The following is a 50,121-nucleotide window of genomic DNA, read 5'->3' on the forward strand; positions in this document are numbered from 1 at the left end:
CGGCATGAAGGATTCCAAGGTGATCGTCGCGATCAACAAGGATGAAGAAGCGCCGATCTTCCAGGTGGCCGATTACGGCCTGGTCGCCGACCTGTTCGAGGCCGTTCCAGAGCTGGAAAAGCTGGTCTGATCCGCCAGCTTCACTTATAAAGAAGCCCGGCCCTCGCATCGAGGGCCGGGCTTTTTTGTTGTCGGGCAAGGAGTGAGGGATGGTGTTGCGCGAAGCGGGCAGGGTGCTGGCATGCATGGTGGCGCTGTTGTCGCCGGTGGTGATGGCGGCAGGCAAGTGCGAGCGACTGGTGGCCACGGGCAGCCCGGACGCACCGCCCTACGCCTGGCAGGACCCGAGCGATCCGAAACACCTGATCGGTGCCAATGTCGACCTGCTGCGCCAGGTGCTTGGCGAGCTGGGGGTGAACGTCGAGGTGCTCAGTGCCGGCCGGCGCGATCAGGCGCTGGAAGAGGTGCGCAGCGGGCGCATGGACCTGCTGATCGATACCCCCCTGCAAGTGGAGCAATTGACTGCGCTGGACTACATCCATCCGCCCTTGCAGCTCAATGAATACCTGGTCTGGACGCGCCATGACGCGACCCTGGAGGTCGACGGCCCGGCTGACCTGGCCAAGTATCAGGGCAGCCTGTCCGAGCGTGCGCGCCTGACCCCGGCATTCACCGCCTTTGCCAAGGCGCAGCTCAAGCTGGTGCCGGCGCAGAACCTCACCCAGGCCTTCCAGAAGCTGGTGCTGGGCCAGGTCGATTATGTGTTGGCCGGGCGCTACTCGGGCATGGCCATGGCCCAGAGCCTGGGCATGAGCAACAACCTCATCGCTCGCGGCTTGCCGGTGGACCGCCCCGGTCTGTATCTGGCCGTGTCGCACAATTCGGCCTGCAATGACGCGTGGTTGCGTGGGCAATTGGCGAAAAAGCTGACAGAATTGCCGATCTCCGGTGCGTCCGAAGCCGTGCTGCAGCGTAATGTCGAGCGTTGGAAAGCGCAGATGCAAGTGCAGGCGGACGCCCCAAAACATTAGGAAGAATGCGTGAGAACCCAATCCCTTATCCTGGCCGTGGCCATGCTCGGCCTGGCTGGCTGCGCCAACGACCCGGCGCCCAATGAGCAGATGCGAATTTCCGAGCAGGCGCTGGAGCAGGCCAAGGCAGTCGGTGCAACCGACCAGGTCGAGGCCCTGAAGCTGGCCGAAGACAAGTTCGCCCGGGCCAAGACCAACATGCTGACCGAGGACTACCGTGACGCGCGCATGCGCGCCGAGCAGGCCGAGCTGGACGCGCGCCTGGCCGAGGCCCAGGTGCTGAACCAGAAGAGCGAAGAGCAGCTTCAGCTGCTGCAGACGCGGGTCAAGCGCCTGCGCAAGCAACTGGAGGTGCAGCCATGATGCGCTTCAACGCCAAGGCTGTGGCACTGCTGGTGTTGCTGGCCGGTTTGCAGGGGTGTGCCAGCCAGCGCAGTTCGGCGGCGCTGGACGACGCCACTGCGGCCTTCCAGAAGGTCAAGGACGATGCCGATGTGCTGCGCAGCGCCCCGCGTGATGTGATCCGCGCCGGTGAGTCGCTGTCCCGCGCCGAGCGCCTGTCCAGCTACATCGGTACGGGCAGTGACGTGCGCCATTATGCCTACCTGAGCCAGCGCTACAGCGAGATTGCCAGCGAGCATGCCAAGCTGGCGCTGAACGAGGAGCGCCGGGCCAAGCTCGACCTCGAACGTCAGCGTCTGCAGTTGGCCCTGCGCGAGGCCAAGTTGGCCAGTGTGCAGCAGCAGGGTAAATGGGTGGAAAACCAGATTGCCGCGTTGGCTTCGGAGCAGGCTGACCGGGGCCTGGTGATGACCCTGAGTGACGTGCTGTTCGACACCGGCAGTGCCGACCTGAAGAATTCCGCCAGCCGCACCGTGCTCAAGCTGGTGCAGTTCCTTCAGCTCAACCCGCGTCGCGTGGTGCGGATCGAAGGCTATACCGACAGCACCGGCACGCCTGAGGACAACCTCAAGCTGTCGCGCGATCGTGCCCAGTCGGTGGCCGACATGCTGGTCGACCTGGGGATCAATGAAAAACGCCTGCAGGTCGAAGGCTATGGCGACCAGTATCCGATCGAGGCCAATGCCTCGGAGCGGGGCAGGGCGCAGAACCGCCGGGTCGAGATCGTCTTCTCGGACGACAAGGGCAAGCTCGCACCGGCCCGCTAAGGATCGGAAAACGGGGCCGCTTTGCGGCTCCGGGTTAATTGTTTAGACAGATGTCACACAACTCTGCTGTTGACTACCTTGCCATCTGTCCCAGTACACTTTGCAACTGTTACGGTATGCTCTACCGTCAGTGAGTCGTACAAGAACAACGAGCCCGCCCGCGTGCCGAGACTGCCCCATGACCAACCTGCTGTTGTACCAGCGTATCGCCCAGCAACTGGCCGATGACATCCGTCGCGGTGTCTACCAGCCAGGCGAACGCGTACCGTCTGTGCGCAAGATGAGCGCCCAGCTCAACGTCAGCCATGCCACGGTGTTGCAGGCCTACGCCAATCTCGAGGACCAGGGCCTGATCCGTGCCCGGCCGCAGTCGGGCTACTACGTGCACCAGACGCCCGCCCTGACCGCGCAGACGCCGGATATCGCCCGGGTCGAGCGCCCCGGCCTGGTCACCCGTGCCAGCATCATCCAGCAGGTATTGACCGAGGCGCGGCGCGATGGCGTGTTCCCGTTCGGCGCTGCCGTGCCGCACGTCGATTACCTGCCTGTGCGCGCGCTGCACCAGCAGATCGCCAAGGTCACCCGCTTTCACAGCCCGCGTGCCTTCAGCTACATGTTCAGCCCGGGTTTCGAGCCGCTGCGCCGGCAGATCGCCATCCGCATGCGCGATGCCGGCGTGCTGGTCGACCCGCGTGAGGTGATCGTCACCCATGGCTGTGTCGATGCCTTGCAAATGTCGCTGCGCGTGCTGACGCGCCCGGGTGACCTGATAGCGGCCGAGTCGCCGACCTATTACGGGCTCCTGCAGCTGGCTGACCTGCTGGGGCTGAAGGTGATCGAGATCCCCAGTGACCCGTCCACCGGCATCAGCCTCGAAGCCCTGCAGCTGGCCGCCAACCAGTGGTCGATCAAGGCGTTGGTGTTGACCACGCGCCTGAGCAACCCACTGGGCGGCACGGTGCCGGAAGAGCGGCAAAAGCAGTTGCTGCGCCTGGCGTCGGACTTCGATATCCAGATCATCGAAGACGACATCTATGGCGAGTTGATGTTCGAGCAGGGCAAGACCAAGGCGCTCAAGGCCTTCGACCGGCTGGACCGGGTCATCTATTGTTCGAGCTTTTCCAAGACGCTGTCGCCCGGGGTGCGGGTTGGCTGGATGGTAGCGGGGCGTTACCAGGATGAAATCCAGCGCCTGCAGACCTTCACCACCCACTCGGCGTGCAGCGTGACGCAGATGGGCGTGGCGGCGTACCTGGAAAACGGCGGCTACGACCGGCACCTGCGCTATATCCGCCAGGAGTATCGCAAGAACCTCAGTGCCTACCAGCTGGCGGTGCAGCAGCACTTCCCGGAGGGTACCCAGATGACCCGGCCAACCGGTGGCTTCATTCTCTGGGTCAGCCTGCCAGGGCGGGTCAATACCCAGGAGCTGCATGTGCGCGCGCTGGAGCAGGGTATCAGTATCGCGCCCGGGCTGATCTTCAGTAACACCGAGCAGTTCAACCACTGCATCCGGCTCAACTGCGGCATTCCCTGGAACAAGGAGGCCGAGCGGGCGGTCATCACGCTCGGGTTGCTGGCCCAGCAATTGTGCCGGGAATCGCAGCCCTCACTTTTGTAGGCTTGCCAGCGGCGGGCGGAACAGGGAGCATACGCACTTTTCCAGTCCCGCCTGTCTGTCGATGTCCATGAATCTGTTGCGATGTGCCGCCTTGATGATCTGTTTGGCCCCGTTCTGCCTGCCGTGTGGTGGGGCTCAGGCTGCGCAGCCTGCTGCCCATGTGCAGGCGGGGCATGACAAGGCCGCAGGCAAGGCGTCAGCAACACCGGCAGCCAAGGCCAAGGTGGCCAGTAAGGCCAAAGCCAAACCCAGGCCCAAGCCGGTCAGCAAGGCGATCACGCAACCGTTGCCCAAGGCCAGGCTCGACCTGAGCTTGCCGACCGACATGGTCAAGAACCTCGAGCCTGAAGTGGGCGATGCTTCGACACGCCGCAAACCTTTGCTGCCTGCCATGTTCACGGAAAAGCCGGAAACCAGCGACAGCCCCTTCCAGCTCAACGGTCGCTTGATCAGCAACGAGATGCAGCTGCAGCTGCGCAACGACAGCCGCCGCGATGTGGAAGGCGCAGCAATCGAATTCGAGTTCCGCAACTGAGCAGGGTCAACTGACTGCCGGGTCACGGCAGATTTCATCGGGCCAGCAATTTCAAACGCATGTTTGAGCGGTTACTATCCAGGGACGTTCGTCCCGTTTTGCTTCAGGGAGTCCTGATTTAGCCATGAATTGTCGTGAGGGCTGTGGTGCCTGCTGCATCGCCCCGTCCATCAGCTCGGCGATGCCGCGCATGCCTCAGGGCAAGCCGGCAGGCGAGCGCTGCCTGCACCTGACTGCGGAAAACCTCTGCGACCTGTTCGGCAAGCCCGAGCGGCCGGCGGTGTGTGGCGGTTTCAAGGCGGATGTCGAGGTGTGTGGCAATGACCGCGACGAGGCGATCAGGATTCTTGGCTGGTGGGAGCAGATAACGGCGGCGTGAAAGGCTGGATCTTCGACAACAAGGATAAACATGATGAGATCGTTCAAGCGTATTGCACTGCTGTGTGGCATGGGTGTCCTGCTGGCGCCGGCTGCCTGGGCTGAGAACTGGCAAGTGGCCAAGGACGAGGAGGGGATCAAGGTTTCGCTCAGTGAGGTGGCGGGCTCCAAGTACAAGGCCTACCAGGGCGTGACCCTGATCAAGGCGCCGCTGGCCAAGGTCCAGGCGCTGCAGGAAGACGTGGCAGGGGCGTGTGCCTGGATTCACGAGTGCAAATCGCAGAAGCTGCTCAAGCATGAAGGCGATCAGAGCTGGACCTACACCCAGTTCAATACGCCATGGCCGGTGACGCCGCGTGATTCGGTGTTGCACGTGACCACGGTCAAGGGCGCGGATGGCAGCTTGACGCGAAACCTCAAAGAAGAGCCGACGTACATTCCGGAAGAGAAGGGCTTTGTACGGGTGGCGAAGGTGGAAGGTTTCTGGAAGCTGGTGCCCAAGGGTGACAGTACCGAGGTGACTTACCAGGTGCACACCGAGCCTGGCGGCAGCGTGCCCTCGATGATCGCCAACAAGTTTGTGGTCGATTCGCCGTTCAATACCCTCAAGGCGCTGCGCGAGCGGGCCGAGAAGAACTGAGTTCGGCTCACCGGCAATAAAAAAAGGCTGCCCGAGGGCAGCCTTTTTGCGTTCGGCGCGCAGCGCTTACTTGCGGTCCTTCAGCTCGACGATGTCGCGCTGCAGCTCGCCGGTGTACAGCTGGCGAGGGCGGCCGATCTTGTACGGGCTGGAGAGCATTTCTTTCCAGTGCGAGATCCAGCCGACAGTACGTGCCAGGGCGAATATCACGGTGAACATGCTGGTCGGAATGCCGATCGCCTTGAGGATGATGCCCGAGTAGAAGTCGACGTTCGGGTACAGCGAGCGCTCGATGAAGTACGGATCGGTCAGGGCGATCTCTTCCAGGCGCATGGCCAGTTCCAGCTGTGGATCGTTCTTGATGCCCAGCTCGCCCAGGACTTCGTCGCAGGTCTTCTTCATCACGGTGGCGCGCGGGTCGCGGTTCTTGTAGACGCGGTGACCGAAGCCCATGAGCTTGAACGGGTCGTTCTTGTCCTTGGCCTTGGCGATGTACTTGTCGATGTTCGAGACATCGCCAATTTCATCGAGCATGGTCAGGACCGCTTCGTTCGCACCGCCGTGGGCCGGGCCCCACAGTGCGGCGATACCGGCAGCGATACAGGCGAACGGGTTGGCACCCGAGGAGCCTGCCAGGCGCACGGTGGAGGTGGAGGCGTTCTGCTCGTGGTCGGCGTGGAGGATGAAGATCCGGTCCATCGCCTTGGCCAGCACCGGGCTGATCGGTTTGATCTCGCACGGGGTGTTGAACATCATGTGCAGGAAGTTTTCCGCGTACGACAGGTCGTTGCGCGGATACATCATCGGCTGGCCCATGGAGTACTTGTAAACCATCGCGGCCAGGGTCGGCATCTTGGCGACCAGGCGCACCGCGGAGATTTCGCGGTGTTGCGGGTTATTGATGTCCAGGGAGTCGTGGTAGAACGCCGACAGGGCGCCGACCACACCGCACATCACCGCCATCGGGTGAGCGTCACGGCGGAAACCGTTGAAGAACGACTTCAGCTGCTCGTGAACCATGGTGTGGTTCTTCACGGTGCTGACGAACTGTGCCTTCTGCTCGGCATTCGGCAGTTCGCCGTTGAGCAGCAGGTAGCAGGTTTCCAGGTAGTCCGATTTCTCGGCGAGCTGTTCGATCGGGTAGCCGCGGTGCAGCAGCACGCCCTTGTCGCCGTCGATGTAGGTGATCTTCGACTCGCACGAGGCGGTTGCCATGAAACCAGGGTCGAAGGTGAAGTGACCAGTGGCCCCCAACCCGCGGACGTCGATTACATCAGGACCAACGGTGCCGGTTAAAATGGGCAGCTCGACGGGGGCAGCGCCCTCGATGACCAACTGCGCTTTTTTGTCAGCCATGTGGCCTCCTATTAATGCTTGAAATCATCAGACAGCCCCCCACGCAGGGCCCGCACCACTATAGAGAAGTAAATTCGAATGTCAATTTGCCTAAAGGCTGGTTGAAAGGCCCTCTGAAGCCTGATTTTTCTAGAATTTCTCGCCCATTTACGCCTTTTGCCCGCTAAAGGCAATCCGCTATTTGGGCTACCCCGTCACGTTGTCATAAGCAGCCTAACTGTCTATACTCGGCACCCGACTCCCAGGGGCTTGCAAGCCCGAACTGCTGGGGGTCGCCGTTCCCTGGGTGGTGGGTACCTGACCAGTACACTTACCAACAACTTTGCCCTGATTCGCTAGGGGCTCTTCAGTGTGAAAAAAGCCGTGAAAAGCCAACGACCTGTAAACCTAGACCTAAGGACCATCAAGCTTCCTGTCACTGCGTACACGTCCATTCTGCACCGTATCTCCGGCGTCATCCTGTTCCTCGGCCTTGCCATCATGCTTTATGCACTGGGCAAGTCGCTGGGTTCCGAGGAAGGCTTCGGTGAGGTGAAGGCGTGTCTGACCAGCCCGCTGGCCAAGTTCGTGACCTGGGGCCTGCTGTCCGCCCTGCTTTATCACCTCGTGGCAGGTGTACGCCACCTGATCATGGACATGGGTATCGGTGAGACGCTGGAAGGCGGCAAGCTGGGCTCGAAAATCGTGATCGTCATCTCCGTGGTGCTGATCGTTCTGGTGGGAGTTTGGGTATGGTAACCAATGTCACGAACCTGTCGCGTTCGGGCCTCTATGACTGGATGGCGCAGCGCGTATCGGCGGTCGTTCTCGCGGCTTACTTCATTTTCCTGATCGGCTACGTGGTCTGCCACCCAGGCATCGACTACACCCAGTGGCATGGTCTGTTCTCCAACAACGCGATGCGGATCTTCAGTCTGCTGGCCCTCGTTGCCCTGGGCGCTCACGCCTGGGTCGGCATGTGGACCATCGCCACCGACTACCTGACGCCGATGTCGTTCGGCAAGTCGGCGACTGCGATTCGTTTCCTGTTCCAGGCGGTATGCGGCGTTGCGATGTTCGCTTACTTCGTCTGGGGTGTGCAGATTCTCTGGGGTATCTGATCCATGGCTAGCATTCCAACCATTTCCTTCGACGCCATCATCATCGGTGGCGGCGGCGCCGGCATGCGCGCAGCGCTGCAGCTGGCCCAGGGCGGTCACAAGACTGCCGTAGTCACCAAGGTCTTCCCGACCCGTTCGCACACCGTATCCGCCCAGGGCGGCATCACCTGCGCCATCGCTTCGGCCGACCCGAACGACGACTGGCGCTGGCACATGTACGATACCGTCAAGGGTTCCGACTACATCGGTGACCAGGACGCTATCGAGTACATGTGTCAGGAAGGCCCGGCTGCGGTCTTCGAACTGGACCACATGGGTCTGCCGTTCTCGCGTACCGAAACCGGCCGTATCTACCAGCGTCCGTTCGGTGGCCAGTCCAAGGACTTCGGTAAAGGTGGCCAGGCTGCCCGTACCTGTGCCGCTTCCGACCGTACCGGTCACGCGCTGCTGCACACCCTGTACCAGGGCAACCTGAAGGCAGGCACCACCTTCCTCAACGAGTACTATGCCGTTGACCTGGTGAAGAACAAGGAAGGCGCTTTCGTCGGCGTGATCGCGATCTGCATCGAAACCGGCGAAACCATGTACATCAAGTCCAAGGCCACCGTTCTGGCCACGGGCGGTGCCGGTCGTATCTACGCCTCCACCACCAACGCCCTGATCAACACCGGTGACGGTATCGGCATGGCCCTGCGTGCTGGCGTGCCGGTGCAGGACATCGAAATGTGGCAGTTCCACCCGACCGGCATCGCCGGCGCCGGTGTACTGGTCACCGAAGGTTGCCGCGGTGAAGGTGGCTACCTGATCAACGCCCACGGCGAGCGCTTCATGGAGCGTTATGCGCCGAACGCTAAGGACCTGGCCGGCCGCGACGTGGTTGCCCGTTCCATGGTCAAGGAAATCATCGCCGGCAACGGCGTGGGCCCGAACAAGGACCACGTACTGCTGAAGCTGGACCACCTGGGCGAGGAAGTGCTGCACAGCCGCCTGCCAGGTATCTGCGAACTGTCCAAGACCTTCGCCCACGTCGACCCGGTCGTTGCGCCGGTTCCGGTCGTTCCAACCTGCCACTACATGATGGGCGGCGTTGCCACCAACATTCATGGCCAGGCCATCACCATGGACGAAGAAGGCAAGGATCACATCATCCCTGGCCTGTTCGCCGTAGGTGAAGTGGCGTGCGTATCGGTTCACGGTGCCAACCGCCTGGGCGGCAACTCGCTGCTCGACCTGGTGGTGTTCGGCCGTGCTGCCGGCCTGCACCTGGAGAAGGCACTGAGCGACGGCATCGAGCACCTCGACGCCAGCGACACCGACATCGACGTTGCCCTGAGCCGCCTGAACAAGCTCAACGAGCGCTCCACTGGCGAAGACGTTGCCAGCCTCAAGCGCGAGCTGCAAAGCTGCATGCAGAACTACTTCGGTGTGTTCCGTACCGGCGAATACATGCTCAAGGGTATCGAGCAGCTGGCCGGCCTGCGTGAGCGCATCGCCAACGTCAAGATCAACGACAAGTCCCAGGCCTTCAACACCGCGCGTATCGAAGCGCTGGAGCTGCAGAACCTGCTGGAAGTCGCCGAAGCTACCGCCATTGCGGCCGAAGCCCGTAAAGAGTCCCGCGGCGCGCACGCCCGTGAAGACTTCGAAGACCGTGACGACGAAAACTGGCTGTGCCACACCCTGTACTACCCGGGTGAGAAGCGCGTCGCCAAGCGTGGCGTCAACTTTGCGCCGAAGACTGTTCCAGCCTTCGAACCAAAAGTCCGGACTTACTAAGGGTGGCTGCTATGTTGAAAGTCGAAGTTTATCGTTACAACCCGGACACCGACTCGGCGCCCAAGATGGAGTCGTTCGACGTCGATACCGGCGGCAAGGACCTGATGGTGCTGGACGTGCTGGCGCTGATCAAGGAGAAGGACGAAGGCTTCTCGTACCGTCGCTCCTGCCGTGAAGGCGTTTGCGGTTCCGATGGCATGAACATGAACGGCAAGAACGGCCTGGCCTGCATCACCCCGCTGTCGGGCGTGGTCAAGGGCAACAAGCTGGTTCTGCGTCCGCTGCCAGGCCTGCCGGTCATTCGTGACCTGGTGGTCGACATGAGCATCTTCTACAAGCAGTACGAGAAGGTGAAGCCATTCCTGCAGAACGACACGCCGGCTCCGGCCATCGAGCGTCTGCAGTCGCCGGAAGACCGCGACAAGCTGGACGGTCTGTACGAGTGCATCCTGTGCGCTTGCTGCTCGACCTCCTGCCCGTCGTTCTGGTGGAACCCAGACAAGTTCCTGGGCCCGGCCGCGCTGCTGCAGGCCTACCGCTTCCTGGCCGACAGCCGTGACACCAAGACCCAGGAGCGCCTGGCGTCCCTGGATGACCCGTTCAGCGTATTCCGCTGCCGCGGGATCATGAACTGCGTCAACGTTTGCCCGAAGGGTCTGAACCCGACCAAGGCGATCGGCCACGTACGTAACATGCTGCTGCAAAGCGGCACCTGATTCAAAACGTTGTAACTGCAGTAAGCCGAGGTGCGGGTGGTGAGCCCGCACTGAGGTAAAACCTGAGCAAGGGCCCACAAAGCCCGCGCTCGATACCTATGAAGATATGAGACCAGCAGGGGCTTTCCGGGCTGGTACCCGGAAAATCAGCAGGATCCAAGTGGCGTGGTTCAGTCGCTTTATTCGGACTTTTCCAGGTTTGCTGTGGCGCTTGCCGATCAGTCCCCTAACCGAGGGTGACCAAGCATGCAAGAAAGCGTGATGCAGCGCATGTGGGATAGCGCCCACCTTTCAGGTGGTAACGCTGCATATGTGGAAGAGCTCTACGAGCTCTACCTGCACGACCCTAACGCTGTGCCAGAAGAGTGGCGCACTTACTTCCAGAAGTTGCCAGCCGACGGCAGCACCGCTACCGATGTATCGCACTCGACGATCCGCGACCATTTCGTACTGCTGGCAAAGAACCAGCGCCGCGCCCAACCGGTTTCCGCCGGGAGCGTGAGCACAGAACACGAGAAGAAGCAGGTTGAAGTTCTGCGACTGATCCAGGCCTATCGTATGCGCGGCCATCAGGCTGCCAAGCTCGACCCGTTGGGGTTGTGGCAGCGACCTGCGCCTGTAGACCTGTCGATCAATCACTACGGCTTGACCAATGCCGATCTTGATACGACCTTCCGTGCCGGCGACCTGTTCATCGGCAAAGAGGAGGCGAGCCTACGCGAGATCTTCGAGGCACTCCAGAAGACATATTGTCGCACCATTGGCGCCGAGTTCACCCACATCGTCGATTCCGAGCAGCGCAGCTGGTTCCAGCAGCGCCTGGAAAGCGTGCGCGGCCGTCCGGAATTCTCGGCTGACGTGCAGACGCACCTGCTCGAGCGCGTGACCGCCGGCGAAGGCCTGGAGAAGTACCTGGGCACCAAGTACCCGGGCACCAAGCGTTTCGGCCTCGAGGGTGGCGAAAGCCTGATCCCGATGCTGGACGAGATGATCCAGCGCTCCGGCTCCTATGGCACCAAGGAAGTCGTGATCGGCATGGCCCACCGCGGCCGTCTGAACGTGCTGGTCAACACCTTCGGCAAGAACCCGCGCGAGCTGTTCGACGAGTTCGAAGGCAAGAAGATGAACGAGCTGGGCTCCGGTGACGTGAAGTATCACCAGGGCTTCTCCTCCAACGTGATGACCCCCGGTGGCGAAGTTCACCTGGCCATGGCGTTCAACCCGTCCCACCTGGAAATCGTCTCGCCAGTGGTGGAAGGTTCGGTGCGCGCCCGTCAGGACCGTCGCAACGACACCGTGGGTGACAAGGTTCTGCCGATCTCGATCCACGGCGACGCTGCATTCGCCGGTCAGGGCGTGGTCATGGAAACCTTCCAGATGTCGCAGACCCGCGGTTTCAAGACCGGCGGCACCGTGCACATCGTGATCAACAACCAGGTCGGTTTCACCATCAGCAACCCGCTGGACGCTCGCTCCACCGAGTACGCCACCGACGTCGCCAAGATGATTCAGGCGCCGATCCTGCACGTCAACGGTGACGATCCGGAAGCCGTGCTGTTCGTGACCCAGCTGGCTGTCGACTACCGCATGCAGTTCAAGCGTGACGTGGTCATCGACCTGGTCTGCTACCGTCGCCGCGGCCACAACGAGGCCGACGAGCCGAACGGCACCCAGCCTTTGATGTACCAGCAGATCACCAAGCAGCGCACGACTCGTGAGTTGTACGCTGAGGCGCTGATCCAGGCCGGTCGCATCGATGCCGAGCGCGCCCAGGCCAAGATCGACGAGTACCGCAACGCCCTGGACAACGGCCTGCACGTGGTGAAGAGCCTGGTCAAGGAGCCGAACCGCGAGCTGTTCGTCGACTGGCGTCCGTACCTGGGCCATGCCTGGACCGCGCGTCACGACACACGTTTCGACCTCAAGACCCTGCAGGACCTGTCGGCCAAGCTGCTGGAACTGCCAGAAGGTTTCGTCGTTCAGCGTCAGGTCGCGAAGATCTACGAAGACCGCCAGAAGATGCAGGCCGGTGGCTTGCCGATCAACTGGGGTTATGCAGAGACCATGGCGTACGCCACCCTGCAGTTCGAAGGTCACCCGATCCGCATGACCGGTCAGGACATCGGCCGTGGCACCTTCTCGCACCGTCACGCGGTGCTGCACAACCAGAAGGACGCCAGCACCTACGTACCGCTGAAGAACCTGTTCCCGGGCCAGCCGCGTTTCGACCTGTACGACTCCTTCCTCTCGGAAGAAGCGGTACTGGCGTTCGAATACGGCTACTCGACCACCACGCCGAACGCGCTGGTGATCTGGGAAGCCCAGTTCGGCGACTTCGCCAACGGTGCCCAGGTGGTGATCGACCAGTTCATCACCAGCGGCGAGCACAAGTGGGGCCGCCTGTGCGGTCTGACCATGCTGCTGCCACACGGTTATGAAGGGCAGGGCCCGGAGCACTCCTCCGCGCGCCTGGAGCGTTACCTGCAACTGTGCGCCGAGCACAACATCCAGGTCTGCGTACCGACCACGCCGGCACAGATCTACCACCTGCTGCGTCGCCAGGTGATTCGCCCGCTGCGCAAGCCGCTGGTGGTCCTGACGCCGAAGTCGCTGCTGCGCCACAAGCTGGCCATCTCGACCCTGGAAGACCTGGCAGAAGGCTCGTTCCAGACCGTGATCCCGGAAATCGACAGCCTCGATCCGGCCAAGGTCGAACGCCTGGTGCTGTGCAGCGGCAAGGTCTACTACGACCTGCTGGAAAAACGCCGTGCCGAAGGCCGCGAAGATATTGCCATCGTGCGTATCGAGCAGCTGTATCCGTTCCCTGAGGACGACCTGGTCGAAATCCTCGCGCCTTACACCAACCTCAAAGCTGCGGTCTGGTGTCAGGAAGAGCCGATGAACCAGGGCGCCTGGTACAGCAGCCAGCACCACATGCGCCGTATCCTGGGCCGCCACAACAAGGCACTGGTCCTGGAATACGCCGGCCGCGACGCTTCCGCCGCGCCAGCCTGTGGTTACGCATCGAAGCACGCCGAGCAGCAGGAAAAACTGCTGCAAGACGCCTTCACTGTTTAATGCCTTCGCGCACCTGAAACCGAATTTAAGGAAACACAGATAATGGCTATCGAGATCAAAGCCCCAACCTTCCCGGAATCGGTTGCCGATGGCACCGTTGCCACCTGGCACAAGCAGCCGGGCGACGCCGTCAAGCGTGACGAGCTGATCGTCGACATCGAGACCGACAAGGTCGTCCTGGAAGTGCTGGCCACCGCCGACGGCGTGCTGGGCGCGATCGTCAAGGGCGAGGGCGACACCGTCCTGTCCGACGAAGTGCTGGGTTCGATCGTTGATGGTGGTGCCGCCGCCGCCGCTCCAGCTGCCGCCCCGGCCGCTGCTGCTCCAGCTGCCGCTGCTGCCGACGCTGGCGAAGACGACCCGATCGCAGCTCCAGCCGCGCGCAAGCTGGCTGAAGAGAGCGGTATCGACCTGGCCACCGTTGCCGGCACCGGCAAGGGTGGTCGCATCACCAAGGAAGACGTCGTCGCCGCCGTCGCCAACAAGAAATCGGCTCCAGCGCCGGCTGCCAAGCCTGCCGCCGCCGCTGCTGCTGCCCCGGTTGTCGTTGCCGCTGGCGACCGCACCGAGAAGCGCGTGCCGATGACCCGCCTGCGTGCCAAGATCGCCGAGCGTCTGGTCGAAGCCCAGTCGAACATGGCGATGCTGACCACCTTCAACGAAGTCGACATGACCGAAGTCATGGCCCTGCGTTCGAAGTACAAGGACCTGTTCGAGAAGACCCACAACGGCGTACGCCTGGGCTTCATGTCGTTCTTCGTCAAGGCCGCCACCGAAGCGCTGAAGCGCTTCCCGGCTGTCAACGCCTCGATCGACGGCAACGACATCGTCTACCACGGCTTCGCCGACGTCGGCGTTGCCGTGTCCAGCGACCGTGGCCTGGTGGTTCCGGTGCTGCGTAACGCCGAGTCGATGAGCCTGGCTGAAATCGAGAACGGCATCGCCACCTTCGGCAAGAAAGCCCGTGACGGCAAGCTGGCCATCGAAGAGATGACCGGTGGCACCTTCACCATCACCAACGGCGGTACCTTCGGCTCGATGATGTCTACGCCGATCGTCAACCCGCCGCAGGCCGCGATTCTCGGCATGCACAACATCATCCAGCGTCCGATGGCCATCAACGGCCAGGTGGTTATCCGCCCGATGATGTACCTGGCACTGTCCTACGATCACCGCCTGATCGATGGCAAGGAAGCGGTAACCTTCCTGGTCACCATCAAGAACCTGCTGGAAGATCCGTCTCGCCTGCTGCTGGACATCTAACCCTCTGGCTGCGTACCGTGCCGGCCCTGGCTTCGCGAGAAGCCATGCCGCGCGGTCCGCGGCCTGTAGCTTGTAGCTGATAAGGAATCTTTTATGACCCAGAAATTCGACGTAGTGGTAATCGGTGCAGGTCCTGGCGGCTATGTTGCTGCCATCAAGGCCGCACAACTTGGTCTGAAGACTGCCTGTATCGAGAAGTACACCGACGCCGAGGGCAAGCTGGCCCTGGGCGGCACCTGCCTGAACGTAGGCTGCATTCCGTCCAAGGCGCTGCTGGACAGCTCCTGGAAGTACAAGGAAGCCAAAGAGAGCTTCAACGTCCACGGTATCTCCACTGGCGAAGTGAAGATGGACGTCGCCGCGATGGTTGGCCGCAAGGCTGGCATCGTCAAGAACCTGACCGGTGGCGTTGCCACCCTGTTCAAGGCCAACGGCGTTACCTCGATCCAGGGCCACGGCAAACTGCTGGCTGGCAAGAAGGTCGAAGTCACCAAGGCTGACGGCACCACCGAAGTCATCGAAGCCGAGAACGTGATCCTCGCTTCCGGCTCGCGCCCGATCGACATTCCGCCAGCTCCGGTCGACCAGAACGTCATCGTCGACTCCACCGGCGCCCTGGAATTCCAGACCGTGCCTAAGCGCCTGGGCGTGATCGGTGCTGGCGTGATCGGCCTGGAGCTGGGCTCGGTATGGGCCCGCCTGGGTGCTGAAGTCACCGTCCTGGAAGCCCTGGACACCTTCCTGATGGCTGCCGACACCGCCGTGTCGAAAGAAGCCCAGAAGACCCTGACCAAGCAAGGCCTGGACATCAAGCTGGGCGCTCGCGTCACCGGCTCGAAAGTCAACGGCAACGAAGTCGAAGTGACCTACACCAACGCCGAAGGCGAGCAGAAGATCACCTTCGACAAGCTGATCGTCGCGGTCGGCCGTCGTCCGGTGACCACTGATCTGCTGGCTGCCGACAGCGGCGTGACCATCGACGAGCGTGGCTACATCTTCGTCGATGACTACTGCGCTACCAGCGTACCGGGCGTCTACGCCATCGGTGACGTGGTGCGTGGCATGATGCTGGCGCACAAGGCCTCGGAAGAGGGCATCATGGTCGTCGAGCGCATCAAGGGCCACAAGGCCCAGATGAACTACGACCTGATCCCGTCGGTTATCTACACCCACCCGGAGATCGCGTGGGTCGGCAAGACCGAACAAGCCTTGAAGGCCGAGGGTGTTGAGGTTAACGTAGGCACCTTCCCGTTCGCGGCCAGCGGCCGTGCGATGGCAGCCAACGACACCGGTGGTTTCGTCAAGGTCATCGCCGATGCCAAGACCGACCGCGTCCTGGGTGTTCACGTGATTGGCCCATCGGCTGCCGAACTGGTGCAGCAGGGCGCAATCGCAATGGAATTCGGCACCAGTGCCGAGGACCTGGGCATGATGGTCTTCAGCCATCCAACCCTGTCCGAAGCGCTGCATGAAGCAGCGCTGGCAGTGAATGGCGGCGCCATTCACGTGGCCAACCGTAAGAAGCGTTAATTATAAGAAACCACGGCGGGCTGCCCGTCGTGAGTCTTGCGTGCATGACTCACCGCGGAACGTCCGCCGGACCGGACTACACGGGAAAACCCGGGGTCAATGGTCACAGGTGGTGCGGCGCCAGCAATGGCGCAGCGCCGAAGCGCAGTACCTAACGAAGACGGTAAAAAGCATGAATCTTCACGAGTATCAGGGTAAGCAGCTGTTCGCTGAATACGGCCTGCCAGTTTCCAAGGGTTTCGCTGTCGATACCCCTGAGCAAGCGGCTGAAGCCTGCGACAAGATCGGCGGTTCGGAGTGGGTCGTAAAGGCTCAGGTCCACGCCGGTGGTCGCGGTAAAGCGGGCGGCGTCAAGCTGGTTCGCAGCAAGGAAGACGCCAAGGCGTTCGCTGCGCAGTGGTTGGGCAAGAATCTGGTGACTTACCAGACTGACGCCAACGGTCAACCAGTCTCCAAGATCCTGGTCGAGTCCTGCACTGACATCGCCAAAGAGCTGTACCTGGGCGCTGTAGTGGACCGTTCGAGCCGCCGTATCGTGTTCATGGCTTCCACCGAAGGTGGCGTGGACATCGAGAAGGTCGCTCACGAAACTCCTGAGAAGATCCTCAAGGCTACCATCGACCCACTGGTTGGCGCTCAGCCGTTCCAGGGTCGTGAGCTGGCGTTCCAGCTGGGTCTGGAAGGCAAGCAAGTTCAACAGTTCGCCAAGATCTTCGTTGGCCTGGCCAAGCTGTTCAAGGATCACGATCTGGCCCTGCTGGAAGTGAACCCGCTGGTGATCAAGGCCGACGGCGACCTGCACTGCCTCGATGCCAAGATCAACATCGACGCCAACGCCATGTACCGTCAGCCTAAGCTGAAGACCTTCCACGACCCGTCGCAGGACGACGCCCGTGAAGCCCACGCTGCCAAGTTCGAACTGAACTACGTTGCCCTCGAAGGCAACATCGGCTGCATGGTCAACGGTGCCGGCCTGGCCATGGGTACCATGGACATCGTCAACCTGCACGGCGGCAAGCCAGCCAACTTCCTCGACGTGGGCGGCGGCGCTACCAAAGAGCGCGTTACCGAAGCGTTCAAGATCATTCTGTCCGACAGCAATGTCGCGGCCGTTCTGGTCAACATCTTCGGCGGCATCGTTCGCTGCGACATGATTGCCGAAGGCATCATCGGTGCAGTGAAAGAAGTCGGCGTAAAAGTGCCGGTTGTTGTTCGCCTTGAAGGTAACAACGCCGAACTGGGCGCTAAAGTACTGGCAGAAAGCGGTTTGAACATCATTGCGGCAACCAGCCTGACCGACGCTGCTCAACAAGTTGTCAAAGCTGCGGAGGGCAAGTAATGAGCGTCCTGATCAATAAAGACACCAAAGTCATCTGCCAGGGCTTCACCGGCTCGCAGGGCACTTTCCACTCCGAACAAGCCATCGCCTACGGCACCAAGATGGTTGGCGGCGTTACGCCAGGCAAGGGTGGCACCACCCACCTGGGCCTGCCAGTGTTCAACACTGTGAAAGAAGCCGTGGAAGCCACCGGCGCTGACGCTTCGGTCATCTACGTTCCGGCTCCTTTCTGCAAGGACTCGATCCTGGAAGCAGCCTTCGGCGGCATCAAGCTGATCGTCTGCATCACCGAAGGCATTCCTACCCTGGACATGCTGGATGCCAAGGTCAAGTGCGACGAGCTGGGCGTGACCCTGATCGGCCCTAACTGCCCAGGCGTCATCACCCCGGGCGAGTGCAAGATCGGTATCATGCCAGGCCACATCCACCTGCCAGGCAAGGTCGGTATCGTTTCGCGCTCCGGCACCCTGACCTACGAAGCGGTCAAGCAGACCACCGACGCCGGCTTCGGCCAGTCGACCTGCGTGGGCATCGGCGGCGACCCGATCCCGGGCTCCAACTTCATCGACATCCTGAAGCTGTTCCAGGAAGACCCGAAGACCGAAGCGATCGTCATGATCGGTGAGATCGGCGGTTCGGCTGAAGAAGAAGCGGCGGCCTACATCAAGGCCAACGTCACCAAGCCAGTCGTTTCCTACATCGCCGGTGTTACTGCACCAGCGGGCAAGCGCATGGGCCACGCTGGCGCCATCATCTCCGGCGGCAAGGGCACTGCGGACGAGAAGTTCGCCGCGCTGCAGGACGCTGGTGTGAAGACCGTGCGTTCCCTGGCTGACATCGGCAAGGCCCTGGCCGAGCTGACCGGCTGGGAAGCCAAGAAGTAATACCTGCTACACCCCCCACGCGCACAGAGGCCACCTTCGGGTGGCCTTTGTCGTTTTCGGGTTGTTGTTTTCCTGCACTGGCCTCTTCGCGGGCAAGCCCGCTCCCACAGAGACCGCACTACCTTGAAGGCTATGCAATTCCTGTGGGAGCGGGCTTGCCCGCGAAGAGGCCGGTACAGGCAAAGTGAAGTATTCGATAGGTTTGATAGGAATTTTCGCGCAGACGAAAGTTTCAATACGGCGATAATTCCTGCTGTCTCCGGTCACACAGACGACAAACATGTACGCACATCGGACAAGCAGCACTGTATCAGTGCGTTTACCGGGTAAAACGGTTAATCTACGCGTTCACTCTGTGCCCGTACCCCAAAAGGGAACGACACGCTAAACGGGTCTGGCCTATCAAGCCGGGCAGCATTTCCCCTCATCCAAAGGGAAATCCCCTCTCGAATCCCGATTTCAGCAGTGTGGTACTACCTTAAATGAAAGTTCTCAAAGGCCAGGATATCCTGGCGCTTGGCTTTATGACGTTTGCGCTTTTCGTAGGCGCCGGCAACATCATCTTCCCGCCTATCGTCGGTCTGCAGTCTGGCCCGCACGTATGGATGGCGGCCCTGGGCTTCCTGGTGACTGCCGTGGGCCTGCCGGTCATCACCGTGGTCGCCCTGGCCAAGGTCGGTGGCGGCATGGATGCCCTGAGCAGCCCGATCGGCAAGTTCTTCGGCGGCCTGCTGGCGGCCGTGTGCTACCTGTCGGTGGGCCCGTTGTTCGCGACGCCGCGCACCGCGACCGTATCGTTCGAAGTGGGTGTGGCACCGCTGACTGGTGAAAGCCCGACGGCGCTGTTCATCTACAGCCTGGTGTACTTCGCCGTGGTACTGGCCGTGTCCATGTACCCCGGCAAGCTGCTCGACACCGTTGGCCGCTTCCTCGCGCCGTTGAAAATCATCGCCCTGGCGGTGCTGGGCATCGCTGCCTTCGCCCTGCCAGCCGGGACCATCGGTGAAGCCCAGCCGGCCTATGCCGCTGCTGCCTTCTCCAAGGGCTTCTCCGACGGCTACCTGACCATGGACACCCTTGGTGCCCTGGTATTCGGTATCGTCATCGTCAACGCCATCCGCTCGCGCGGTGTCGAGTCGCCGAAGCTGATCACCCGCTATGCCATCATTGCTGGCCTGATCGCCGGCGTCGGCCTGGCCCTGGTGTATATCAGCCTGTTCCGCCTGGGTGCCGGCAGCCACGAGATCGCCGCCGGTGCCAGCAACGGTGCCGCCGTTCTGCACGCCTACGTGCAGCACACCTTCGGCTCGCTGGGCAGCGGCTTCCTCGCCGTGCTGATCGCCCTGGCGTGCCTGGTGACGGCCGTTGGCCTGACCTGCGCCTGTGCCGAATACTTCAGCCAGATCCTGCCGCTGTCGTACCGTGCGCTGGTGGTGATCCTGGCAGGCTTCTCGCTGCTGATCTCCAACCTGGGCCTGACCAAGCTGATCATGTTCTCGATCCCGGTGCTGACCGCCATCTACCCGCCGTGCATCGTGGTGGTGGGCCTGAGCTTCGTCAAGGACCTGTGGCATTCGCCAACCCGCATCCTGGCTCCGGTGATGCTGGTGTCGCTGGTGTTCGGTATCGTCGATGCGATCAAGGGCAGCGACATTGCCCATGTGCTGCCGGACGTGCTGGCACACCTGCCACTGAGCGACCAAGGCCTGGCCTGGCTGGTGCCTTCGGTGGTGACGCTGGTTGGCGCCGTGGCCTGTGACCGCATGCTCGGCAAGCCGCGCGAAGCGTTGGCCTGATGGCACAAGGCGAAGCCTGAGGGCGGCACCGGCCACAAGCCGTAGGGTGCACGCCAAAGGTGGAGGCTCGAAAGCCCCGCATCTGAAAGGATGCGGGGCTTTTTCGTTTCAGTGTGTGCCTTTTGCCACTTGTAGGCGTCGAAACCCGGTCACTATTCTTTGTGCACCTGGCCCTCGGGAATTCTGCATGAACTTCATTCAAAGCAATCTCCACAACCTCCTGGCTGTCTGCTGGTTCGCCCTGTGCTGGGGTGGCTACACCCGCTATGCCATCTGGAAGGGCCGCGATACCGCGTGCCTGGCCAGCGTGCTGCACCTGTACCGGGAAGACTGGATGCGCCGCATGCTGCTGCGCGACAACCGCATCGCCGACGCCAGCGTGATCGGCAACCTGGAGCGCAATGCCTCGTTCTTCGCCTCCAGCACCCTGATCATCCTCGCCGGCATTCTCACCGTGCTGGGTGCTTCGGATCGCGCCCTGTCGCTGCTCGCGGACCTGCCACTGGTGCAGCAGGCATCCCAGGGCATGTCGGAGATCAAGCTGCTGTGCCTGGCCATGGTCTTCGTCTACGCCTTCTTCACCTTCAGCTGGTGCATGCGCCAGTACAACTTTGCCGCGGTGCTGGTGGGGTCGGCGCCAATGATCGGTGAGCGTCAGGTCAACGAACTGGAGCGCAAGGCCTTTGCCTCGCGTGCGGCACGCGTGCTGTCGCTGGCAGCCAACCAGTTCAACTTTGGCTTGCGCTCTTACTACTTCGGCATGGCCATGCTTACCTGGTTCATCAGCCCCTGGCTGTTCATGGTCGTGAGTGTCGGTGTCGTGCTGATTCTGTATCGCCGTGAATTCCACTCCGATGTGCTGGATGTGATGGTGTTCACACCCACCGAAAGTGCACCGACAGAAGTGCCGAGGGAAAGTTCCAGTAGTATTAACTGAAACGTTTAACTCAATAAAGGCAGGCACAAAAAAACCCGACGATGTCGGGTTTTTCTGTTCTGCTTGAATTACTGCTTGGCAGGTTCGGCCGGCGCGGTTTCCGGTGCCGGAGTCGCTGGGGCGGCCTCTTCGGCAGCCTTCTTCTCGGCTTCGGCCTGATCTTTGGCGGCTTCGGCGTTTTCCTTGGCGGCGTCGTTCATTTTATCCTGAGCTTCGCCCATCTTTTCCTGGGCTTGCTCGGCGTGTTGCTGTGCGTCTTGGGCTTTGTCTTCGCTCGCTTTATCGCAAGCAGCCAGGCCCATGGCAGCAGCCAGCATCAGAGCAAAAGCAAAAGGTTTACGCATGGGGGTGTTTCCTCTTGGTGAATAACTGAGTTGTTCCTTCGAGTTCAGCCATGCGGGATAAGTTCCGTGTGAATTACAGATATATAACGCCGCGTTCTATATAGACTTTTTACTGGTTTTATGCCGTTACGGCAGTGATCACGGAAACAGCGCATGAACGATTCAAGCTTGCAGGCCATGGCCGAACGCTTTCTTTCAGCATTGAAACATTGCCAGTTGTTGCAGATGCGCGTGGCCCGTGCCGACAGTGGCGGCATGACGCTGGTCATGCCCTGGTCGCCGGCGATCGTTGGCAACCCACAGACCGGTGCGATACACGGTGGGGCGTTGACCACATTGATGGATACCACGTGCGGCATGGCCACCTTGTGCGTGTTGCCGCGCTTCGAGGTGTGCCCGACGCTGGACCTGCGTATCGACTACATGCACGCCGCTGTGCCGGACAAGCCGATTTACGGCCATGCCCAGTGCTACCGGGTGACCCGTGACGTGATCTTCACCCGGGGCACAGCCTATCAGGACGACCCCGAGCAGCCGATCTGCCATGTGGTGGGGACCTTCATGCGCCTGGGCCAGGAGATCAAGGGTGGCATCCGTTTCGGCAACAGCCTGAAGGAGGGCGGGGCATGATCCCTGAAGACGTTCGCCAACAGTTGAACGCGGCCCACGCGGTCGGCGACTACGGCCCGTTGCTGGCCTTGATCCCTTACGCCGGCCTGATCGGTATCGAGTGCCAGCGCGACGGCGATGACCTGCTGTTTCGCCTGCCGGCCAGCCAGGACAATATCGGCAACCCCTTGCTGCCAGCCATCCACGGTGGCGTCATCGCCGGCTTCATGGAGCTCTCTGCGGCCCTGTACCTGCTGATCTACAGCGAGAGCGCGAGCATTCCGAAGATCATCGATTTCTCCATCGACTACCTGCGCGCCGGGCTTTATCGCGACACCTACGCCCAGTGCCAGCTATGGCGCCAGGGCCGGCGCGTGACCAACGTGGCGATCACCGCCTGGCAGGCTGACCGGCAGTCGCCGATCGCTACCGCCCGCGCGCATTTCAAGATCGAACCGGAAAAGCCCTTGAAATCGTCCGGGCAGCCCCCATCTGCATGACATCCGCCGTTAAAGCAGGCCATGTCGGCCGCCAGGCGCCACTGCCATCAGATCGGAGTTTTGAAGACCATGAGTGTGGAGACTCAAAAAGAAACGCTGGGCTTCCAGACCGAGGTAAAGCAACTGCTGCACCTCATGATCCATTCGCTGTACTCGAACAAGGAGATCTTCCTGCGTGAGCTGATCTCCAACGCCTCCGACGCCGCCGACAAGCTGCGCTTCGAGGCCCTGGCCAAGCCAGAGCTGCTCGAGGGCGACGCCGACCTGAAGATTCGCCTGAGCTTCGACAAGGCCGCCGGTACCGTGACCCTCGAGGACAACGGCATCGGCATGAGCCGCGAAGAGGTCATCGCCCACCTGGGTACCATCGCCAAGTCCGGCACCGCCGACTTCATGAAGAACCTCACCGGCGACCAGAAGAAGGATTCGCACCTGATCGGTCAGTTCGGCGTGGGCTTCTACTCGGCGTTCATCGTCGCCGACCAGGTCGACGTCTACAGCCGCCGTGCCGGCCAGCCAGCCGCCGAAGGCGTGCACTGGTCGTCGAAGGGCGAGGGCGAGTTCCAAGTCGCCACCATCGACAAGCCACAGCGCGGTACCCGCATTGTCCTGCACCTGAAGAAGGACGAGCAGGAATTTGCCGATGGCTGGCGCCTGCGCAACGTGGTCAAGAAGTACTCCGACCACATCGCCCTGCCGATCGAACTGCCCAAGGAGCAGGCCGAAGCCGCCGAGGGTGAAGAGCAAGCGGCGCAGGAATGGGAAACCGTCAACCGCGCCAGCGCCCTGTGGACCCGTTCGCGCTCCGAGGTGAAGGACGAGGAATACCAGGAGTTCTACAAGCACATCGGCCATGACTTCGAAAACCCGCTGGCCTGGAGCCACAACAAGGTCGAAGGCAAGCTCGAATACAACTCGCTGCTGTACGTGCCGGCCCGCGCACCGTTCGACCTGTACCAGCGCGAAGCGCCACGCGGCCTGAAGCTGTACGTGCAGCGCGTATTCATCATGGACCAGGCCGAGTCGTTCCTGCCGCTGTACCTGCGCTTCATCAAGGGTGTGGTCGACTCCAACGACCTGTCGCTGAACGTGTCCCGCGAGATCCTGCAGAAAGACCCGATCATCGATTCGATGAAGACCGCGCTGACCAAGCGTGTGCTGGACATGCTGGAGAAGCTGGCGAAGAACGAGCCTGAGCAGTACAAGGGCTTCTGGAAGAACTTCGGCCAGGTGCTGAAGGAAGGCCCGGCAGAAGACTTCGCCAACAAGGAAAAGATCGCCGGCCTGCTGCGCTTCGCCTCCACCCAGGACGACAGCGGCGAGCAGAGCGTTGCCCTGGCCGACTACCTGGCGCGCGCCAAGGAAGGCCAGGACAAGATCTACTACCTCACCGGCGAGTCCTACGCCCAGGTCAAGAACAGCCCGCACCTGGAAGTCTTCCGCAAGAAAGGCATCGAGGTACTACTGCTGACCGACCGTATCGACGAGTGGCTGATGAGCTACCTCAACGAGTTCGATGGCAAGGCATTCGTCGACGTCGCCCGTGGCGACCTGGACCTGGGCAAGCTGGACTCGGAAGAGGACAAGAAAGCCCAGGAAGAAGTGGCCAAGGACAAGGAAGGCCTGGTCGAGCGCCTGAAAGGTGCATTGGGTGACAGCGTCGCCGAAGTGCGCGTCTCGCACCGCCTGACCGACTCGCCGGCGATTCTCGCCATCGGCGAACAGGACCTGGGCCTGCAGATGCGCCAGATCCTCGAAGCCAGCGGCCAGAAGGTGCCGGAGTCGAAGCCGATTTTCGAATTCAACCCGACTCACCCGCTGATCGAGAAGCTGGACAACGAGCAGAGCGAAGACCGTTTCGCCGAACTGTCGCACATCCTCTTCGATCAGGCCGCACTGGCGGCCGGTGACAGCCTGAAGGACCCGGCGGCTTACGTTCGTCGCCTGAACAAGCTACTGGTCGAGCTGTCTGCTTGAGTTGATGTACAGGAAAGCCCGCTTCGGCGGGCTTTTTTCATGGCGGGCTGTTTTAAGAAAAATGCCTAAGGAGTGCTTGATGAGCAAGGTAATCGTCGAATCGCTGGTCTATCACCTGTCCGGCAAGACGTATGAGAGCCGCCTGGTCTACGAGCCAGGAGCGCTGGGTCGGCCGGGCCTGGTGATGGCACCGAACTGGATGGGCATCGGTGAAGGCGCCGAGCGTATCGCCAAGGAAGTGGCCGAGAAGGGTTATGTGGTGCTGATTGCCGACCTTTATGGGCAGTCGGTGCGCCCGTCCAATGCCGATGAGGCAGGGGCGGCGATGATGCCGCTGAAGAACGACCGTGGCGAGTTGCGCAAGCGCATGAAAGAGGCCCTGGACCAATTGCTGGGGCAGTCCAAGGCGCTGCTGGAGCCGGGCAAGGTGGCAACCTTCGGCTTCTGCTTCGGCGGTTGCTGCGCCCTGGAACTGGCCCGTACCGGCGCCGACCTGAGGGCGGCAGTGTCGTTCCACGGCACGCTGGACACGCCGAACCCTGAAGATGCCAAGCGTATCAAGGGCTCGGTACTGGTATTGCACGGTGCTTCCGACCCGCTGGTGCCGAAGGAGCAATTGCCGGCGTTCGAAGACGAGATGAACGCGGCCAAGGTGGATTGGCAGCTGCTGAGCTACGGTGGCGCGGTGCATTCGTTCACTGACCCGAATGCCAATGTGCCGGGCAAGATGCAGTATGACCGTCGCACCTCGGAGCGCGCGTTCCGCTCGATGCACAATCTGCTCAGCGAAGTGTTCCAGCGCTGACATCGCCTGGGGCCGCAAAGCGGCCCCATTCAGCGAGGCAACTCGATTCTCGAAGTTTCCCCAGGCACCACCGGCCAATCCCCCGCAGCCCACTTGGCCCTGGCCCGCTCGATCAACTCCACATCACTGGCCACAAAGTTCCAGTTCATCCGCCTCGGCCCATCCAGCGGCTCGCCGCCAATCAGCACCAACTGGCATTCTCCCTCGGCGCACAGGGTGACCTCTTCCCCTTCCGGCAACACGACCAGGCTGCAGGCCGCAACCTGTTCGCCATCCATGAACAGCTCGCCATCGAGCAGATACAGCGCCCGCTGCGCATGTTCGTCGGGTACCACCAGGGTAGTGGCCGGCTGCATCAGCACATGTGCGTAAAGGGTAGGGGAGAGCACCGGCACCGGTGACTCCAGGCAGAACCCGCTGCCGGCAATCATGCAGATACGCACGCCCAGATTGTCACTGACCGGCAGGCTCGCCGCCGGGTGGTGGCTGTAGCTCGGCTCGCCCTGTTCCAAGGCCTGTGGCGATGCCAGCCATACCTGTAGCCCATGCAGGCGTGAGCCATGGGCCAGGGCGTCCGCAGGCGTACGCTCTACGTGCGCCACTCCCTTGCCAGCGGTCATCCAGCTCACATCACCGGGCAGTACCCGCTGCTCCGAGCCAAGGCTGTCCTTGTGCAGGATCGCGCCTTCGAACAGGTACGTCAGTGTGGACAGGCCAATATGCGGGTGCTGGCGGATATCCATGCCATGGCCTGGCGCATAGTCGGTCTCGAGCATGTGGTCGAAGAACACGAACGGGCCGACGCTGCGGCACTGGGCCGAGGGCAGCGGGCGCAGGATCGGCTGGCCCTCGACCGATTCGGCACGAGGACGGATGATCAGGGGGCTGCTCATGGCGGGCTCCAGGCGGGTAGGAAATACCCCAAGCATAACGGTTTGCCGGGCAATGCTGAACCGTTGCGCTGGCTGCCGGGTCTACCCTGTTCATGCCAGGAAAAGGACGTAGCCCATGATTGCCAGAGCGCTGGCCTGCATGCTGTTGTCTGGCTGGCTATGCCAGATGGCACAGGCCCGTGACTACCGCTACAGCGATGCCCATTTGCACTACGTGGATTTCTTCCAGGAGACCGAGGGCATGCCGGCGCTGATCAAGGCCATGGATCAGGCAGGTATCGAGCATTCGATGATTTCCGGCATCCCGGTGGCCAAGAAATGGCACGAAGACGAGCCCAAGCGCCCGCGCTATTACGCCGGCGACGACGCCGATGCCTATTGGTACAGCGCCACCGATACCTATGTGGCTGCTGCGCTGGAAAAACTGCCGGCCGAGCAGCGAAAGCGTTTTCACCCGTTTCTGACGGGCTTCAACCCGGTGGACAAGAATGCCGTCAGTCATATCGAGCGCATGCTCGAACTCAACCCCGGGCTTTGGCAGGGAATCGGCGAAGTGTTCACCCGGCATGACGACCTGACTGCGCTGACCAGTGGCGATACCCCGCGGGCCAACAACGAGGCCATGACCCGTGTCTATCACCTGGCGGCGGAACGCGACATGCCGGTGCTGCTGCACTCGAACATCACCTCCAAGCGTGAGCGCAACCCGCTGTACCTGGCCGAGATCGAGGAGCCGCTGCGCAATCATCCGCATACCCGGTTCATCTGGGCGCATGCCGGAAGCAGTGCGGAGATCCATCGGCACCAGACGCGGATGGACTTTCTGTTGCCGGTGTTGACGCGCTTGCTGGCGGATTATCCGAATTTGTATGTGGATTTGTCGTGGAGTGTGCTGGAGCCCTATCTGCTGGACGAGCAGGGCGTGCCGCGCAAGGAGTGGCTGGCGCTGGTCGAGCGCTATCCGGAGCGGTTCATGCTGGGGTCGGATGTGGTGGGGCGGTTTGGCAGCCTTGGGGAGCAGATGCACGGCTTCAGGCCGTTTCTGGATGCCTTGCCCGAAGAGGTGGCCAACAAGGTGGCTCGGGATAACTTCCTGGCGGTGTTGCCCAAAGGGAGGAAGTAGTCGCCTGTACTGGCCTCTTCGCGGGCAAGCCCGCTCCCACAGGGATTGCGCAGCGCTCAAGGCTTGTGCGGTCCCTGTGGGAGCGGGCTTGCCCGCGAAGAGGCCAGTGCAGGCAACGCAAATGAAAACGCCCCGAACCGGTCGGGGCGTTTCACTTGCCGCAGTAGCGTCTTACTTGCCAGCCCAGCGCTTGAGCACCAGGGTGGCGTTGGTGCCGCCAAAGCCGAAGCTGTTGCTCATGACCGTGTCGATCTTGGCGTTTTCTTCGGTTTTGCGCAGTACCGGCAGGTCGGCGACTTCCGGGTCCAGCTCGTCGATGTTGGCGGAGCCGGCGATGAAGTTGTTTTCCATCATCAGCAGGCAGTAGATCGCCTCGTGCACGCCAGCGGCGCCCAGCGAGTGGCCCGACAGGCTCTTGGTCGAGCTGATCTTCGGTGCCTTGTCGCCAAACACTTCGCGAACGCCCTTCATCTCGGCAACGTCACCGACCGGGGTCGAGGTGCCGTGGGTGTTCAGGTAGTCGATCGGGGTGTCGACGGTGGACAGCGCCTGCTGCATGCAGCGGATGGCACCTTCGCCGCTCGGCGCGACCATGTCGTAGCCGTCGGAGGTGGCACCGTAGCCGACGATTTCGGCGTAGATCTTGGCGCCGCGGGCCAGGGCGTGTTCCAGCTCCTCGACCACGACCATGCCGCCGCCGCCAGCGATGACGAAGCCATCACGGTCGGCGTCGTAGGCGCGCGAAGCCAGTTCCGGGGTTTCGTTGCGCTTGGTCGACAGGGCGCCCATGGCATCGAACAGGAACGACTGGCTCCAGTGCTCTTCTTCACCACCGCCGGCGAAGACGATGTCCTGCTTGCCCCACTGGATCTGCTCCAGGGCGGTGCCGATGCAGTGTGCGGAAGTGGCGCAGGCCGACGAGATCGAGTAGTTGATGCCCTTGATCTTGAACGGGGTGGCCAGGCAGGCCGAAACGGTGCTGCCCATGGTGCGGGTGACGCGGTACGGGCCGACGCGCTTGACGCCTTTTTCGCGCAGGGTATCCAGCGCTTCCATCTGGTTCAGGGTCGAGGCGCCGCCGGAGCCGGCAACCAGGCCGGTACGCGGGTTGGACACCTGCTCTTCGGTCAGGCCGGAATCCTTGATCGCGTCCTGCATCGCCAGGTAGGCGTAGGCAGCGGCGTGGCCGACGAAGCGGTAGACCTTGCGGTCGATCAGTTCTTCGAGGTTGAGGTCGATGGACCCGGAAACCTGGCTACGCAGCCCCATTTCCTTGTATTCCGGGTTGTAACGGATACCCGGACGGCTGTTGCGCAGGTTTTCGGTGACGGTAGCTTTGTCATTGCCCAGGCACGATACGATGCCCAGACCAGTGATAACGACGCGGCGCATGCGAATAACCCTTAGAAATTGTCAGTGGAGGTGAACACGCCGACCCGCAGGGCTTCGGCGGTGTAGATCTCGCGACCGTCGACGCTGACCGAGCCATCGGCGATGGCCATGTTCAGCTTACCCTTCAGGACGCGCTTGATGTGAATGTTGTAGGTGACTTTCTTGGCGGTCGGCAGTACCTGGCCGAAGAACTTCACTTCGCCCGAACCCAGCGCACGGCCACGGCCCGGCAGGCCTTGCCAGCCGAGGAAGAAACCGACCAGCTGCCACATGGCGTCGAGGCCCAGGCAGCCCGGCATCACCGGGTCGCCTTCGAAATGGCAGGCGAAGAACCACAGGTCCGGGGTGATATCCAGCTCGGCGACCAATTCACCTTTGCCGTACTTGCCGCCTTCTTCGCTGATATGGGTGATGCGATCGACCATCAGCATGTTCGGCGCGGGCAGTTGCGCATTACCTGGGCCGAACAGCTCACCGCGACTGCAGCGCAGCAGGTCTTCCCGAGTAAAGGCGTGTTGTTTGGTCATGCGAGCTCCTCAATAACCCCCTGTGGCAGGGGATGAATCTTCCCGGCCGGCCCTTCTTGCTTCTGGGACGGCAGCCTACAGGTAGACTATTGCGTTGTGGTGAAAGTCACAGCGCACCTGGCGAAAGAAGTACAGGTGTGCACTGAAACGTCTATTTTCAGGTCCGAACAAGGTCCTGTCCAGTACTTAAGACTGCCGCACTTTAGCATTTATCGCCAGTCGCCGCTGTCCGTCCTGGCAACCAGCGCTGCAATACCCGCTGCAACTCGGTGCGGCGGAACGGTTTGCTCAGGTAATCGTTCATGCCTGCGGCCATGCAGCGCTCCCGGTCACCCTGCAAGGCATTGGCGGTCAAGGCGATGATCGGCAATTGGCCGCAGGCCGGCAGCTGGCGGATACGCCGGGTGGCTTCGTAGCCATCCACCTGGGGCAGACGGCAATCCATCAATACCGCAGCAAACTGATGCTGGCTGACCTGTTCCACCGCCTGTAACCCATCGTGGGCCACGCTGACCTCCATCCCCAGGCTGCGTAACATGGCTTCGATGACGCTTTGATTGACCGGATTGTCCTCCACCAGCAGGATGCGTTTGCCCACCTCCAGGGGCGCACTGCCCGCCGAAGCGCCGGCCGGCGTTGCCGGTACGGTGCTGGCCAGGGGCAGCGGCATTTCCAGGGTAAAGGTCGAGCCCAGCCCTTCGCGGCTTTCGCCGCGCAGCTTGCCGCCCATGCGCTCGGCCAGGGTGCGGGCGATCGACAGGCCCAGGCCCGTGCCGCCATAGCGCCGCGAAATCGAGCTGTCGGCTTGCTGGAAGGCGACGAACATCATTTCCAGGCGTTCGCTGTCGATGCCGATGCCGGTGTCGCGCACGCTGCAGGTGAACCACAGCAACTGGCGGTCAAGCAGCTGCCAGCGCGCCTCGACCTGAACTTGGCCACGCTCGGTGAACTTCAGGGCGTTGCCGATCAGGTTGAGCAAGATCTGGCGGATGCGTGTCGGGTCGCCCACCACCTGGGGTTGTGCGCCCTCTGCCGGCAATTGCAGGTGCAGCTCCAGGCCGCGCTGTTGGGCGCTGTGCTGGAATGACTGCACGCTGCTGGCGATCAGCTCAACCAGGTTGAAGTCGATGTGCTCCAGCTCCAGCGTGGTGCGTTCGATCCGCGAGAAGTCGAGGATGTCATTGATGACTTTCAGCAAGTGCCCGGTGGACTCGCTGGCCACCGCCGTGTAATCGGCCTGTTCGCTGGTCAGCTGGGTGGTTTCCAGCAACTGCAGCATGCCCAGCACACCGTTCATGGGGGTGCGCAGTTCGTGGCTCATCATCGCCAGGAACTCCGACTTCGCGCCGTTGGCCTGTTCGGCTTCCTCGCGTGCCTGGATCAACTGGGCGATGGCCTGCTTTTGTTCGGCGCTGGCCTGGTCCAGGGCGTTGGCCAGGTTGTTGATATGGCGCGCCAGGTGGCCGAGCTCGCTGTCGTCGACCACCGGCAGCGGGGCGTTGAATTCACCCTGCTGGATGGCCTTGACCGCGTGGCCCATGTCGCTGATCGGCTTGGCCAGGCTCATGGCCAGGCGGCGCGCCAGGAGGAACGTGAACAGCAGGGCGAAGAGCGCAAGGATGCCAGCCTTGAACACGATCTCCTGCTGGCGCTGGCTGAAGGCGTCGTCGGACATGCCGACGATCACCCGGCCCAGGTAGTCGTCGCCGATGGCCGGTGCCGGCGCCTTGCCCTGTTGCAGGAAGTCGCTGTCCAGGCGGATCTGCTGCAGGCGGATCGGCGCCTGGAACACTTCCACCTGCTGCGCCCGGTTGTTGCTCTCGTCCTGCTGCTCGACGTACACCAGGATGTGGTTGCGGCTGTCCTGCACCTCGAGGAAGCGCACATGCGGGATGCTCAGGGTGGCGCGCATCAGGCCTTCGAGCACTTCATTGTTACCGGATATGACGCCGTACTCGGAGGCGGGCGCCAGCTGGTTGGCAATCAGCTGCCCTGTGTGGTTCAGCTCCTGGCGCAAATCCTGGATCCGCACGAAGGTGAAGAAGCTGATCAACAGCAAGGTCAGCAACAGTGCCGGGCCCAGGCTGATGATCTGGGTGCGGGTATGGATGTCCCAGCTCAGGCGTTTGCTCATGGGGTGGGTTCTCCTTCGGCCAGGGCCTTGGCGGTGGCGTTCGGATCGATCGGTTCAAGGCCCAGGGCGCGCGCCACCTGCTGGTTGCCGCTGACGCCGTAGTGCATCGGGTACAGGCTGCGCGGCCAGCGCGCCGGGGATTGGTCGAGCAGCTGGTCGAGCACGGCCAGCCAGTCATCCTGGTCGCTGTAGGTGCTGGCCAGGGCGCCGGCGCGGACGAAGCCGGCGTTCGGGCCGATCAGTGCCATCTGCCGGCCATAGCTGCTGAGCAGCAGGTTCTTCGCCGTCTTCGAGTTGTACAGCTCGGGGTCGTCGATGCCGAGCAGCACGTCGCTGCTGGCCAGCAGGTGCTGCAAGGGGCGGCTGTCGCGTTGGTCCGGCCAGTCCTGGGCGACGATTTCAAGGCCCAGCGCGCGTGCTGCCTGGCGCAGTTCGTCGAGCATGAAATGGCTGTGCTCACCGTACAGCACGCCGATACGCTGGGCCTGCGGCAACAGGTAGCGGGCCAGGCGCAGCTGCCGGGCCATGGGCGGGTCGCTCCACAACAGCGTCAGGTACGCGGGTCGCGACTTTCCCAGGCGTTGTTCAGCCTGTACCCGGCTGATGCGCATGGCCAGGGCAGGTGGCCCGCTGTTTTCGCCCAGGCGCCACTCCAGCGCGGCGTTGTCGAGCAGCACCAGGCGCACGTCAGCCTTGAGCTGGCTGGGGCGGGCCAGCTCGGCGACGCTGCGAAAGTGCACCTGGTCATGGCTGCGGCGGCCTTGCAGGGCTTCGACGAAGCTGCGCACGCCGGGCTGGTCTTCGCCGCCAACCAGCAGGATTTCGCTGGCGGACAGCGACCCCAGTGGCCACAGGCAGAACAGCAGCAGGCGTAGCAGCCGGGCCATCAGAACTCCAGCTCCGCGCTTACGCTGAGGCGGTGGCGGCTGTCATAACGGTTCTGAATCAACGTGGTCGGCTCGTCGTCCAGGCGTTGCTGCCACAGCGCAGCCAGCTCCAGGTTGCTGCTCTGGATGCGAAAACGCTTGGCCACGCGCAGGTCGAGGCGCTCGTAACGGTACTGGTTGAGCGCATCGTCGCCGTAGTAGAACAGCGCGCTGGACCAGCCATCGCCCCACTCGCGCATCCACCCGGCCGAACCACTGTTGCGGGCGGTGTTGGCGCTGTCGGCGGGGTTGCTGGCCCAGGCATCGACATAGGCATAGGTCAGGCGCAGGCGATCACGCGGCGCCAGGCGCCAGTCGAACTGTGCCTCGCTGCCGGTGAAACGGGCCTTGTTGGCGTTGCTGGCGATGTACTGGTTGTTCTTCAGGGGCTCGCTGATCATTCCGGTGATCTCGTCGTAGAACAGCTTCACATCCATGTTCAGGTCGATGTCGCTGAAGTAGCCGTTGTAGCCCAGTTCGCGCGAGCGCATGCGCTCCTGCTCGAGGTCGCCCGGGCCGCGGGTCTTGACGAAGTATTCGGCATTGCGCTGGCCGAAAGCCGAGGGGTTCAGGTTCTTGACCGTGTAGCTCCAGTTGACGTTGTTCTCGAACATGTCCGGCGAGCGCACCGCCTCGGAATACACCGCGCGCAGGCCGTGGCGCGGGGTGATCAGGTAGTTGACCGCCATGCGCGGGGTCAGGGAGCTGCCGGACAGGCGCGAATCCTCGAGCATCGCACCGCCCTGAAGAATCCAGTGCTCGTCGGCGCGCCACTCCAGCTGGCCGAACAGGCGCCAGGTCTGGTCGTCGATGCTGCCATTGAAGTACGTCTGCGAATCGGCGCGATCATAGCGGTAGTTCATGCCGCTGAGCAGGCGCAGGCTGTCAGTCAGGCTCAGGGTGTCCTGGACTTCCAGGTCATAGCGGGTTTCGCGGGTGCTCTGGTCGACATCGCCGCAGACCACGTTCTTGCCGCCCTGGTTGTTCCACTGGTCCTTGATCGCATCGACCAGCGCCTGTTCCTCAGGGTTGCTGCTGCTCGGCGGGTTGTTCGCGCCGCGGGCGACCTTTTCGGCGAAGTCGGGGTTCATCTGCCACAAGCGGGTCAGCTCGGGGCTGAACGACAGTGCCGCGTCGCAGGCGCGCCAGACCTGCTGGCGGTCGAAATGCTGGGCCGAACCCTGCACATACAGGCTGTGCTCGGGGTTGAAGTCGATGTTCCAGCGTACCGAGCCGGCATAGTCCTTGGCGTTGACGTCGGCGTTGTCGCCGGTCTGGGTGACGTAGGGGAACACCGGCTGGTAGGTATACGGCCGCTGGTTGCTGCCTTCCTTGGCCGCCAGTTGCCATTCCAGGGTCTGGTCCGGCGCCAGTACGTGGCTGACACTGAGGTTGAAGCGGTTCAGGCGGCGGCTGTCGCGGTAGTCCTGGCCGAACTGGTTCTCGTCGAAGCCATCGTCCTGCTGGCCGGACACCGACAGGCGCAGGTCGCCACCGTCCCAGCCGAAGCCGTGGCTGAGGTAATAGTCGTTGATGCCGTCCTGGCCGCGGGTCAGTTTCATCCGTGTGCCGTGGCTGTCGGCCGGGTTGCGGGTGAGGATGTTGACCACCGCCATCAGCGCGTTGGCGCCGTAGCTGACGGTGTTGGGGCCGCGGAACACCTCGATGCGCTCGATGTCCTCGATGGCCACCGGGATGTCGCTCCAGTCCACCGTGGCCAGGCCGGCACGGTACACCGAGCGGCCGTCGATCAGCACTTGCATGCGCCGCGCTTCGTTGACGTTGCTGCCATGGTAGTTGACGGTCGGCTGGTTGCCGGCGCCATAGCCGATCATCATCCCCGGGACCAGGCGCAGCAGTTCTGGGATGTCGCGCGCGCCGCTGGCACGGATCAGTTCGTTGTCGAGCACGGTCATGCTGCCCGGCACTGCCGCCGGGGATTGTTTCAGGCGCGTGGCGGTCAGAACCTGCGGCAGGTCCGTGTTGTCGATGAACAAGTCGTCAGCCATGGCCGAGCCGCCGAGCAGGGCGGTCAGCAGCAACAGGCGAGGGTAGGGGGGCGGGCCGGGGAACACAGGACAGCCTTGTCTCAGGATTGAAACAGGCATGTTAACTGACCGGGAGGGTTTTGCCAGTGCGTCATCGACGACGCCAGCCTTGGCGCTTGGCAGGGGAGCCGTATAATGAGCGGGTCGCCACTTAACTTATTGGCTTTAACGGATTGAATATGACTGAACAGCAACCTGTTGCAGTTCTGGGAGGCGGCAGCTTCGGCACCGCTGTGGCGAACCTGCTGGCCGAGAATGGCGTGCCGGTGCGTCAATGGATGCGCGACCCCGAGCAGGCCGAGGCGATGCGGGTCAACCGCGAGAACCCGCGCTACCTCAAGGGTATCCGCCTGCTGGACGGTGTCGAGCCGGTCAACGACCTGCTGGCCACCTTGCAAGCCAGCGACCTGATCTTCGTTGCGCTGCCCTCGAGTGCCCTGCGCAGCGTGCTGGCGCCGCATGCCGAGCTGCTGCGCGGCAAGTACCTGGTCAGCCTGACCAAGGGCATCGAGGCGCAGAGCTTCAAGCTGATGAGCCAGATCCTCGAAGAAATCGCACCCGAGGCCCGCATCGGCGTGCTGTCCGGCCCCAACCTGGCCCGCGAGATTGCCGAGCACGCACTGACCGCCACCGTGGTTGCCAGTGAAGACGAACAACTGTGCCAGCGGGTGCAGGCGGTGCTGCATGGGCGCACCTTCCGGGTCTATGCCAGCAGCGACCGCTTCGGTGTCGAACTGGGCGGCGCGCTGAAGAACGTCTACGCCATCATTGCCGGCATGGCCGTAGCCCTGGGCATGGGCGAGAACACCAAGAGCATGCTGATCACCCGCGCACTGGCCGAGATGACCCGCTTTGCCGTCAGCCAGGGTGCCAACCCCATGACCTTCCTCGGCCTGGCCGGTGTCGGTGACCTGATCGTCACCTGCTCCTCGCCCAAGAGCCGCAACTACCAGGTCGGCCACGCGCTGGGCCAGGGCCTGAGCCTGGAGCAGGCGGTCAGCCGCCTGGGCGAAGTGGCCGAAGGGGTCAACACGCTCAAGGTGCTCAAGGCCAAGGCCCAGGAAGTGCAGGTCTACATGCCGCTGGTGGCCGGCCTGCATGCGATCCTGTTCGAAGGCCGCACGCTGAACCAGGTGATCGAACACCTGATGCGCGCCGAGCCCAAGACCGACGTCGATTTCATTTCCATCAGCGGTTTCAATTAAGCAAAGGAGCAGCACATGAACGATACCCCCGAGCGCGCCCAGCGCGAGTCGATCATCCTGCGGGTGCTGTGGATGCTGGTGTTCCTGGTGGTCTGGCAACTGGCCGAGCTGTTGCTCGGTGGCCTGGTGCTGGTGCAGCTGATCTACCGCCTGGTCTATGGCGCACCAAGCGCCAGCCTGATGAACTTTGGCGACAGCCTCAGCCAGTACCTGGCGCAGATCGGTCGTTTCGGTACCTTCCACACCGACCAGAAGCCCTGGCCGTTCGCCGACTGGCCGGCAGCGCGTGCCCCGGAAGGCGAGGCGCCCCACGCCGTGGCCCCGGCAGCGCACCCGGTGCGCGACGAGGAGCCCAAGCTGTGAAGCTGTGGGTGCTGCGCCACGGCGAAGCGGAACCGCGCGCCAATACCGACGCCGAGCGGCGCCTGACCGGTCATGGCCGTGAACAGGTGTTGCACAGCGCAGCCCGGCTGCTGGGTCAGCCATTGCAGGCGATCATCGCCAGCCCTTATGTGCGTGCGCAACAGACGGCCGCCCTGGTGCACGACACCTTGGGCTTTGCCGAACCCGTGCGCACCGTGCCATGGCTGACCCCCGACAGCGATGTGCGGCAAGTGATTGGCGAAATCGAACGCCTGGGCCTGGAGCACGTGTTGCTGGTCAGCCACCAGCCACTGGTGGGGTCGCTGGTCGGCATGCTCGAGCATGGCCATGCGCAGCAGCCGGCGCCGATGAGCACGGCCAGCCTGGCGGAGCTGGAAGGCGACTGGCCGCTGGCGGGGCTGATGGCATTACGTGCGCTTAATTCGCCTGACTGAGCGGGAGCAACTGGCATTTTTGCCAGTTGCCTTCATTTTGGATCCAACGGATGCTTGGCGCCAGGATGACCAGTGAATGGAAAGGCAGGGAGCGTTGAATGAGCGGGTTGATGCACGAGCTTTTGCGCTCTCTGGATCTGCAGCCCACGATTGACACCGTGCAGCGCAACAGCCGGCTCGATTTCGCCCAGTACGCCCTGTTGCGCGAGACCGCCGACGCCAAGCTCTATCACCTGATGGGCAGAATCCGTCACAAGGTCGAGCAGCACCCTATGGACAACCTGCTGGTCGAGCAGGACCTGAACGAGCTGCAGCAGTCCTGCGTGCGCATGTCTCACCTGCTGCAAAGCAGCTGCCTGGCCTTGCGCCGGCTGCAACTCGATGTCCAGGACCAGCGCCTGGCCCGCGAGGCGCTGGAAAGCCAGATCGCCTTCATGCAGGCTTGCCTGCGCCGTTCGCTGGCCAGTTTCGACGAGTCGGCATGACCTGATTGCCCTTGGCGATGACATTTACAGACGTTGCCGAGTGCCGGCGCGATGCCGACAATGGGCCATCATCCCCCGACCGGACCAGGCGCCATGTCGCAGCAGATCTTCTTCGCCCACGCCAACGGTTTTCCTTCGGCCACCTACGGCAAGCTGTTCGCCGCACTGGCGCCGGATTATCAGGTCAGTCACCTGGCCCAGCATGCCCACGACCCGCGCTTTCCGGTGGACGACAACTGGCAGAACCTGGTCGATGAACTGCTGCACCACCTGGCCCAGCAGGAGGCGCCGGTCTGGGGTGTCGGCCATTCGCTGGGTGGCGTGCTGCACCTGCATGCCGCCTTGCGCCGGCCCGAGTTGTACCGCGGCGTGGTGATGCTCGACTCACCGGTACTGACCCGTGCGGACCAATGGCTGCTGCGCACTGCCAAGCGCTTTGGCTTCATCGACCGCATCACCCCGGCTGGCCGCACCCTCGGGCGGCGTGAAGCTTTCGCCGACCGTGACAGCGCGCGTGACTACTTTGCCAGCAAGTCGCTGTTCCGCCACTTCGACCCGGATTGCCTGGAAGCCTACCTCGAGCATGGCCTGCAAGTGGGCGAGGATGGCTTGCGCCTGCGCTTCGACCCGGCCACCGAGATCAGCATCTACCGCAGCATCCCGCACGCCAGCCCGGCGCCCGCGCGCCAGCTGCAGGTGCCGCTGGCGATGGTGCGTGGCGAGCGCAGCACGGTCATCCGCCGCCACCATGCACTGGCGGTGCGCGGCATTCCTCGGGGCGAGTACCACAGCGTGCCGGGCGGGCACATGTTCCCGCTGGAACGGCCGACCGACACCGCCAGCCTGATCAAGGGCCTGTTCGACCGCTGGAGCCTGGCATGAGTACCCAGGTCGAGGAAGTCCGCCTGAGCCTGGGCCATATCGAGCTGGCCGCGCACCTGTTTGGCCCGGAGGATGGCCTGCCGGTGATCGCCTTGCACGGCTGGCTGGACAACGCCAACAGCTTCGCCCGCCTGGCACCGCAGTTGAAGGGGCTGCGCATCGTTGCCCTCGACCTGGCCGGGCACGGTTATTCCGAGCACCGTCCAGTGGGCGCTGGCTATGCCCTGGCCGATTACGCCCACGATGTGCTGCGGGTTGCCGAACAACTGGGCTGGCAGTGTTTTGCCCTGCTCGGGCATTCGCTGGGCGCGATCATTTCGGTGCAGTTGGCAGGTGCCTTGCCGGACCGGGTCAGCCATCTGGCCTTGATCGACGGTGTCATTCCCCCGACCGGCGCCGAGCAGGATGCCGCTGAACGCCTGGGCATGGCCCTGCAGGCCCAGTTGCGCCTGGACGGCAAGCGCAAATCCGTCTATGCGAGCCTGGAGGAGGGCGTGCAGGCGCGCATGAAGGGCATGGTCGCGGTCAGCCGCGAAGCCGCCGAGCTGCTGGCCCAGCGTGGCCTGATGCCGGTGCCTGGCGGTTACAGCTGGCGCAGCGACAGCCGCCTGACTCTGCCATCGCCGGTGCGCCTGAGCCAGGCCCAGGCCATGGCCTACGTACGGCGGGTGAGTTGCCCGGCCAGCCTGGTGGTGGCCGCTGACGGGATGCTGGCGCGCCACACCGAGTTGCTGGAGCAGCTACCCTTTGCACAGGCGGTGTTGCCCGGCGGGCATCACCTGCACTTGAACGACGAACAGGGTGCGGCCCTTGTCGCAGACTGTTTCAATCGCTTCTTTGGCTTTGCTTGACTTGCACCGGACAAGTGTCGAGGCTTGGCGGGTTGAACAGGGAGACAACCATGCAACTGCCAGACATCCTGGAGCTTCAACCCGGCGCGCCGCGCCGCATGGCTCGCCGATGAGCGCGCCCGTTTCCATCCGTACTGCCTTCGCCGCCTGCCTGGTGCTGGCCAGCCCCTTGCTGTGGGCCGGCAGCCTGCCGGTGCCGGTGGACGCCAAGGTGGTCGACCAGCGCCCTGCCGTGGAGCAGGAACGCGTCTACCCCATGGGCCCGCTGCGCAAGATCAGCGGCCGCCTGCGCGTCGAAGACAAGATCGAAAGCCGTGGCCAGGTCAGCTCGGTCACCTACGAGCTGCCGGTCGAGCGCAGTGCTCGCGAGGCCTTCACCAGCGCTCGCGAAACATTGCAGCAAGATGGCGGTTACCCGCTGTTCTGGTGCCAGGGCCGCGATTGCGGCGAAGGCAGCCTGTGGGCCAACGATGTGTTCGCCAATGCCCGGTTGAACGGCGGCGACGAGCAGCAGGCGTTCATCCTCCTGCGCCGCTCGGCCGAGGAGGCCGATACTTTGGTTGCGCTGTACAGCGTCACCCGTGGCAACCGCCGCGCCTACCTGCATGTGGAAGAATTCGTCGCCAGTAGCCCGCTGGGCGAGATTCTGCCCACCGCCGCCACGGTGCTGCGCGAAATGCGCGACACCGGCAAGCTCGACTACCCTGACCTGGCTGAACCTCGGGACAGCTGGGTGACCTTGCTGGCGCGCAGCCTGAACCTCGACAGCACCTTGCGCGCGAGCCTGAGTGGCGTGCAGGCCGAGGCCTGGCGCCAGCAACTGGTCAAGGCAGGCGTGCGTGACGGCCGGCTCGAAGTCGGCACTGCACCTACCGAAGGCCTGCACCTGGAACTGATTCGTTGAGTGAGCGCCACCATGGCCAACAATGACCGCCTGCTGATCCAGATTCTGCTGCTGGCGCTGCTCGGTGCCGCCCTGTGGGTCATGGCACCGTTCATATCCGCATTGCTGTGGGGGGCTATCCTGGCGTTCGCCAGCTGGCCGCTGATGCGCCTGCTGACGCGTGTGCTCGGCGGGCGGGAAACCCTGGCGGCGAGCTTGCTGACCACCGCCTGGATCCTGATCGTGGCCTTGCCGCTGGTGTGGCTGGGCTTCAACCTGGCCGACCACATACGAGATGCCACCGCCTTTGTGCGGGACGTGCAGGTCGACGGCCTGCCCGATGCACCTGACTGGCTGGGCGGCATTCCCTTCGTTGGCGAGCGCCTGGTCAGCTGGTGGCAATCCCTCGACCAGCAAGGCGCAGCCCTGCTGGCCTCGGTGAAACCTTACCTGGGGCAGGTCGGTAACTGGTTGCTGGCGCGCAGTGCGCAGATCGGCAGCGGTGTGCTGGAGCTGACCTTGAGCCTGGTGTTCGTGTTCTTCTTCTACCGTGACGGGCCGCGGCTGTCGGCATTCGTGCTGCGGCTGCTGAACCGGCTGGTGGGCGAGCGGGCCGATTACTACCTGGAACTGGTGGCCGGCACCGTGCAACGGGTGGTCAACGGCGTGATCGGCACGGCAGCGGCGCAGGCCCTGCTGGCATTGATCGGCTTCCTGATCGCCGGGGTGCCTGGGGCGATCGTGCTGGGGCTGGTGACCTTCATGCTCAGCCTGATCCCGATGGGGCCACCGCTGGCGTGGATCCCGGCGACCGGCTGGCTGGTGTGGAAGGGCGATTACGGCATGGCGGTGTTCCTGGGCATCTGGGGCACCTTCGTCATCAGCGGCGTGGACAACGTGCTCAAGCCGTACCTGATCAGTCGCGGTGGCAACCTGCCGCTGGTGATCGTGCTGCTCGGCGTGTTCGGCGGCTTGATCGCCTTTGGCTTCATCGGCCTGTTCATCGGGCCGACCTTGCTGGCGGTCGGCTACAGCCTGCTGCTGGACTGGAGCCGCAATTCGGCGCCGGCCCAGCAATGAACCTGTAGCGGCCTCTTCGCCGGTTTACCCGCGAAGAGGCCAGTGCAGGCATTCAACAAACCTCATCTTTACGCATTCTTTATTCCCACCCCCACCCTCTGGTCTCGCCCCTTTACGCCCCTCGCTCGGACAATTCCCTTAAAGCGGTACAAGCCGCAAAAAGGGGAGTTCCACTCATGTACATGCTCGACGGTCTGTCACTGCTGCTGGCAGTGGCGTTGGCGGTTTACCTGCTGGTGGCGCTGCTGCGCGCCGATCGCAGCTAGGGAGCGGCCATGCACAGTTACGATTACGCTTTGCTAGTGGCATTTTTCGCCATCGTGCTGTTGCCGGCACCCTGGCTCGGGCGTTTCTACTACAGGGTCATGGAGGGGCAGCGCACCTGGCTGACGCCCGTGTTGGGGCCGGTGGAGCGGGGCTGCTATCGCCTGGCCGGGGTGCGCGCCGACCAGGAACAGAACTGGCGGCAGTACACCCTGGCCCTGCTGGCCTTCAACCTGGCGGGCTTCCTGTTGCTGTTCGCCGTGCTTCTGCTGCAGGGCTACCTGCCACTCAACCCGCAGCACCTGCCCGGCCAGGGGTGGTCGCTGGCGTTCAACACGGCGGTGAGCTTCGTCACCAACACCAACTGGCAGGCCTACAGCGGCGAGGCGTCGGTCAGCTACCTGAGCCAGATGCTCGGCCTGACCGTGCAGAACTTCGTCAGCGCCGCCACCGGCCTGGCCGTGCTGGTCGCCCTGTGCCGTGGCATCGCCCGCCGCTCCAGCACCAGCCTGGGCAACTTCTGGGTCGACATGACCCGCGCCACCCTCTACGGCCTGCTGCCGCTGTGCCTGCTGCTGGCGCTACTGCTGGTCTGGCAGGGCGTGCCGCAGACTTTCGCCGACTACGCCCACGCCGTGACCCTGCAGGGCGCCGACCAGACCATTGCGCTGGGCCCGGCCGCCAGCCAGATCGCCATCAAGCAGCTGGGCACCAACGGTGGCGGCTTCTTCGGTGTGAACTCGGCGCACCCGTTCGAGAACCCTACGGCCTGGAGCAACCTGTTCGAGGTGGCCTCGATCATCCTGATCCCGGTGGCGCTGGTGTTCACGTTTGGTCACTACGTCAAGGACCTGCGCCAGAGTCGCGCAATCATCGCCTGCATGCTCGGCCTGTTCCTGCTGGGCGGTGCCACTGCGCTGTGGTCGGAACACCAGCCGAACCCGGCACTGGAAAGCGCCCAGGTGCAACAGAGCGCGCCCATGGAAGGCAAGGAGAGCCGCTTCGGCACCACCGGTTCGGTGCTGTGGACAGTAACCACCACGGCAGCCTCCAACGGCTCGGTCAATGCCATGCACGACAGCCTCAACCCGCTGACCGGCATGGTCGCGATGGTCAACATGATGGTTGGCGAGGTGATCTTCGGCGGCGTCGGCGCCGGGCTCTACGGCATGCTGCTGTTCGTGCTGATTGCTGTGTTCCTGGCCGGCCTGATGATTGGCCGCACGCCGGAATACCTCGGCAAGAAGCTTCAGGCGCGGGAAGTGCAGTTGCTGGTGGCGACCCTGCTGGTGATGCCAGTTGGCGTGCTGGTGCTCGCGGCCATCGCCGCCAGCCTGCCAGGGCCAGCCAGTGCAGTAAGCAACCTGGGCGCCCATGGCTTCAGTCAGCTGCTTTACGCCTATACCTCGGCCACCGCCAACAATGGTTCGGCGTTCGCCGGGTTTGGCGCCAACACCGTGTTCCATAACGTGATGATCGGCCTGGCCATGCTGATCGGCCGCTTCGGCTACATCCTGCCGATCCTGGCCCTGGCCGGCAGCCTGGCGGCGAAGAAGAGCGCGCCCCAGGGCATGAACAGTTTTCCCACCCATGGCCCGCTGTTCGCCTGCCTGTTGCTGGTGACCATCCTGCTGGTCGGTGGCCTGACCTTCCTGCCGACCCTGGCCCTCGGGCCGATCGCCGAACAACTGAGCCTGGGTTTCTGAGGAATCATCCATGAACATGCCCATTCCTGAAGTGAAAGCCTCGCACAGCGCCAAGGACCAGACCCGCTTCGCCGCCCTGTGGCGCCCGGCGCTGGTGCAGGCCTTCGTCAAGCTCGACCCGCGCCAGCTCAAGCGGGCGCCGGTGATGCTGGTGGTTGCCCTGACGGCCATCCTCACCACCGCGTTGTGTTTCGCGCCTGGCAATGGCGTCAGCACCGGCGTTGCCGCGCAGATCGCCCTGTGGCTGTGGTTCACCGTACTGTTCGCCAACTTCGCCGAGGCCCTTGCCGAAGGCCGTGGCAAGGCCCGAGCCGACAGCCTCAAGGCCGGTAGCCAGGGCTTGACGGCGCAGCGCCGCAAACGCGATGGCAGTTTCGAAAGCGTCGCTGCCACGGCGCTGCGCAAGGACGATGTGGTGCGGGTGGTGGCCGGCGAGATGATCCCCGGTGACGGCGAGGTGCTCGAAGGCATCGCGGCGGTCAACGAAGCGGCCATCACCGGCGAGTCCGCACCGGTCATCCGCGAGTCCGGCGGTGACCGCTCGGCCGTCACCGGCAACACCCGGCTGGTCTCCGACTGGCTGCTGATCCGCATCACCAGCAACCCCGGCGAATCGACCCTGGACCGCATGATCGCCCTGGTCGAAGGCGCCAAGCGGCAGAAGACCCCCAACGAAATCGCCCTCGACATCCTGCTGATCGGCCTGACCCTGATCTTCCTGATCGTGGTGGTGACCCTGCAACCGTTCGCCCATTTTGCCGGCGGCAGCCTGCCGCTGATCTTCCTCGCCGCGCTGCTGGTGACGCTGATTCCCACCACCATCGGTGGGCTGCTCTCGGCCATCGGCATCGCCGGCATGGACCGCCTGGTGCGCCTGAACGTGATCGCCCGCTCCGGGCGAGCTGTGGAGGCGGCCGGCGACGTTCATACCCTGATGCTCGACAAGACCGGCACCATCACTTTCGGCAACCGCCGCTGCAGCGCCCTGCACGCCGCCCAGGGTGTGACCGCCAAGGAACTGGGGGAGGGCGCGTTGCTCGCCTCGCTGGCCGATGACACCGCCGAGGGCAAGTCGATCGTCGAGTACCTGCGCCAGCTGCACGACTTCATCGAGCCGTCGCCCGGGCAGTACCAGGCCATCGCCTTCAGCGCCGAGACGCGCCTGTCGGGTATCGACTTCCAGCAGCACCGCTACCGCAAGGGCGCTGTCGATGCGGTGCTGGCCTTCGTCGGCATGCAGCGCCTCGACCTGCCCACCGCGTTGGCCCGTGAAGTGGAACGCATCGCCCAGAGCGGTGGCACCCCGCTGCTGGTGTGCCTGGACAAGCGCCTGCTCGGCGTGATTCACCTCAAGGATGTGGTCAAACCGGGTATCCGCGAGCGCTTCGCCGAGCTGCGCAAGCTGGGCATCCGCACCGTGATGGTGACCGGTGACAACCCGCTGACGGCGGCAGCCATTGCCGCCGAAGCCGGAGTGGATGATGTGCTCGCCGAAGCTACGCCAGAGAAGAAACTGGCACGTATCCGCCAGGAGCAGAACGATGGCCGCCTGGTGGCCATGTGCGGCGACGGCGCCAACGACGCCCCGGCGCTGGCCCAGGCGGACGTCGGCATGGCCATGAACGATGGTACCCAGGCGGCGCGTGAGGCGGCCAACATGGTCGACCTGGACAGCGACCCGACCAAGCTGCTGGACGTGGTGCAGGTGGGCAAGGAACTGCTGGTGACCCGCGGGGCGCTGACCACCTTTTCCATCGCCAACGACGTGGCCAAGTACTTCGCCATCCTGCCAGCGCTGTTCGCCGCCATCTATCCACAGTTGAGCGTGCTCAACCTGATGCAGCTGGCCAGCCCGCAGAGCGCGATCCTGTCGGCCATCGTGTTCAACGCGCTGATCATCATCGTGCTGATCCCGCTGGCGCTGCGCGGCGTGCGCGTGCAGGCGGCGAGCGCGGCGCACCTGCTGCGGCGCAACCTGCTGATCTACGGGCTGGGGGGCATTGTCGTGCCGTTTGCCGGGATCAAGCTGATCGACCTGCTGCTCAATGCCTTGCACCTGGTCTGAGGAGGCCATCATGAACCGTTACGTACGCCCGGCGTTGAGCCTGATTCTGCTGATGACCGTGGTCACGGGTGCGCTGTACCCGCTGGTGGTGACCGGGGTTGCCCAGCTGGCGTTCCCCAAGCAGGCCAATGGCAGCCTGGTGCGCGATGCGCACGGCCAGGTGCGCGGATCGGCCCTTATTGCCCAGGATTTCCAGGGCGATGGCTGGTTCCATTCACGGCCTTCGGCGGGTGCTTTTGCCACCGTGGCCAGCAGCGCGAGCAACCTGGCACCGAGCAACCCGGCGCTGGCCGAACGGGTCAAAGGTGATGCCGCGGCGCTGTACCAGGCGCAGTTGGGGCCGGTGCCCCAGGCCTTGCTGACCACCTCTGGCAGCGGCCTGGACCCGCACTTGCCACCGGCAGCGGTGGTTTACCAGATTCCCCGAGTAGCCGCAGCGCGGCAGGTGCCGGTGGAGCGCTTGCAAGCCTTGCTGGAAGAGGCCACCCTCCACCCATTGATCGGGCCACCGGTGGTCAATGTGCTGGCCTTGAACCAGGCACTGGAACATCTTTGACCGGGGGCCGCTCTGCGGCCCTTCGCGGGCTTGCCCGCTCCCACAGGGATCGCCACAGCTTTCATGCCAGTGGTATCCCTGTGGGAGCGGGCAAGCCCGCGAAGGCCTGCAGAGCAGGCCCAGGGAATACGCAAAAGCGCAAATGCTGAAGGATGAAACATGAGTGACTCCACCCGCGCAGACGCGCTGTTGGCCAACCTCCCACGTAGCGGTCGCGGCCGGCTCAAGGTCTTCCTCGGCGCCGCCCCAGGCGTGGGCAAGACCTTCGCCATGCTCCAGGCAGCCCATGCCCAGCAACGCCAAGGTGTGCAGGTGTTGGCCGGGGTGGTCGAAACCCATGGCCGTAGCGAAACCGAAGCGTTGCTCGGCGGCCTGCTCCAGCAGCCCCTGCTGCGCAGCGAATACCGTGGCGTCACCCTTGAGGAAATGGACCTTGACGGCCTGCTCAATGCTGCCCCGACCCTGGCCCTGGTCGACGAACTGGCCCACACCAACGCCCCCGGCAGCCGCCACGCCAAACGCTGGCAGGACGTGCAGGAGCTGCTCGCCGCCGGTATCGACGTGTACACCACGGTCAACGTCCAGCACCTGGAAAGCCTCAACGACAAGGTCCGTGGCATTACCGGCGTGCAGGTGCGCGAAACCCTGCCGGACTGGGTGCTGCAGGAAGCCTTCGAGCTGGTGCTGATCGACCTGCCGCCACGTGAACTGCTCGAGCGCCTGCGCGAAGGCAAGGTCTACGTGCCGGAGCAGGCGCGGGCCGCCATCGACGCGTACTTCTCGCAAACCAACCTTACCGCCCTGCGCGAGCTGGCCATGCAGACCGCCGCCGCCCAGGTCGACGCCGACCTGGCCCACGGATACCGCCTGCGCGGCGAAGCGGCGCCGGCCTTGCGTGGGCGCCTGCTGGTGGGCGTGGATGGCGATGACCAGGCCGAGCGCCTGGTGCGCCATGCCAGCCGCGTTGCCCAGCGCCGCCACCTGCCGTGGAGCCTGGTGCACGTCGACAACGGCCGGCTGCGCGACGAAGCCGCGCGCCAGCGCCTGCAGGCGGCCCAGCAACTGGCCGAGCGCCTGGGGGGCGAGGTGGTGTTGCTGCGTGCCGGCGAGGTGGCGCGGACCTTGATCCAGCACGCCAGTGAGCGCCGTGCCAGCCTGGTACTGGTCGGGCAATCCCGTGACCGGCTGCGCCGACGCCTGTTCGGCGCCGGTGTCGCCACCCGGCTGCTGCGCGAAAGCCATGGCCTGGAGATCAACGTGCTCGACCGCGACAGCCAGGCACGCCCGGCGCGTGCAGCGGTCAGCAGGGTGTGGGTCTGGCGCCATTACCTGCTGGCGCTGCTGGCCACGATGTTGGCAGCCGGCCTGGCGTGGGGCGTGTCGAGCGTGCTGGCGCTGCCCAACATCTCGCTGGTGTTCCTCGCCGCCGTGCTGCTGGTGGCCGTGCGCAGCAGCCTGGGCCCGGCGCTGGCCTGCGCGGCGCTGTCGTTCCTGACCTACGATTTCCTGTTCATTCCGCCAAACTTCTCGTTCAGCATCCAGCGCGAGGAAGACGTGCTGACGCTGGTGTTCTTCCTGCTCATGGCGGCCCTCACCGGCAACCTTGCGGCCCGCCAGCGCAGCCAGCTGCAGGCCCTGCGGGAAACCCAGGCGCAGACCAACCAGCTGCTCGACCTGTCGCGCCGGCTGACCGTGGCCACCGACCGCCAGGCGGTGTTCAATGCCGCCGGCCGCCACCTCAATGGCTGGAAAGACGTGCAGGTGTGCCTGCTGGAGCGCAACAGCGAAGGCCTGCTGCAGCTGGCCAGCGGCGAATCCCAGGCCTTGAGCGACAACGAGCGCGCCGCCGCCGAGTGGGCCTGGCAGCACGGCCAGGCCGCTGGCCACGGCAGCGATACCTTGCCCAACGGCCGTTGGTGGTGGTGGCCACTGGCAGTGGACGATCAGCCCCTGGCACTGCTTGGTGTGCGCCCACGCTCTGGCGAGCCGTTGAGCGCGCAGCGCCGACGCCTGCTGATGGCCCTGGGGCAACCCCTGGCCCAGGCCCTGGCCCGCGCGCGGCTGGCCGAACAACTCGAAGCCGCCCGCCTGCACGGCGAAACCGAGCAGTTGCGCAGTGCCTTGCTCGCCTCGGTGTCCCACGACCTGCGCACCCCGCTGACGGCCATGCGTGGCAGCATCGACAGCCTGCTGGCACTGGGCGAAGCAATCCCCGTCGAGGACCGCCGCGAGCTGCTCGAAGGCACGCGCAACGAAGCCGAACGCCTGGACCGCTACATCCAGAACCTGCTCGACATGACCCGCCTCGGCCACGGCGGCCTCAAGCTTGCCCGTGACTGGGTGGCCCCCGCCGATATCGTCGGCAGTGCCCTCAACCGCCTGCGCGCGGTACTGGCGCCGCTGCGCGTGCACACCGATGTGCCCGCTGAACTGCCGCTGCTGTTCGTGCACGCCGCGTTGATCGAGCAGGCGCTGATCAATGTGCTGGAAAACGCCGCACGCTTCTCGCCCGTGCAAGGCCGCCTGGAACTGCAGGTAACGGTGCATGACGAGCAGTTGCACTTCGCCGTCAGCGACCAGGGGCCCGGGATCCCGGTGGCCGAGCGCGAGAAGATCTTCGACATGTTCTACACCGCTGCCCGTGGCGATCGCGGCGGCCAGGGCACCGGCCTGGGCCTGGCGATCTGCCAGGGCATGATCGGTGCCCACGGCGGGCAGATCCTGGTCGGCGAAGGCATCGATGGCCACGGCACCTGCATCACTCTATGCTTGCCGCTGCCCCAACAACCTGAAGCCGAAAGCGAAACCCCATGAGCCAGTCCGCCACCCTGTTGGTCATCGACGATGAACCGCAGATCCGCAAGTTCCTGCGCATCAGCCTGAGCTCCCAGGGCTACAAGGTGATCGAGGCCGCCACCGGCAGCGAAGGGCTGGCCCAGGCGGCCCTGGCCAAGCCCGACCTGGTGGTGCTCGACCTCGGCCTGCCCGACATGGATGGCCAGCAGGTGCTGCGTGAATTGCGCGAGTGGAGCACAGTGCCGGTGCTGGTGCTGTCGGTGCGGGCCAGCGAAGTGCAGAAGGTCGACGCGCTGGATGGTGGTGCCAATGACTATGTGACCAAGCCTTTCGGCATCCAGGAATTTCTTGCCCGGGTGCGCGCACTGTTGCGCCAGGTGCCGCAGTCGGGCGGCAGCGAAGTGACGGCCAGCTTCGGGCCGCTGGTGGTGGACTTCGCTTTTCGCAAGGTGACGCTGGAGGGTTTGGAAATCGCACTGACGCGCAAGGAGTACGCACTGCTGGCGCAACTGGCCGGGCACCCGGGGCGGGTGATTACCCAGCAGCAGCTGCTCAAGGATATCTGGGGGCCGACCCATGTCGACGACACCCACTACCTGCGGATCGTGGTGGGGCATCTGCGGCAGAAGCTCGGCGATGACCCGACGGCGCCACGGTTCATCATTACCGAGGCGGGGGTGGGGTATCGCCTGGTGGCACCTCAGCCCTGATGTGATCCCTGTGGGAGCGGGCATGCCCGCGAACACCGGCAAAGCCGGTGCCAAACTCCGCGGTGCTTGCTTCGCGGGCACGCCCGCTCCCACATGGGCCGCGCTGTTTCAGGCCCTGGGTGGTTCTTTGTCGAAGAGCTGACGCATCACTTCCAGATAACGCCTGGCGCCCAAGCCCAACGGTCGTGGTTTCAGCCAGATAATGTCCACCCACAACCGCAACCGACTGGCCATGTTGTCAAAGCGCACCTCGGCCAGCGCCCCCGAGGCAATCAGCGGCTCCACCAGCGGCTGTGGCAGGTAGGCCCAACCCAGGCCGGATTGCACCAGGTCGAGCGTCGCCAGGTAGCTGTCGGTCAACCATATGCGCCGCGACAGCACCATGCGCGGGTCCGAACCGGTGGCCTTGCCAGAGGCCACGATGATCTGCCGCTGTTCGGCAAACGCTTCCTCAGGCAGCGGCATACCGCTGTTGCTGCCTGCGGGGTGGCGTGGCGAGGCGACGGCCACCAGCAGCTGGCTGCCGGCTTCGAGAAAAGACTCGCGCTCATCGATCCCCGGCCGTTCGAACACCAGCGCCAGCTGCACGCTGCCTTCATGCAGCAGGCGCACCGCCTCGGTCTGGGTCGCCGAGCGCACTTCGATCTCCAGGCTGGGGAATTCCTTCGCCAGGGTTGCCAGTGGCTGGCTCCAGCGGCCGGTCTGCAGCTCCGGGGCCATGGCGATGGTCAGGCGCTTTTCCAGCCCCTGGTGCAGTTGCAGGGCCTGGGCGTCGAGCAGGTTGAGCTGGCAGATCACCTGCCGGGCCTGGGGCTCCAGGGCCAGGGCGGCGCTGGTCGGCAGGGCTTTACGTGTCGCCCGGTCGAACAGGGCCAGGTCCAGTTCGGCCTCCAGTTGCGCAATGGCCATGCTCACGGCCGACGGTACCCGCCCCAGCTTGCGCGCGGCGGCAGAGAACGAACCCGCCTCCAGCACGGCGAGGAAAATTGCCAGGGAGTCACTGCTGAAGGCCATGTTGATTGAAACCTGCTGTCGGGGAAGGTTGTGAGAAAGAGTAATGGATTGAATTGAGAGAATGTATCTGGGCTGCTAGAGGTTGGCCTGGAGATGTTCAGCGCCTGTGAGATCGAGCGCCGCCCGCGCGGCGCATCGCGAGCTGCGCTCGCTCCTACGTTTGTTTCGGGCCAGTAACGCCTGCGACAGGCGCGCGCGACCGCCTTGTTTGTACGACGCAATATCAAGCCATGCGCCAAGGCGCCCGCGCGCAAATCTCCCAGGAATAATTGGCCCGAAACAAACGTAGGAGCCAACTGTCTTTCGCTTCCACCCGACCAACGCACATATCAGGGTGGGCAGGCGCTAAGTCTGCCTTCCCGATACACCTTCAAACTGG

The 50,121-nt window shown here is 63.5% G+C and carries 46 protein-coding genes and 1 pseudogene; 38 read left to right on the plus strand and 9 right to left on the minus strand.

All coding sequences use genetic code 11. The features are described from left to right. The 8 genes and pseudogenes from CAF78_RS27015 to CAF78_RS27050 all read left to right on the plus strand — a co-directional run. A pseudogene (locus CAF78_RS27015) lies at positions 1-130 on the plus strand (electron transfer flavoprotein subunit alpha); the annotation flags it as partial. A 79-nt stretch (positions 131-209) separates the two neighbouring features. Then, positions 210-1,031, plus strand: a complete 822-nt coding sequence (locus tag CAF78_RS27020) for an ABC transporter substrate-binding protein (protein WP_085673056.1) — start codon at positions 210-212, stop codon at positions 1,029-1,031. A gap of 9 nt (positions 1,032-1,040) precedes the next feature. Beyond that, on the plus strand, positions 1,041-1,394 hold the full coding sequence (locus CAF78_RS27025) for a DUF4398 domain-containing protein (protein ID WP_085673058.1): 354 nt from the start codon (positions 1,041-1,043) through the stop codon (positions 1,392-1,394). Further along, positions 1,394-2,200: an OmpA family protein gene (locus tag CAF78_RS27030; RefSeq protein ID WP_371856924.1), complete on the plus strand. Its 807-nt coding sequence runs from the start codon at positions 1,394-1,396 to the stop codon at positions 2,198-2,200. Before CAF78_RS27025 ends, CAF78_RS27030 begins: the two co-directional genes overlap by 1 nt. Before the next feature lie 178 nt (positions 2,201-2,378). Beyond that, positions 2,379-3,821 (plus strand): PLP-dependent aminotransferase family protein, encoded by a 1,443-nt coding sequence (locus CAF78_RS27035; RefSeq protein WP_085673062.1) that lies wholly within the window; start codon positions 2,379-2,381, stop codon positions 3,819-3,821. Between the two features lie 67 nt (positions 3,822-3,888). Further along, on the plus strand, positions 3,889-4,356 hold the full coding sequence (locus CAF78_RS27040) for a hypothetical protein (protein ID WP_085673125.1): 468 nt from the start codon (positions 3,889-3,891) through the stop codon (positions 4,354-4,356). A 124-nt stretch (positions 4,357-4,480) separates the two neighbouring features. Continuing rightward, the gene (locus CAF78_RS27045) at positions 4,481-4,735 is read left to right on the plus strand and encodes a YkgJ family cysteine cluster protein (RefSeq protein WP_085673064.1); all 255 of its coding nucleotides are present in this window, start codon (positions 4,481-4,483) and stop codon (positions 4,733-4,735) included. A gap of 33 nt (positions 4,736-4,768) precedes the next feature. Continuing rightward, positions 4,769-5,374, plus strand: coding sequence for an START domain-containing protein (locus tag CAF78_RS27050; RefSeq protein WP_085673066.1), 606 nt, complete (start codon positions 4,769-4,771; stop codon positions 5,372-5,374). A 66-nt stretch (positions 5,375-5,440) separates the two neighbouring features. On the opposite strand, the gene gltA is transcribed toward CAF78_RS27050, so the two are convergent. Further along, on the minus strand, positions 5,441-6,730 hold the full coding sequence (gltA, locus tag CAF78_RS27055) for a citrate synthase (protein WP_054899921.1): 1,290 nt from the start codon (positions 6,728-6,730) through the stop codon (positions 5,441-5,443). Positions 6,731-7,081: 351 nt separating this feature from the next. Here gltA and sdhC point away from each other — a divergent pair, with 351 nt between their 5' ends. The 11 genes from sdhC to CAF78_RS27110 all read left to right on the plus strand — a co-directional run bounded on the left by sdhC (position 7,082) and on the right by CAF78_RS27110 (position 21,149). Next, positions 7,082-7,468 carry a succinate dehydrogenase, cytochrome b556 subunit gene (gene sdhC / locus CAF78_RS27060; RefSeq protein WP_012315350.1) on the plus strand — a complete coding sequence of 129 codons (387 nt, stop codon included), beginning with the start codon at positions 7,082-7,084 and terminating at the stop codon, positions 7,466-7,468. Next, entirely contained in the window at positions 7,462-7,830 is a 369-nt protein-coding gene (gene sdhD / locus CAF78_RS27065) for a succinate dehydrogenase, hydrophobic membrane anchor protein (RefSeq protein ID WP_027921320.1), read from the plus strand. Before sdhC ends, sdhD begins: the two co-directional genes overlap by 7 nt. Before the next feature lie 3 nt (positions 7,831-7,833). Beyond that, entirely contained in the window at positions 7,834-9,606 is a 1,773-nt protein-coding gene (gene sdhA / locus CAF78_RS27070; RefSeq protein WP_027921321.1) for a succinate dehydrogenase flavoprotein subunit, read from the plus strand. 11 nt (positions 9,607-9,617) lie between these two features. Beyond that, positions 9,618-10,322 (plus strand): succinate dehydrogenase iron-sulfur subunit, encoded by a 705-nt coding sequence (locus CAF78_RS27075; RefSeq protein ID WP_012315348.1) that lies wholly within the window; start codon positions 9,618-9,620, stop codon positions 10,320-10,322. A gap of 246 nt (positions 10,323-10,568) precedes the next feature. Beyond that, on the plus strand, positions 10,569-13,400 hold the full coding sequence (locus CAF78_RS27080) for a 2-oxoglutarate dehydrogenase E1 component (protein ID WP_085673068.1): 2,832 nt from the start codon (positions 10,569-10,571) through the stop codon (positions 13,398-13,400). Positions 13,401-13,442: 42 nt separating this feature from the next. Continuing rightward, positions 13,443-14,663, plus strand: coding sequence for a 2-oxoglutarate dehydrogenase complex dihydrolipoyllysine-residue succinyltransferase (gene odhB, locus CAF78_RS27085; protein WP_085673070.1), 1,221 nt, complete (start codon positions 13,443-13,445; stop codon positions 14,661-14,663). Positions 14,664-14,756: 93 nt separating this feature from the next. Further along, a complete protein-coding gene (gene lpdA / locus CAF78_RS27090) occupies positions 14,757-16,193 on the plus strand; it encodes a dihydrolipoyl dehydrogenase (protein ID WP_085673072.1) in 1,437 nt (478 codons plus the stop codon). A gap of 172 nt (positions 16,194-16,365) precedes the next feature. Beyond that, positions 16,366-17,532 (plus strand): ADP-forming succinate--CoA ligase subunit beta, encoded by a 1,167-nt coding sequence (gene sucC / locus CAF78_RS27095; RefSeq protein ID WP_011534748.1) that lies wholly within the window; start codon positions 16,366-16,368, stop codon positions 17,530-17,532. Next, on the plus strand, positions 17,532-18,416 hold the full coding sequence (gene sucD / locus CAF78_RS27100) for a succinate--CoA ligase subunit alpha (RefSeq protein WP_016393102.1): 885 nt from the start codon (positions 17,532-17,534) through the stop codon (positions 18,414-18,416). The genes sucC and sucD overlap by 1 nt, the downstream gene beginning before the upstream one ends. Positions 18,417-18,898: 482 nt before the next feature. Continuing rightward, positions 18,899-20,212 (plus strand): branched-chain amino acid transport system II carrier protein, encoded by a 1,314-nt coding sequence (brnQ, locus tag CAF78_RS27105; RefSeq protein ID WP_085673074.1) that lies wholly within the window; start codon positions 18,899-18,901, stop codon positions 20,210-20,212. Between the two features lie 187 nt (positions 20,213-20,399). Beyond that, complete coding sequence (locus tag CAF78_RS27110) at positions 20,400-21,149, plus strand: DUF599 domain-containing protein (RefSeq protein ID WP_085673076.1); 750 nt, start codon at positions 20,400-20,402, stop codon at positions 21,147-21,149. A gap of 68 nt (positions 21,150-21,217) precedes the next feature. Here CAF78_RS27110 and CAF78_RS27115 read toward each other — a convergent pair whose 3' ends face one another. Then, positions 21,218-21,493, minus strand: a complete 276-nt coding sequence (locus CAF78_RS27115; protein ID WP_016393105.1) for a hypothetical protein — start codon at positions 21,491-21,493, stop codon at positions 21,218-21,220. 153 nt (positions 21,494-21,646) lie between these two features. Between CAF78_RS27115 and CAF78_RS27120 the strand changes: the two genes are divergently transcribed. The 4 genes from CAF78_RS27120 (at position 21,647) to CAF78_RS27135 (ending at position 25,384) form a co-directional block, all read left to right on the plus strand. Further along, positions 21,647-22,123, plus strand: coding sequence for a PaaI family thioesterase (locus CAF78_RS27120; RefSeq protein WP_085673078.1), 477 nt, complete (start codon positions 21,647-21,649; stop codon positions 22,121-22,123). Beyond that, the gene (locus CAF78_RS27125; RefSeq protein ID WP_085673080.1) at positions 22,120-22,602 is read left to right on the plus strand and encodes a PaaI family thioesterase; all 483 of its coding nucleotides are present in this window, start codon (positions 22,120-22,122) and stop codon (positions 22,600-22,602) included. Before CAF78_RS27120 ends, CAF78_RS27125 begins: the two co-directional genes overlap by 4 nt. 69 nt (positions 22,603-22,671) lie before the next feature. Next, entirely contained in the window at positions 22,672-24,579 is a 1,908-nt protein-coding gene (htpG, locus tag CAF78_RS27130) for a molecular chaperone HtpG (RefSeq protein WP_085673082.1), read from the plus strand. Between the two features lie 79 nt (positions 24,580-24,658). Then, complete coding sequence (locus tag CAF78_RS27135; protein WP_085673084.1) at positions 24,659-25,384, plus strand: dienelactone hydrolase family protein; 726 nt, start codon at positions 24,659-24,661, stop codon at positions 25,382-25,384. Positions 25,385-25,413: 29 nt separating this feature from the next. Here the strand turns inward: CAF78_RS27135 and CAF78_RS27140 are convergent, their stop codons facing one another. Beyond that, positions 25,414-26,277: a pirin family protein gene (locus CAF78_RS27140; RefSeq protein ID WP_085673086.1), complete on the minus strand. Its 864-nt coding sequence runs from the start codon at positions 26,275-26,277 to the stop codon at positions 25,414-25,416. A 115-nt stretch (positions 26,278-26,392) separates the two neighbouring features. On the opposite strand from CAF78_RS27140, the gene CAF78_RS27145 reads away from it, so the two are divergent. Continuing rightward, entirely contained in the window at positions 26,393-27,400 is a 1,008-nt protein-coding gene (locus CAF78_RS27145; protein WP_085673088.1) for an amidohydrolase family protein, read from the plus strand. 171 nt (positions 27,401-27,571) lie between these two features. Here CAF78_RS27145 and fabB read toward each other — a convergent pair whose 3' ends face one another. From fabB to CAF78_RS27175, 5 genes are all read right to left on the minus strand, one after another. After that, entirely contained in the window at positions 27,572-28,792 is a 1,221-nt protein-coding gene (gene fabB, locus CAF78_RS27155; RefSeq protein WP_085673092.1) for a beta-ketoacyl-ACP synthase I, read from the minus strand. A gap of 11 nt (positions 28,793-28,803) precedes the next feature. Beyond that, on the minus strand, positions 28,804-29,319 hold the full coding sequence (gene fabA, locus CAF78_RS27160; RefSeq protein WP_012315334.1) for a 3-hydroxyacyl-[acyl-carrier-protein] dehydratase FabA: 516 nt from the start codon (positions 29,317-29,319) through the stop codon (positions 28,804-28,806). A 202-nt stretch (positions 29,320-29,521) separates the two neighbouring features. Beyond that, positions 29,522-31,453, minus strand: a complete 1,932-nt coding sequence (locus CAF78_RS27165; protein ID WP_085673095.1) for a response regulator — start codon at positions 31,451-31,453, stop codon at positions 29,522-29,524. After that, entirely contained in the window at positions 31,450-32,340 is an 891-nt protein-coding gene (locus CAF78_RS27170; RefSeq protein WP_085673097.1) for an ABC transporter substrate-binding protein, read from the minus strand. Before CAF78_RS27170 ends, CAF78_RS27165 begins: the two co-directional genes overlap by 4 nt. Then, positions 32,340-34,487, minus strand: coding sequence for a TonB-dependent siderophore receptor (locus tag CAF78_RS27175; protein ID WP_177408579.1), 2,148 nt, complete (start codon positions 34,485-34,487; stop codon positions 32,340-32,342). The genes CAF78_RS27170 and CAF78_RS27175 overlap by 1 nt, the downstream gene beginning before the upstream one ends. Before the next feature lie 119 nt (positions 34,488-34,606). Here CAF78_RS27175 and CAF78_RS27180 point away from each other — a divergent pair, with 119 nt between their 5' ends. From CAF78_RS27180 to CAF78_RS27245, 14 genes are all read left to right on the plus strand, one after another. Next, entirely contained in the window at positions 34,607-35,632 is a 1,026-nt protein-coding gene (locus tag CAF78_RS27180) for an NAD(P)H-dependent glycerol-3-phosphate dehydrogenase (RefSeq protein ID WP_085673101.1), read from the plus strand. Between the two features lie 15 nt (positions 35,633-35,647). After that, positions 35,648-35,995 (plus strand): DUF4389 domain-containing protein, encoded by a 348-nt coding sequence (locus CAF78_RS27185; protein WP_027919063.1) that lies wholly within the window; start codon positions 35,648-35,650, stop codon positions 35,993-35,995. Next, a complete protein-coding gene (gene sixA / locus CAF78_RS27190) occupies positions 35,992-36,450 on the plus strand; it encodes a phosphohistidine phosphatase SixA (protein WP_085673103.1) in 459 nt (152 codons plus the stop codon). The genes CAF78_RS27185 and sixA overlap by 4 nt, the downstream gene beginning before the upstream one ends. A gap of 110 nt (positions 36,451-36,560) precedes the next feature. Next, on the plus strand, positions 36,561-36,935 hold the full coding sequence (locus tag CAF78_RS27195) for a hypothetical protein (protein ID WP_085673105.1): 375 nt from the start codon (positions 36,561-36,563) through the stop codon (positions 36,933-36,935). A 93-nt stretch (positions 36,936-37,028) separates the two neighbouring features. Further along, positions 37,029-37,817, plus strand: coding sequence for an alpha/beta fold hydrolase (locus CAF78_RS27200; RefSeq protein ID WP_085673107.1), 789 nt, complete (start codon positions 37,029-37,031; stop codon positions 37,815-37,817). Further along, positions 37,814-38,668 carry an alpha/beta hydrolase gene (locus CAF78_RS27205; protein WP_085673109.1) on the plus strand — a complete coding sequence of 285 codons (855 nt, stop codon included), beginning with the start codon at positions 37,814-37,816 and terminating at the stop codon, positions 38,666-38,668. The genes CAF78_RS27200 and CAF78_RS27205 overlap by 4 nt, the downstream gene beginning before the upstream one ends. A gap of 109 nt (positions 38,669-38,777) precedes the next feature. Beyond that, entirely contained in the window at positions 38,778-39,572 is a 795-nt protein-coding gene (locus tag CAF78_RS27210; protein WP_085673111.1) for a DUF4892 domain-containing protein, read from the plus strand. A 12-nt stretch (positions 39,573-39,584) separates the two neighbouring features. Next, a complete protein-coding gene (locus tag CAF78_RS27215; RefSeq protein ID WP_085673127.1) occupies positions 39,585-40,631 on the plus strand; it encodes an AI-2E family transporter in 1,047 nt (348 codons plus the stop codon). A gap of 176 nt (positions 40,632-40,807) precedes the next feature. Further along, positions 40,808-40,897 carry a K(+)-transporting ATPase subunit F gene (kdpF, locus tag CAF78_RS27220; RefSeq protein WP_033696222.1) on the plus strand — a complete coding sequence of 30 codons (90 nt, stop codon included), beginning with the start codon at positions 40,808-40,810 and terminating at the stop codon, positions 40,895-40,897. A 9-nt stretch (positions 40,898-40,906) separates the two neighbouring features. Then, entirely contained in the window at positions 40,907-42,601 is a 1,695-nt protein-coding gene (gene kdpA / locus CAF78_RS27225; protein ID WP_085673113.1) for a potassium-transporting ATPase subunit KdpA, read from the plus strand. A 10-nt stretch (positions 42,602-42,611) separates the two neighbouring features. Continuing rightward, entirely contained in the window at positions 42,612-44,666 is a 2,055-nt protein-coding gene (gene kdpB, locus CAF78_RS27230; RefSeq protein ID WP_085673115.1) for a potassium-transporting ATPase subunit KdpB, read from the plus strand. A 10-nt stretch (positions 44,667-44,676) separates the two neighbouring features. After that, on the plus strand, positions 44,677-45,222 hold the full coding sequence (kdpC, locus tag CAF78_RS27235) for a potassium-transporting ATPase subunit KdpC (RefSeq protein WP_085673117.1): 546 nt from the start codon (positions 44,677-44,679) through the stop codon (positions 45,220-45,222). Between the two features lie 159 nt (positions 45,223-45,381). Then, positions 45,382-48,036 carry a sensor histidine kinase KdpD gene (locus CAF78_RS27240; protein ID WP_085673119.1) on the plus strand — a complete coding sequence of 885 codons (2,655 nt, stop codon included), beginning with the start codon at positions 45,382-45,384 and terminating at the stop codon, positions 48,034-48,036. Beyond that, positions 48,033-48,728 (plus strand): response regulator, encoded by a 696-nt coding sequence (locus tag CAF78_RS27245; protein WP_085673121.1) that lies wholly within the window; start codon positions 48,033-48,035, stop codon positions 48,726-48,728. The genes CAF78_RS27240 and CAF78_RS27245 overlap by 4 nt, the downstream gene beginning before the upstream one ends. A 108-nt stretch (positions 48,729-48,836) precedes the next feature. On the opposite strand, the gene CAF78_RS27250 is transcribed toward CAF78_RS27245, so the two are convergent. After that, a complete protein-coding gene (locus CAF78_RS27250) occupies positions 48,837-49,742 on the minus strand; it encodes a LysR family transcriptional regulator (protein WP_085673123.1) in 906 nt (301 codons plus the stop codon). Between the last annotated feature and the right edge of the window lie 379 nt (positions 49,743-50,121).

Source organism: Pseudomonas sp. R28(2017) (assembly GCF_002112505.1).
GTDB lineage: Bacteria > Pseudomonadota > Gammaproteobacteria > Pseudomonadales > Pseudomonadaceae > Aquipseudomonas.

Excerpts from the sequence above, each read along its gene's own strand:
- CAF78_RS27020 (WP_085673056.1), top strand. The coding sequence starts at position 210 with ATGGTGTTGCGCGAAGCGGGCAGGGTGCTGGCATGCATGGTGGCGCTG.
- CAF78_RS27030 (WP_371856924.1), top strand. The coding sequence starts at position 1,394 with ATGCGCTTCAACGCCAAGGCTGTGGCACTGCTGGTGTTGCTGGCCGGT.
- CAF78_RS27035 (WP_085673062.1), top strand. The coding sequence starts at position 2,379 with ATGACCAACCTGCTGTTGTACCAGCGTATCGCCCAGCAACTGGCCGAT.
- CAF78_RS27040 (WP_085673125.1), top strand. The coding sequence starts at position 3,889 with ATGAATCTGTTGCGATGTGCCGCCTTGATGATCTGTTTGGCCCCGTTC.
- CAF78_RS27045 (WP_085673064.1), top strand. The coding sequence starts at position 4,481 with ATGAATTGTCGTGAGGGCTGTGGTGCCTGCTGCATCGCCCCGTCCATC.
- CAF78_RS27050 (WP_085673066.1), top strand. The coding sequence starts at position 4,769 with ATGAGATCGTTCAAGCGTATTGCACTGCTGTGTGGCATGGGTGTCCTG.
- gltA (WP_054899921.1), bottom strand. The coding sequence starts at position 6,730 with ATGGCTGACAAAAAAGCGCAGTTGGTCATCGAGGGCGCTGCCCCCGTC.
- sdhD (WP_027921320.1), top strand. The coding sequence starts at position 7,462 with ATGGTAACCAATGTCACGAACCTGTCGCGTTCGGGCCTCTATGACTGG.
- sdhA (WP_027921321.1), top strand. The coding sequence starts at position 7,834 with ATGGCTAGCATTCCAACCATTTCCTTCGACGCCATCATCATCGGTGGC.
- CAF78_RS27075 (WP_012315348.1), top strand. The coding sequence starts at position 9,618 with ATGTTGAAAGTCGAAGTTTATCGTTACAACCCGGACACCGACTCGGCG.
- CAF78_RS27080 (WP_085673068.1), top strand. The coding sequence starts at position 10,569 with ATGCAAGAAAGCGTGATGCAGCGCATGTGGGATAGCGCCCACCTTTCA.
- odhB (WP_085673070.1), top strand. The coding sequence starts at position 13,443 with ATGGCTATCGAGATCAAAGCCCCAACCTTCCCGGAATCGGTTGCCGAT.
- lpdA (WP_085673072.1), top strand. The coding sequence starts at position 14,757 with ATGACCCAGAAATTCGACGTAGTGGTAATCGGTGCAGGTCCTGGCGGC.
- sucC (WP_011534748.1), top strand. The coding sequence starts at position 16,366 with ATGAATCTTCACGAGTATCAGGGTAAGCAGCTGTTCGCTGAATACGGC.
- sucD (WP_016393102.1), top strand. The coding sequence starts at position 17,532 with ATGAGCGTCCTGATCAATAAAGACACCAAAGTCATCTGCCAGGGCTTC.
- brnQ (WP_085673074.1), top strand. The coding sequence starts at position 18,899 with ATGAAAGTTCTCAAAGGCCAGGATATCCTGGCGCTTGGCTTTATGACG.
- CAF78_RS27110 (WP_085673076.1), top strand. The coding sequence starts at position 20,400 with ATGAACTTCATTCAAAGCAATCTCCACAACCTCCTGGCTGTCTGCTGG.
- CAF78_RS27115 (WP_016393105.1), bottom strand. The coding sequence starts at position 21,493 with ATGCGTAAACCTTTTGCTTTTGCTCTGATGCTGGCTGCTGCCATGGGC.
- CAF78_RS27120 (WP_085673078.1), top strand. The coding sequence starts at position 21,647 with ATGAACGATTCAAGCTTGCAGGCCATGGCCGAACGCTTTCTTTCAGCA.
- CAF78_RS27125 (WP_085673080.1), top strand. The coding sequence starts at position 22,120 with ATGATCCCTGAAGACGTTCGCCAACAGTTGAACGCGGCCCACGCGGTC.
- htpG (WP_085673082.1), top strand. The coding sequence starts at position 22,672 with ATGAGTGTGGAGACTCAAAAAGAAACGCTGGGCTTCCAGACCGAGGTA.
- CAF78_RS27135 (WP_085673084.1), top strand. The coding sequence starts at position 24,659 with ATGAGCAAGGTAATCGTCGAATCGCTGGTCTATCACCTGTCCGGCAAG.
- CAF78_RS27140 (WP_085673086.1), bottom strand. The coding sequence starts at position 26,277 with ATGAGCAGCCCCCTGATCATCCGTCCTCGTGCCGAATCGGTCGAGGGC.
- CAF78_RS27145 (WP_085673088.1), top strand. The coding sequence starts at position 26,393 with ATGATTGCCAGAGCGCTGGCCTGCATGCTGTTGTCTGGCTGGCTATGC.
- fabB (WP_085673092.1), bottom strand. The coding sequence starts at position 28,792 with ATGCGCCGCGTCGTTATCACTGGTCTGGGCATCGTATCGTGCCTGGGC.
- fabA (WP_012315334.1), bottom strand. The coding sequence starts at position 29,319 with ATGACCAAACAACACGCCTTTACTCGGGAAGACCTGCTGCGCTGCAGT.
- CAF78_RS27165 (WP_085673095.1), bottom strand. The coding sequence starts at position 31,453 with ATGAGCAAACGCCTGAGCTGGGACATCCATACCCGCACCCAGATCATC.
- CAF78_RS27170 (WP_085673097.1), bottom strand. The coding sequence starts at position 32,340 with ATGGCCCGGCTGCTACGCCTGCTGCTGTTCTGCCTGTGGCCACTGGGG.
- CAF78_RS27175 (WP_177408579.1), bottom strand. The coding sequence starts at position 34,487 with ATGCCTGTTTCAATCCTGAGACAAGGCTGTCCTGTGTTCCCCGGCCCG.
- CAF78_RS27180 (WP_085673101.1), top strand. The coding sequence starts at position 34,607 with ATGACTGAACAGCAACCTGTTGCAGTTCTGGGAGGCGGCAGCTTCGGC.
- CAF78_RS27185 (WP_027919063.1), top strand. The coding sequence starts at position 35,648 with ATGAACGATACCCCCGAGCGCGCCCAGCGCGAGTCGATCATCCTGCGG.
- CAF78_RS27195 (WP_085673105.1), top strand. The coding sequence starts at position 36,561 with ATGCACGAGCTTTTGCGCTCTCTGGATCTGCAGCCCACGATTGACACC.
- CAF78_RS27200 (WP_085673107.1), top strand. The coding sequence starts at position 37,029 with ATGTCGCAGCAGATCTTCTTCGCCCACGCCAACGGTTTTCCTTCGGCC.
- CAF78_RS27205 (WP_085673109.1), top strand. The coding sequence starts at position 37,814 with ATGAGTACCCAGGTCGAGGAAGTCCGCCTGAGCCTGGGCCATATCGAG.
- CAF78_RS27210 (WP_085673111.1), top strand. The coding sequence starts at position 38,778 with ATGAGCGCGCCCGTTTCCATCCGTACTGCCTTCGCCGCCTGCCTGGTG.
- CAF78_RS27215 (WP_085673127.1), top strand. The coding sequence starts at position 39,585 with ATGGCCAACAATGACCGCCTGCTGATCCAGATTCTGCTGCTGGCGCTG.
- kdpF (WP_033696222.1), top strand. The coding sequence starts at position 40,808 with ATGTACATGCTCGACGGTCTGTCACTGCTGCTGGCAGTGGCGTTGGCG.
- kdpA (WP_085673113.1), top strand. The coding sequence starts at position 40,907 with ATGCACAGTTACGATTACGCTTTGCTAGTGGCATTTTTCGCCATCGTG.
- kdpB (WP_085673115.1), top strand. The coding sequence starts at position 42,612 with ATGAACATGCCCATTCCTGAAGTGAAAGCCTCGCACAGCGCCAAGGAC.
- kdpC (WP_085673117.1), top strand. The coding sequence starts at position 44,677 with ATGAACCGTTACGTACGCCCGGCGTTGAGCCTGATTCTGCTGATGACC.
- CAF78_RS27240 (WP_085673119.1), top strand. The coding sequence starts at position 45,382 with ATGAGTGACTCCACCCGCGCAGACGCGCTGTTGGCCAACCTCCCACGT.
- CAF78_RS27245 (WP_085673121.1), top strand. The coding sequence starts at position 48,033 with ATGAGCCAGTCCGCCACCCTGTTGGTCATCGACGATGAACCGCAGATC.
- CAF78_RS27250 (WP_085673123.1), bottom strand. The coding sequence starts at position 49,742 with ATGGCCTTCAGCAGTGACTCCCTGGCAATTTTCCTCGCCGTGCTGGAG.